General features: G+C 68.5%; 50 protein-coding genes (1 of these 50 only partly in view). 28 read left to right on the top strand and 22 right to left on the bottom strand.

Annotation, left to right across the window (positions count from 1 at the left end; all coding sequences use genetic code 11):
* Positions 1-162 precede the first annotated feature (162 nt).
* From VMT40_RS38490 to VMT40_RS38470, 5 genes are all read right to left on the bottom strand, one after another.
* Complete coding sequence (locus VMT40_RS38490; RefSeq protein WP_326364598.1) at positions 163-1,509, bottom strand: S1 family peptidase; 1,347 nt, start codon at positions 1,507-1,509, stop codon at positions 163-165.
* Between the two features lie 149 nt (positions 1,510-1,658).
* Complete coding sequence (locus VMT40_RS38485) at positions 1,659-3,011, bottom strand: S1 family peptidase (RefSeq protein WP_326364597.1); 1,353 nt, start codon at positions 3,009-3,011, stop codon at positions 1,659-1,661.
* 118 nt (positions 3,012-3,129) lie between these two features.
* Positions 3,130-4,239: a hypothetical protein gene (locus VMT40_RS38480; protein ID WP_326364596.1), complete on the bottom strand. Its 1,110-nt coding sequence runs from the start codon at positions 4,237-4,239 to the stop codon at positions 3,130-3,132.
* Between the two features lie 44 nt (positions 4,240-4,283).
* Positions 4,284-7,190 (bottom strand): LuxR C-terminal-related transcriptional regulator, encoded by a 2,907-nt coding sequence (locus tag VMT40_RS38475; RefSeq protein ID WP_442790131.1) that lies wholly within the window; start codon positions 7,188-7,190, stop codon positions 4,284-4,286.
* A 13-nt stretch (positions 7,191-7,203) separates the two neighbouring features.
* Complete coding sequence (locus VMT40_RS38470; protein WP_326364595.1) at positions 7,204-8,946, bottom strand: Hsp70 family protein; 1,743 nt, start codon at positions 8,944-8,946, stop codon at positions 7,204-7,206.
* Between the two features lie 316 nt (positions 8,947-9,262).
* On the opposite strand from VMT40_RS38470, the gene VMT40_RS38465 reads away from it, so the two are divergent.
* From VMT40_RS38465 to VMT40_RS38455, 3 genes are all read left to right on the top strand, one after another.
* Complete coding sequence (locus tag VMT40_RS38465; RefSeq protein ID WP_326364594.1) at positions 9,263-10,891, top strand: IniB N-terminal domain-containing protein; 1,629 nt, start codon at positions 9,263-9,265, stop codon at positions 10,889-10,891.
* 96 nt (positions 10,892-10,987) lie between these two features.
* On the top strand, positions 10,988-12,829 hold the full coding sequence (locus VMT40_RS38460) for a dynamin family protein (RefSeq protein ID WP_326364613.1): 1,842 nt from the start codon (positions 10,988-10,990) through the stop codon (positions 12,827-12,829).
* A 147-nt stretch (positions 12,830-12,976) separates the two neighbouring features.
* On the top strand, positions 12,977-14,575 hold the full coding sequence (locus VMT40_RS38455; protein ID WP_326364593.1) for a dynamin family protein: 1,599 nt from the start codon (positions 12,977-12,979) through the stop codon (positions 14,573-14,575).
* Positions 14,576-14,582: 7 nt separating this feature from the next.
* On the opposite strand, the gene VMT40_RS38450 is transcribed toward VMT40_RS38455, so the two are convergent.
* Both VMT40_RS38450 and VMT40_RS38445 read right to left on the bottom strand, forming a co-directional pair.
* On the bottom strand, positions 14,583-15,743 hold the full coding sequence (locus tag VMT40_RS38450; RefSeq protein WP_326364592.1) for a zinc-binding dehydrogenase: 1,161 nt from the start codon (positions 15,741-15,743) through the stop codon (positions 14,583-14,585).
* Between the two features lie 105 nt (positions 15,744-15,848).
* Entirely contained in the window at positions 15,849-17,534 is a 1,686-nt protein-coding gene (locus VMT40_RS38445; RefSeq protein ID WP_326364591.1) for an MFS transporter, read from the bottom strand.
* 112 nt (positions 17,535-17,646) lie between these two features.
* On the opposite strand from VMT40_RS38445, the gene VMT40_RS38440 reads away from it, so the two are divergent.
* The 3 genes from VMT40_RS38440 to VMT40_RS38430 all read left to right on the top strand — a co-directional run bounded on the left by VMT40_RS38440 (position 17,647) and on the right by VMT40_RS38430 (position 20,060).
* Positions 17,647-18,162 (top strand): MarR family winged helix-turn-helix transcriptional regulator, encoded by a 516-nt coding sequence (locus VMT40_RS38440; RefSeq protein WP_326364590.1) that lies wholly within the window; start codon positions 17,647-17,649, stop codon positions 18,160-18,162.
* A gap of 71 nt (positions 18,163-18,233) precedes the next feature.
* Positions 18,234-19,109: a haloalkane dehalogenase gene (locus tag VMT40_RS38435; RefSeq protein WP_326364589.1), complete on the top strand. Its 876-nt coding sequence runs from the start codon at positions 18,234-18,236 to the stop codon at positions 19,107-19,109.
* Positions 19,110-19,214: 105 nt separating this feature from the next.
* Positions 19,215-20,060: an RNA polymerase sigma factor gene (locus tag VMT40_RS38430; protein ID WP_326364588.1), complete on the top strand. Its 846-nt coding sequence runs from the start codon at positions 19,215-19,217 to the stop codon at positions 20,058-20,060.
* On the opposite strand, the gene VMT40_RS38425 is transcribed toward VMT40_RS38430, so the two are convergent.
* Positions 20,049-20,540, bottom strand: a complete 492-nt coding sequence (locus tag VMT40_RS38425) for a winged helix-turn-helix transcriptional regulator (protein WP_326364587.1) — start codon at positions 20,538-20,540, stop codon at positions 20,049-20,051. The two genes, VMT40_RS38430 and VMT40_RS38425, sit on opposite strands and share 12 nt — an antisense overlap.
* Before the next feature lie 109 nt (positions 20,541-20,649).
* Between VMT40_RS38425 and VMT40_RS38420 the strand changes: the two genes are divergently transcribed.
* A complete protein-coding gene (locus tag VMT40_RS38420) occupies positions 20,650-21,135 on the top strand; it encodes an SRPBCC family protein (protein ID WP_326364586.1) in 486 nt (161 codons plus the stop codon).
* A gap of 10 nt (positions 21,136-21,145) precedes the next feature.
* Here VMT40_RS38420 and VMT40_RS38415 read toward each other — a convergent pair whose 3' ends face one another.
* A complete protein-coding gene (locus tag VMT40_RS38415) occupies positions 21,146-22,039 on the bottom strand; it encodes an LLM class flavin-dependent oxidoreductase (protein WP_326364585.1) in 894 nt (297 codons plus the stop codon).
* A 196-nt stretch (positions 22,040-22,235) separates the two neighbouring features.
* On the opposite strand from VMT40_RS38415, the gene VMT40_RS38410 reads away from it, so the two are divergent.
* The 8 genes from VMT40_RS38410 (at position 22,236) to VMT40_RS38375 (ending at position 30,741) form a co-directional block, all read left to right on the top strand.
* Positions 22,236-22,880: an endonuclease gene (locus VMT40_RS38410; protein WP_326364584.1), complete on the top strand. Its 645-nt coding sequence runs from the start codon at positions 22,236-22,238 to the stop codon at positions 22,878-22,880.
* Between the two features lie 52 nt (positions 22,881-22,932).
* On the top strand, positions 22,933-24,000 hold the full coding sequence (locus VMT40_RS38405; RefSeq protein WP_326364583.1) for a DUF1707 SHOCT-like domain-containing protein: 1,068 nt from the start codon (positions 22,933-22,935) through the stop codon (positions 23,998-24,000).
* Positions 24,001-24,008: 8 nt separating this feature from the next.
* A complete protein-coding gene (locus VMT40_RS38400; protein WP_326364582.1) occupies positions 24,009-24,779 on the top strand; it encodes a DUF1707 SHOCT-like domain-containing protein in 771 nt (256 codons plus the stop codon).
* 200 nt (positions 24,780-24,979) lie between these two features.
* Positions 24,980-26,818, top strand: coding sequence for a molecular chaperone DnaK (dnaK, locus tag VMT40_RS38395; protein ID WP_326364581.1), 1,839 nt, complete (start codon positions 24,980-24,982; stop codon positions 26,816-26,818).
* A complete protein-coding gene (gene grpE / locus VMT40_RS38390) occupies positions 26,815-27,447 on the top strand; it encodes a nucleotide exchange factor GrpE (RefSeq protein WP_326364580.1) in 633 nt (210 codons plus the stop codon). Before dnaK ends, grpE begins: the two co-directional genes overlap by 4 nt.
* A 54-nt stretch (positions 27,448-27,501) precedes the next feature.
* Positions 27,502-28,671, top strand: a complete 1,170-nt coding sequence (gene dnaJ / locus VMT40_RS38385; protein ID WP_326364579.1) for a molecular chaperone DnaJ — start codon at positions 27,502-27,504, stop codon at positions 28,669-28,671.
* On the top strand, positions 28,671-29,069 hold the full coding sequence (locus VMT40_RS38380) for a heat shock protein transcriptional repressor HspR (RefSeq protein ID WP_326364578.1): 399 nt from the start codon (positions 28,671-28,673) through the stop codon (positions 29,067-29,069). The genes dnaJ and VMT40_RS38380 overlap by 1 nt, the downstream gene beginning before the upstream one ends.
* A 502-nt stretch (positions 29,070-29,571) precedes the next feature.
* Positions 29,572-30,741, top strand: a complete 1,170-nt coding sequence (locus VMT40_RS38375) for a globin domain-containing protein (RefSeq protein ID WP_326364577.1) — start codon at positions 29,572-29,574, stop codon at positions 30,739-30,741.
* A gap of 22 nt (positions 30,742-30,763) precedes the next feature.
* Here the strand turns inward: VMT40_RS38375 and VMT40_RS38370 are convergent, their stop codons facing one another.
* The 3 genes from VMT40_RS38370 to VMT40_RS38360 form a co-directional block, all read right to left on the bottom strand.
* Positions 30,764-31,513: an FAD-binding oxidoreductase gene (locus VMT40_RS38370; RefSeq protein ID WP_326364612.1), complete on the bottom strand. Its 750-nt coding sequence runs from the start codon at positions 31,511-31,513 to the stop codon at positions 30,764-30,766.
* 111 nt (positions 31,514-31,624) lie between these two features.
* Positions 31,625-32,785 carry an FAD-binding oxidoreductase gene (locus VMT40_RS38365; protein WP_326364576.1) on the bottom strand — a complete coding sequence of 387 codons (1,161 nt, stop codon included), beginning with the start codon at positions 32,783-32,785 and terminating at the stop codon, positions 31,625-31,627.
* A gap of 153 nt (positions 32,786-32,938) precedes the next feature.
* A complete protein-coding gene (locus tag VMT40_RS38360) occupies positions 32,939-33,916 on the bottom strand; it encodes an NADP-dependent oxidoreductase (RefSeq protein WP_326364575.1) in 978 nt (325 codons plus the stop codon).
* A gap of 190 nt (positions 33,917-34,106) precedes the next feature.
* On the opposite strand from VMT40_RS38360, the gene clpB reads away from it, so the two are divergent.
* The 7 genes from clpB (at position 34,107) to VMT40_RS38325 (ending at position 42,268) form a co-directional block, all read left to right on the top strand.
* Positions 34,107-36,662, top strand: coding sequence for an ATP-dependent chaperone ClpB (clpB, locus tag VMT40_RS38355; protein ID WP_326364574.1), 2,556 nt, complete (start codon positions 34,107-34,109; stop codon positions 36,660-36,662).
* 111 nt (positions 36,663-36,773) lie between these two features.
* Positions 36,774-37,652: a DUF5666 domain-containing protein gene (locus VMT40_RS38350; RefSeq protein ID WP_326364573.1), complete on the top strand. Its 879-nt coding sequence runs from the start codon at positions 36,774-36,776 to the stop codon at positions 37,650-37,652.
* Between the two features lie 74 nt (positions 37,653-37,726).
* Positions 37,727-38,851 carry a hypothetical protein gene (locus VMT40_RS38345; protein WP_326364572.1) on the top strand — a complete coding sequence of 375 codons (1,125 nt, stop codon included), beginning with the start codon at positions 37,727-37,729 and terminating at the stop codon, positions 38,849-38,851.
* Positions 38,852-39,037: 186 nt separating this feature from the next.
* On the top strand, positions 39,038-39,847 hold the full coding sequence (locus VMT40_RS38340; RefSeq protein WP_326364571.1) for an SDR family NAD(P)-dependent oxidoreductase: 810 nt from the start codon (positions 39,038-39,040) through the stop codon (positions 39,845-39,847).
* Between the two features lie 8 nt (positions 39,848-39,855).
* Complete coding sequence (gene pyrE / locus VMT40_RS38335; RefSeq protein WP_157389682.1) at positions 39,856-40,401, top strand: orotate phosphoribosyltransferase; 546 nt, start codon at positions 39,856-39,858, stop codon at positions 40,399-40,401.
* 122 nt (positions 40,402-40,523) lie between these two features.
* A complete protein-coding gene (locus VMT40_RS38330) occupies positions 40,524-41,582 on the top strand; it encodes a beta-ketoacyl-ACP synthase 3 (protein ID WP_326364570.1) in 1,059 nt (352 codons plus the stop codon).
* A complete protein-coding gene (locus tag VMT40_RS38325) occupies positions 41,582-42,268 on the top strand; it encodes a lysoplasmalogenase (RefSeq protein ID WP_326364569.1) in 687 nt (228 codons plus the stop codon). Before VMT40_RS38330 ends, VMT40_RS38325 begins: the two co-directional genes overlap by 1 nt.
* Before the next feature lie 103 nt (positions 42,269-42,371).
* Here the strand turns inward: VMT40_RS38325 and VMT40_RS38320 are convergent, their stop codons facing one another.
* The 8 genes from VMT40_RS38320 to VMT40_RS38285 all read right to left on the bottom strand — a co-directional run bounded on the left by VMT40_RS38320 (position 42,372) and on the right by VMT40_RS38285 (position 50,534).
* On the bottom strand, positions 42,372-42,884 hold the full coding sequence (locus VMT40_RS38320; RefSeq protein WP_326364568.1) for a hypothetical protein: 513 nt from the start codon (positions 42,882-42,884) through the stop codon (positions 42,372-42,374).
* Positions 42,885-43,124: 240 nt separating this feature from the next.
* Complete coding sequence (locus tag VMT40_RS38315) at positions 43,125-44,579, bottom strand: DUF1254 domain-containing protein (protein ID WP_326364567.1); 1,455 nt, start codon at positions 44,577-44,579, stop codon at positions 43,125-43,127.
* A 124-nt stretch (positions 44,580-44,703) separates the two neighbouring features.
* Positions 44,704-45,825 carry a phosphotransferase enzyme family protein gene (locus VMT40_RS38310; protein ID WP_326364566.1) on the bottom strand — a complete coding sequence of 374 codons (1,122 nt, stop codon included), beginning with the start codon at positions 45,823-45,825 and terminating at the stop codon, positions 44,704-44,706.
* Positions 45,822-47,144 (bottom strand): purine-cytosine permease family protein, encoded by a 1,323-nt coding sequence (locus tag VMT40_RS38305; protein ID WP_326364565.1) that lies wholly within the window; start codon positions 47,142-47,144, stop codon positions 45,822-45,824. Before VMT40_RS38305 ends, VMT40_RS38310 begins: the two co-directional genes overlap by 4 nt.
* 67 nt (positions 47,145-47,211) lie before the next feature.
* Positions 47,212-47,658, bottom strand: a complete 447-nt coding sequence (locus VMT40_RS38300; protein ID WP_326364564.1) for a hypothetical protein — start codon at positions 47,656-47,658, stop codon at positions 47,212-47,214.
* A 126-nt stretch (positions 47,659-47,784) separates the two neighbouring features.
* Complete coding sequence (locus VMT40_RS38295) at positions 47,785-48,396, bottom strand: Uma2 family endonuclease (protein ID WP_326364563.1); 612 nt, start codon at positions 48,394-48,396, stop codon at positions 47,785-47,787.
* Positions 48,397-48,435: 39 nt separating this feature from the next.
* On the bottom strand, positions 48,436-49,110 hold the full coding sequence (locus VMT40_RS38290) for a response regulator transcription factor (RefSeq protein ID WP_326364562.1): 675 nt from the start codon (positions 49,108-49,110) through the stop codon (positions 48,436-48,438).
* Positions 49,111-49,124: 14 nt separating this feature from the next.
* Positions 49,125-50,534: a sensor histidine kinase gene (locus tag VMT40_RS38285; protein ID WP_326364561.1), complete on the bottom strand. Its 1,410-nt coding sequence runs from the start codon at positions 50,532-50,534 to the stop codon at positions 49,125-49,127.
* 91 nt (positions 50,535-50,625) lie between these two features.
* Here VMT40_RS38285 and VMT40_RS38280 point away from each other — a divergent pair, with 91 nt between their 5' ends.
* The 3 genes from VMT40_RS38280 to VMT40_RS38270 all read left to right on the top strand — a co-directional run bounded on the left by VMT40_RS38280 (position 50,626) and on the right by VMT40_RS38270 (position 53,089).
* Entirely contained in the window at positions 50,626-51,129 is a 504-nt protein-coding gene (locus VMT40_RS38280) for a DUF4190 domain-containing protein (RefSeq protein WP_326364560.1), read from the top strand.
* Positions 51,130-51,177: 48 nt separating this feature from the next.
* Positions 51,178-51,861 (top strand): TrmH family RNA methyltransferase, encoded by a 684-nt coding sequence (locus VMT40_RS38275; RefSeq protein ID WP_326364559.1) that lies wholly within the window; start codon positions 51,178-51,180, stop codon positions 51,859-51,861.
* 82 nt (positions 51,862-51,943) lie between these two features.
* Positions 51,944-53,089 carry a glycoside hydrolase family 76 protein gene (locus VMT40_RS38270; RefSeq protein WP_326364558.1) on the top strand — a complete coding sequence of 382 codons (1,146 nt, stop codon included), beginning with the start codon at positions 51,944-51,946 and terminating at the stop codon, positions 53,087-53,089.
* Between the two features lie 22 nt (positions 53,090-53,111).
* Here VMT40_RS38270 and VMT40_RS38265 read toward each other — a convergent pair whose 3' ends face one another.
* The gene (locus tag VMT40_RS38265; RefSeq protein ID WP_326364557.1) at positions 53,112-53,828 is read right to left on the bottom strand and encodes a DedA family protein; all 717 of its coding nucleotides are present in this window, start codon (positions 53,826-53,828) and stop codon (positions 53,112-53,114) included.
* Positions 53,829-53,835: 7 nt separating this feature from the next.
* Positions 53,836-54,489, bottom strand: a complete 654-nt coding sequence (locus VMT40_RS38260; RefSeq protein ID WP_326313363.1) for a DedA family protein — start codon at positions 54,487-54,489, stop codon at positions 53,836-53,838.
* Between the two features lie 226 nt (positions 54,490-54,715).
* Between VMT40_RS38260 and fbaA the strand changes: the two genes are divergently transcribed.
* The 3 genes from fbaA to VMT40_RS38245 all read left to right on the top strand — a co-directional run.
* Complete coding sequence (fbaA, locus tag VMT40_RS38255) at positions 54,716-55,753, top strand: class II fructose-bisphosphate aldolase (protein ID WP_326313261.1); 1,038 nt, start codon at positions 54,716-54,718, stop codon at positions 55,751-55,753.
* 89 nt (positions 55,754-55,842) lie between these two features.
* Positions 55,843-56,961, top strand: coding sequence for a BTAD domain-containing putative transcriptional regulator (locus VMT40_RS38250; protein WP_326364556.1), 1,119 nt, complete (start codon positions 55,843-55,845; stop codon positions 56,959-56,961).
* 114 nt (positions 56,962-57,075) lie between these two features.
* Positions 57,076-57,671: the 5' end (the start) of a DUF4185 domain-containing protein gene (locus VMT40_RS38245; protein ID WP_326364555.1), read on the top strand. Its footprint extends 862 nt past the window's final position; 596 of the gene's 1,458 nt are visible here — the first part of the coding sequence; the start codon lies at positions 57,076-57,078; its stop codon lies off the right edge, out of view.

Below are 57,671 nucleotides of genomic sequence, written 5' to 3'. Positions count from 1 at the left end.
CCCCCAGAATGCCGGAAACGCGCGGTGCCGGGCCACGCCCGATCACTCCCGCCCCACGCCTCCCTGCTGTCCCATCGCTGCCACCAAAGGGCTATCCGGATACCCCGGAACGCGAAAAGGCCGGTAGCTGTTGAGCTACCGGCCTTTTCGAGGGTGCTGTGATTACGAGGTGCGGACCCGCAGCCCCGGGTTGTCGGAGAGCACGGTGCTCACCGGCTGCGCGAACAGCTGCGGGGTGTTGCCGGTGATGAGACCGATCAGGTTGGGGATCTCGCAGATCGGGTAGTCGGCGACCGACGAGGCGCTGGAGATGCCCAGGGCCAGGGTGCCGGTCACCAGCGGGCCGCCCGAATCACCGGGCAGGGCGCAGATATTCGCCGAGAACGACTGGGTGAGCAGGCGGTCGCCGACCTGGACGGTCTGGTCGACGGCGTTCACCACGCCGCAGCTGAAGCCGGTGCGCGCACCCGACTTGCAGACCGGCGCGCCGACCACGGGCACCGCCACGCCGGTGACGGAGATCGGCGCCGCGCCCGGCACGCTCACGAACGGGTTGGAGAAGGCGTCGCGGTAGTCGTTGTTGATGGCGATGATCGAGTAGTCCTGGTTGCCCAGGATCGACTTCTGGAACGTGCCGACCTGCGGGCCGCGGCTGTCACCGACCACCTGGTACACGGCGGGCGAGTTCGCGCCGCCGGTGGCCGGGATGTTCGGGTTGCAGTGTCCCGCGCTGATATTCACGACATTGTCATTGGCGTCGAGGCCGTTGAAGCCGAGCGAGCAGCGCAGCGACATGCGTCCGGCCACCGAGGCGTAGGCGTCACCGGCGGACGCGGCGCGCGGGCCCGCACCGGCGATATCGCTGGCCTGCGGAACGTCCTGGCCCTCACCGCCGGTCGGCGGCACGGACATGACGATCACGCGGGCCGGGTCCACGAAGCCCGGCAGCGGCAGGTCGGGCTTGTCCACCCGCACCGCGATGCTGTTGTTCAGGGTGTCGATGGCCACGCCCCGAATGGCCTTCGACACCGATTCGGGCTGATCCTTGAGCCACTGCTGGAAGGCGTTCTTCTCACCGCGCAGGGTGGTCTCGCTCTTGCTGACGTCCTTGGCGGTGAACCCGGCGTCCTGCACGGCCTTGCGGGCCTGGTCGGCACCGTCGCCGGGGGCCAGCGCCACGATGGCCCTACCGGTCTCGTCCAGCCACGCGCCGCCGAAGACCTGCGGGAACTGGCGCTGCGCGGTGGTGGCGAAGGTGGCCACCTTCTGCGCGGTGTCGGCGCGCTGCAGGTAATCCTGCGGGGAGATCTTCAGGTCGCGGGTGATGGCCGCGATCAGCGAGGCCGGGAGATCCGGGGTCGCGGGGGGATTCGCGGGTTCCGCGTGTGCGCTGGCCGCCAGGGGTCCGGCGACGAGCAGCGTGGTGGCCGCGATCGCCGCAGTACGGACAAGGGTCTGTGGGCGTCGGCCCGCAGAAGGCATGGAGAAGCGCATACGTGGCAGGAGCATGGCCCCGACTATATGGTGTCCGGCCCGTTATGCCTACTTATTGCGAGGTGACGTTTCGGTATTCACCGGGCAAACAGCGGGCATGTCGGATTCAAGCGCAATGGGAAGGATGTCCGATTTTCGCGGATGTCCGCGCACTCGCCCATCCCTCAGGCGTTGGACCGGGTCCGCACCTGAATTCCGCTGCCGATACCGCCACCGGAATTGGCGTCGATATCGGAGAGAATCGCGCGCACCGGGATGCCCAGCGACGCGGTTCCACCGTACTGCGCCAGGGCGGTATTGGCCTCGTTGCAGTTCGGCGCGTCGGCCGCGTTCGAACCGCTGGTGATGCCCAGGGCGAGGGTGCCGGTCACGATGGCGCCGCCGCTGTCGCCGCCCAGGGTGCAGGCGCTGGAGGCGAATCCGCGCACCGTCTTGGACTGGCCCTCGGCGGTGAACAACTGGGTCTCGACCCGGTCGGCCACCACGAAACCGCAGGTGAAGGTGGAGGATTGGCCCGACTTGCAGACCGGCGCGCCGGTAATCGGGTCGGCCACACCGGTAATGGTGAGCGTGGTGCCGTTCGCGCCGCGCACCGAGGGCTGATCCATGCCCGCGCGCACCGCGTCGTCGTTCAGCTTGATGACCGAATAGTCCAGCGCGCTGCCGCCACCCAGATTCGAGGAGACGAAGCTGCCGACCTTCGGACTGGAGGCCAGGTTTTTCACATTCGGGAGATAGACATCCGCGCCGGTGCCTTTCTCGACATTCGGATTGCAGTGCCCGGCACTGATGTTCAGCGCGTTTCCGGCGGAATCCACGCTGTTGAATCCGAAGGAGCAGACATCCACGGTGCGCAGCGCCGAATCGCTGAGCGCGGTCGGCGCGGTGATGTAGGTGTCACCGCCCATGGGGCGACGCTCGACCGGGCCACCGGCATCCGGGGAGAGCATCACCTTGATATTCGCGATCAGGGTGGGCAGATTCAGCAAATGCCCGGCGGGGGTGTTGGCCACGCTGAGCACCAGCTGGCTGTTGAGAAAGTCGATGGCCACCGAATTGATGGCGCTGGACAGATCGATCGGCAGCGCGGCGATCCACATGTTCAGCTGATCGGCGGACTTCTCCAGGCCGTCGGCGCTGATCGGGGCCAGCCGGGTCTGGTAGCCGTCGTCGGCGGCGATCTTGGCGGCATCGAGGGAGGTGACGGCGACGACCGGCTTGCCGTCGGCGCCCACCCACGCGCCCGCGAAGTCGTCGGGGCGCTGGGCGCGGAAACTCGTTGCGTAGTCCCGCAATTGCTGGGCCTTGGCGGCGCGGTCGAGGTACTCGGCGGGCGACATCTTCAGATCGCGCTCGATCGCGGTGACCAACTCGGCCGGAAGGTTCTCGGCGGCAAGCTGATCCGGGGACGCCGGGTCCGCGGTGGCGGTGCTGAGCAAGGGGCCGATCAAGACGGTCGAGGCGAAAGCGACGGTGGCTGCTCGAACCGCGGCGCGACGCGCCATGAACTTGCGCATGGAGTCCCTTCGTAGTGCACCAGCAGACCGACAATCTCCGGATCCGGTTCCGGTTACCCTCCGGAAGATCGGTCAGCGCACCACTTTAGGGCACAAACCACCGAAGGTCTCTACGAAATCAGCGCAGATTCTGTGCCCACGGTGGTTGCGGGATTTCGAAAGTGGGAACCGGCGGGTACTGGTAGATCGGCGGGTACGGGCGAGTCGTGGTCGGCGGCGTGGTGCGGGTGGGACTCGGCGTGGTCGTCGGGGCTTCCGTCGTGGGCGGCGGGGTGGTGGTCGGCGGGTCCGAGGTGACCGGCGCGTCGGCCACATCGGCCGGAGGCGCGGCGGCGGTCGGATTCGTGGAACCGGTCGGCGGCAGCAGCGGTGGGGCCGCACCCGCGCTGCCCGCGGGCTCGGAACGCACCTCGCCGCGCGGCGGTCCGGGCGTGGAGTCGTCCTGCCGCAACACCGCGGCGACGCCGATGCCACCGAGCAGCAAACCGATCAGGGCGGCGGCCGCGGCGATGATGTAGGGCCCGCGATTCGCGCGCGGCGCGTGCGTGACGGCCGCCGCCGGAATCGAGCGGGTGACCGACGGTTCGGCGGCGGTGACGGCCGGGACCGCCTCCGAATAGGCCTGGGCCAGTTCGGAGGACTTGAGGGCGGGCAGCACGTCGGTGACGTCGGAGGCATTGGCGGCGGACGCGGTGGCGTCGGGCGGGGTGAGCCCGGCCGGGGTGGACAGCACCGCCGCCAGCGCCGCGCGCGCGGCTTGATAGGCGAGGGTCTTGCCGGTGTCCGCGTCCGCCGGGGGTAGGTCGCGCTCGGCGACCAGCACCACCGACTTCAGGCCCAGGTAGTCGAGGGCCTCGCGCAGGGCGCGGACATGGGTGTCGGGCCAGCCCGTCGGATGGGTGAGGTAGAACTCGGCCGGGCCGTTGAGGTGCTCGGCGGCCTGACCGATCAGGCAGAAGACGGCGGTCGCCATCAGATCCTCGGCGCGGTACGCCTCGCCATCGTCCACCGGCAGCCCCGCCGGGTCGCCGACCGCGCCGACGAAGCCGCGAATGGAATGCGAATAGCCCTCGGGCGCTTCGCCGCCCAGCACGGCATCGCCGTCCTCCGACATGTGCAGCACGGATTCGCGCACCGTGTAGTGCACCGGGAGTGTGGCGTCATCACCGGTCACCACGGCGACGACGGATTCGTCGTCCGCGATGCGCAGGCCCACCCCAGTGGCCATCCTCTTCTACCTCGCTCGGTGCGTCCGGGTCCTCTCGCGCCGGGTCAGACGAGGAGTGAACCGTGACCCATGGCGCGAAGCATTGACAATAACTCCGAACGCGAGCCCGCACCGATTCGACGCCGCATCCGGGCGACGTGATGTTCCACGGTCTTGGCCGAGATGTAGAGCCGGGCCCCGATCTCCCGATACGTCAAGCCCAGGAGCACCAGCTCGGCGACCTCGCGTTCGCGTTCGCTGAGCACCGTATCGGTGATCGGTTCCGGACGCTGCTGCGGGGCGGCCGGGGCGGCCACCCGCACCGGCGACTCCGGCGGCCGGGCCTGGGCGCGCAGGGTGCGGGCCAGTTTCAGCAGTGCCGTCGCCGTGGCCGAGTCCCCGGCCGCCAGCGCCGCCTCGCTGGCCAGTCGGGCGGCGTCCCAGCGCAGGCCGAGACCGGCCAGCCGGGCCACCGCGGCCTCCACCTGTGCCCGCGCCACCTGCCCGCGCAGCACCAGTACCCAGGTGCGGCCCGCGTCCGCCAGCGCGGCGGCCTGCGGGTCGCCCGCCGCCGCGGCCGTCTTGAGCCGATGGGCGTGCGGCAGTAGCGCTTCCGGGCTCTCCTGGGCGATGGCGGCCTGAATCGCGTACCAGTGGAAGGCATTCGACCAGGCGGGCGGCTGACCGAGTTGGCGCAGCAGCTCGTCGGCGCCGGTCACCAGCGCGGTCAGGCGGGCCTCGTCACGCAGCCGGATACCGGCCAGCCACAGCTCGCCGATCGGCAACAGCGCCAACAGATCCGCGCCGACCTCGTCGAACAGCGGCGCGGCCTGCTGCCAGGCCAGCGACAGGGCGGCGTGATCCCCACTGCGCCGGGCCAATCCGACCAGCACGCCGTGGGCGAGCAGGCGATCGCGCGGATCCAAGTGAGTGAGCTCGACTTCCGTCATCAGGGTGGCGGCGGTGTGCTCGTCGCCGCCCAGCATGGCCACCCACGCGCCCAGCACCAGGCGCTGCGGATCGCGGGCGCTGCCGCGCAGGGCGTCCGCCGCGCGGCGTGGGTCACCCATGCTCAGGCACAGCAGCACCGCGATGGACACCGGCGAACACGGCAGGAAGCGATCGCCGCCGTCGTCGGCGGGGGCGGGGCCGGAATGCGCCGCCTGGATCAGGGCCGAGGCCGCCGACACGGCCGCGCCGCGGTGCGCCAGGGCGGGACTCGCGAAGCGTTGCGCGGCGAGGGTCGTCGGCGTGATGGCGCGCATCTCGCCGGTGAATCCCGTTGGCGCGGAGACGGGTCCGAAGGAGGGCGGGGTAGGGGCCGGCTTCCCGGGATCCACGCCGTGCTGCTGGATTCCGGCCAAGAGCACGCCGGAAGGGCGGGGTGGTTCGGTGCCGGTCGGCCGGTTGCGTTCGGGGGCCGCGGGTTTGGTCGCCGAGTGTCCGGCGATGCCGTTCGGCGGGTGGAAAGCCGATGGCGGCGTGGGATATTCGGCCACCGGCGCGCGACGGGCCGCAGCACGGGCGGACCCGTGCGAGGTCGTGGCATCGCCCGCGACGCCCGGCGATCCGATGGAGTCGAAGAGGGCGTTGGCGATCAGCGCCGCGCGGGAGGTGGCCTCGGTGGGCGGCCACTGCGCGGCGTTCACCGAAAGCATTTGCGCGCCTTGGGCATCACCGGACAGGTACAGCACCGTGGCGGCGACGGCCCAGTCCGGGCCCACCCGCGTGGGGCCGAGCCAGGTGTAGAGCTGGGCGGCTCGCTCGGCCAGACCCCGCCGGGTCCAGACGCCCGCGCAAATGCGCACGGCGGCGGCCAGATCGGCCAGCGGGAGCGCCGGATCGGCCAGGGCCGGTTCGGCCAGGCGCAGGGCGGTGTCGCCGTCCCCGGCGCGGGCGGCGGCATCGGCCCAGCGGACCGCGAGCGCCTCCGGATCCGCACCGGCGGCGGCCGCGGCCGCGTAGTAGCGGACCGCCTCGTCCCCGGCCCTTTCGGCGGCGGCGCACAGGAATTCGGCCAGGCGCTCGTCGCGGACACCGGATTCGGCGAGCAGCAGGGCGGTGTGGTCGCGCAGCAGTCCGGCGTCCAGGCGCGCGTGCAGCAGCCTGCGGGCGACGCTCAGGAAGCGGCGATCCCCGACCAGGGTCCGCAGCGGCGCGACGGCCGGGGCCAACAGCAGATCGGCGTCGGTGACCAGGGCGCTGCCCCGGGCGCGATCCACCAGATCCTGTGCGGCCGTGGCGTTCAGGTCGAGGACCTCGGTGAGTTCACCGGTGTCCAGGCCCGCGCCGATGGCCGCCACCACCAGCGCGTCCAACAGGTCCGGGTCGGCGTCGTCGAGGCGGGCCCGCGCCCAGGACGCGACCGCCTGGTCGACGGCCGTCATGCCCGCGTCCAGGCGGGTGGCGCAGGCGGCGGTCAGGGCCGCCACCACACCGCCGTGGATGCCGCCGGTCTGGCGATGGATGTGCAGGGCCAGGCCGCGCGGCACCATCATGCCCAATTCGCGTGCGAACGGGGCGATCTCGGTCACGCCGAGGGCACGCAGATCGATGACCCGGCCGCGCCGGGCCACCAGATCGGTGAGAGCGCGCAGGCGGGCGTCGTGCGGCCGCGGGCGCAGGCCGATCACGACCGGGAACTCCCCGGCCTCCACCGCGGCGCACAGCAGATCGAACTCGGCCGCGCCCAGACCGTGGGCGTCGTCCACGATCAGGGCGATCCGGACGCGGCCCGGATGCCCGTCCGGGCGGGCACCCGGCGGGCGCAGCGCGTGGGCCGGATTGTCGGTGTGGGGGATGCCGCGCGCCCGCAGCCGGGCGCGGATCGCGCCCAGCAGCGTGGACTTACCGGTGCCGGAACGACCTCGGATGAGGTAGAGCGCCGCGGCGGAATCGTCGGAATCCAGTTCCCGGAATATTTCTCGCGCGCACGGAAGGGAATCCAGCGCCACCGGGGTAATGCCTGTCACGAGGAACCAACTCTCAGCCGCCGATATGCGGAACGACCTGCACCGGTGCCTGCGGAATCGCATTACCGAGCGGATCAACGGCGTTGTTCAGGGCTCCCGTCGGGAGCGAGGGCGAGGGGATGGTGGGCACCTGCGTCGGGGCCTGGGGTTGGGTCTGGGGCGGCTGCTGCGCCTGGGTGGGCGGCTGCTGGGCCGGTGCCTGCGGTCCCCCCGAATTCTGTTGCGGTGCGGGGGTATCCGCCTGGGCGGCCGAGTCACCGGGTGCCGGGCCGCCGGTCGGGGCGGACTTCGCGCCGCCCGGCTGCTGCGCCGATTTGGTCGCGACCACGGGGCTGCCCGCGATCGGGGCCGCGGAGACGGTCGCGCCGCCCGTCGGCGCGGGCGTGTCGAGCGCCACCGCCGAGGTCGACGGTGCCTGGGGCGCACTGGGATTCGTGGAGGACGACTGCGCGCCGGTGCCCATGGCCAGGGTGCCGGTGGCCACCGCGGCCACCGCGAGAGCGGCCGCGCCGAAGACGGCGAGCCGCTTCCACTGGCGGAAGCCGCCGCTCGGTTCCGGGGTCGGCAATTCGGGGAGCAGTGGAACACGCTGGGAGGCAGCGTATTCCGGTGCGTGGCCGGTGTCGCCCCGGGTGGACTCGCCGGAACCGGTTAGCGAATCGGGCCGAACCCGTTGCGGCAGACCGGCCGCGGTGCGGGGGAGCGCGGGCGCGGCGTCGGCCTCGGCATAACCGGAGCGGCCCGCGATGGCCGGGTGCGCCTCGGTGTCGGTGGTGTCGGCGAGCAGGTCGGCGGCGAGCAGGGCCGCGCCGTGCGCGCTCAGGTGGGCCGGGTCGGCGGCGGCCGCGACCGGGACACCGAATTCGGTGGACAGCAGCTCGGTTACCAGCGGGATGCTCGCGCCGCCGCCGGTGAGCAGGAAGCCGTCCAGATCGGCCACGGCCACGCCCGCCCGGCGCAGGGCCTCGCGGACCAGGTCGGTGGAACCGAGCAGGGGGCCGCGCAGCAGTTCTTCGATATCGTCGCGAACAAGTCGTACGTCCAACTGACCCATGCCCGGCAAACGCACGGGCACCACGGTGGCGGTATTTGTGGAGAGACTTTCTTTCGCAATTTTGCAGCGAACGCGGAGTGCGGCCAATTCTTGTTCCACCAATGGGTCGAAAGGATCGAAATCCTTATCGCCGATGGCATGGGCGAGCACGTATCGCATTGTCAGCAGATCGAATTCCGAACCGGCCACCGCGGTGGTCCGTACCGGTTCGCCGAGCAGGCCCGACATGGCGCCCGTGCGGGCGACCGAAACGGTCAGACCGGTGGCTCCCAGGTCGTACACCGCCATCGCGCCGTCGTGGCTGGACTCGTGCACCTCCTGCAGCCAGCGCATGGCCGCGGTCGGCTCCGGAACCAGGGTCACCGCGTCCAGCCCGCCCTCGGCCAGGGCCGCCCGCTGCACCTCCACGGTGTGTTGCGACCACCACGCCGGATAACAGGCGATCACGGCGTCGGCCGGGCCCGCCTCGTCCAGGGTGCGGCCGATGGCCGCGGCCACCAGATCCGCCGCGCGAACAGCGGATCCGTCGCGCGTGCGAATGTCCACGGGATCCCCGACCCGGGACAGAAAACTTTCCGGAACTTCCCGCTCGGCGCCCAGCATGCTGGGCCCCGTATGCACTCTGTGCTGTCCCCCCGAAGTCGTCACGGCGACGGTATTGGACGACCCGACGGTGATGCCGAGCGCCAGCCCCTGACTCATTCGAGTTCCCCTGTCATTTCCCTGACCCGCGTCGGGTGAATCGCGTGCCGTATGAAAGCTCTTCGGTCTGATTTGTACGAATCTTTGGGTTACGCCGGGCGACCCACCGAGCCTGTCGGTAGCTGGGGGGTGGTCGTTACCGATTCCCCGACAGGTATGGGGAAATTCCCCTAATGTCCACCTTCTCCCCTAGGTGTACGTAACCGAAGGGAGGGGAGTTCGCCCCGTTACGCGTAACGCGTCGCCTTCCTAACGTGAAAGGACATTCGAGCAGCGCGGGTCAGCGGGGCCCGCCCATCCAGGGAGACGATTTATCATGAGCCCCAACGCAATTCTCGAGTTCATCCTCAATCTGCTGCGCGACCACGCGGCCGCGGTCAGCTATTGCGAGAATCCGGGCGCGGCGCTGGCCGCCGCCGGACTGGACAATGTGACACCGGAGGACATCGCGGCCGTCGCGCCCATGGTGGCCGAATCCGCACTGGTTGCGGGAGGTTCGCAGCTGTCCGCCATCATCGCCGCGGGCGGCGCGACCGGTGTGAGCGCCGACACCGGGCTGGCGGCCGACACCGGCCTGGGAGTCGACACCGGCCTGGGAGTTGGGGCGGGCGTCAACGGCGGCCTCGGAACCAACGGCACCGTCGGCCTCGGCGACGTGACCGGGGTCAACCTCGGCACCACCGCCGCCAGCCAGGTCGTGCTCAACGGCGGCACCGACGCGGGCCTGGACTTGGGCCTGTCCAACAACATCGGCGCGGTCGTCGGAGCCGCCACCGACCTGGGCGCGGGATTGTCCGCGGGCCTGGGCGGCGCGCTCGGCGCGGCCGGTGATGTCGCCACCGGACTGGAAACCAATCTGGGCGGCGTCCTCGGCGCGCAGGCCGCGGCGGACCTGACCTCGGCCCTGGCCGGGGGAATCGAGGCGGGCGCGGGTCTGCAAACCGGCATCCAGGCCACCACCGACGCCTTCGCCAATGCCGGGGCCGACCTCACCACCGGCCTCACCGGCGCACTGAACACCGCCGCGGGTCTCGAAACCGGCCTCGGCACAAGCGTTTCCGCCGCCACCGACGCGGCCGCGGGCCTGCAAACCGGTCTGACCGGAGCCCTGAACTCCGCGGCGGACCTCGGCGCGGGCCTCCAGACGGGCCTCAGCGGCGCCGTCGACACGGGTGCGAACCTCGGTGCGGGCCTCGACACCGGTCTGCACACCGGCGCGGATCTGGGCGCACAGCTCGGAACCGGCTTGGAGACAGGCATTTCGGGTGTGAGCAATGTCGCGACCGGGATGGGTGCAGGGCTGCAGGGTGGCCTCGACACCGGTCTGCACACGGGCGCGGATCTGGGCGCACAGCTCGGAACCGGCTTGGAGACAGGCATTTCGGGCGTGGGCAACGCTGCGGCAGGGGTTGGCGCAGGGCTGCAGGGCGGCCTCGACACGGGTCTCCACACCGGAGCAGATCTGGGTGCGCAGCTCGGAAATGGGCTGGATGCGGGCATTTCGGGCATGGGGAATGTGGCGACCGGGGTGGGTGCGGGCCTGGATACGGGACTTTCGGGCGTGGGCAACGCTGCGACAGGGGTTGGTGCAGGGCTGCAGGGTGGTCTCGATACCGGTCTCCACACCGGCGCGGACTTGGGTGCGCAGGTTGGCAGTGGTTTGGAGACGGGCGTTTCCGGGGTGGGGAATGCTGCCACGGGAATCGGCACGAGTGTCGGGACCGGGCTGGATGCGGGGGTGCACGGTGGGGGTGCCGTGGATGCCGGGTTGCATGGGGCGGGCGCGAATCCTTGGGCGGGGGTGGATGTTTCGCAGGCGTTCGGGGGTGGGGTGCAGGCGCACGGGGCGGACGCGTCGCTGTTCGGCAGTGGTGCGGCGCACACCGGGGCGGATCTTGGAGTGCACGCCGGTGGGGACATCGTCGGCGACATGCTGCATTCCTAGGGCGAGGGGTCGCTCACCGCGGGTCGACCGCGGTGAGCGATGTCCTCTCGAAACAGAGACGGCTGGAATAGGTTCGGTGAGTAGGCAGTGACGAGCATGGTGGCGGCGAATCCGCTGCTGACGATGGTGCAGGAAACCATCGTGGTGGCGCGGGCCGCACAGCGCGGCGATCTGGTCGCCCGGCTGGAGACGGTGGCGGGCAAGGTGCGCGATCCGCGGCGGCGGATCCTGGTGGCCGGGTTGGGGAATCAGGGCAAGAGCCGATTCGTCAACGCGCTCGTCAATCTGGAGGTGTGCCCGGTCACGGACGACGCGACCACCACGGTCAGCACCGTGCTGTCCTATGGTCCGCAACCGCGCGCGACCGTGGTCGCGGCCGGTGGCGACGGTGCCGAGAACACTCGGGAACCGCTTCCGTTCGAGGCGATTCCGACGGTCGGCGCGCGCAGCCCGCAGGGCCGTGCCGTGCTGCGCCTCGAACTCGAGGCACCCAGTCCGCTGCTCGCCGACGGCATCGTGGTGGTGGACACCCCCGGTCTCGGCGCGCACGGAACCACCGGTACGGCAACCATTCTCGGCCAGGCCCCGGCGGCGGACGCGGTGCTGATGCTGACCGACGCCTCCACCGAGCTCACCGAGACCGAGGTCGATTTCCTGCGTCAGGTGCGGGAGCTCTGCCCGGCGGTCGCGGTCTTGGTCACCAAGATCGATCTGTATCCGCACTGGCGGCAGGTGTTCGAGGCCAATCGCAAGCATCTGCGCGCGGCCGACCTCGAGCTGCCCATGCTGCCGGTGTCGGCGGTCCTGCGCGCCCACGCCATGCGTCTGCGGGACGAGGGCCTGGGTCGCGAGTCCGGTTTCGGGCTGGTGTTCCAGTTCCTGCGCGAACAGGTGGTGGCCCGTGACCAGGCGGCCCTGCAACGCGCCGTCGCCCTCGACATCTCCTCGGCCGCGGAACATTTGGCCCTGGCCCTGGGCAGCGAACTCGTGGCCCTGCGCGATCCGGAGCGCGGTGCCGCCGCCATTCGCGAACTGCACACCGCCAAGGCCGAGGCCGAGAAACTGCATCGCCACACCGCCACCTGGCAGCAGACGCTGGGTGACGGCATCACCGACCTGGCCGGGGACATCGACCACGATCTGCGCGACCGGCTGCGCGATATCGCCCGCACCGCCGAGGACTGGATCGACGACCACGATCCGGGCCGCCACTGGGACAGCATCGACGAATGGCTCACCGCCACCGTGGGTTCGGCCGTCGGCGACAATCTGGTGTGGACCGGCACGCGGGCCGTGCGCCTGGCCGAGCGGGTGGCCGCGCATTTCACCGAGCTCGGCGCGGTGGATCTGCCGGAGGTCCGCGGCACGCTCGACGGCGCGTCGCGCACCGCGTCGTGCACGCTCGCCGATCTGGAACCCGATCTGGGCCTGAGTCACAAGCTCCTGGTCGGTGTGCGCGGCTCCTACGGCGGCGTGATCATGGCGGGCATGGTCGGGACCATGGCCGGGATGGCGCTGATCAATCCGCTGTCGCTGGGCGCGGGAGTGTTGTTGGGCGGCAAGGCCTTCAGCGATGACAAGAAGGCCCGGCTGGCCAAGCGCCGCGCCGACACCAAGCTGGCGGTGCGCCGCTACCTCGACGACATCGCCTTCCACGCGGGCAAGGAGACCAAGGACCGCCTGCACCGCATTCACCGGCTGCTGCGCGACCATTTCACCGCCATCGCCGACCGCACCCTGCGCTCCCTCGACGAATCCCTGCGCGCCGCCCAGGAAGCCGCGAACCTCGAGGCCGCCCGCCGCACCGAGCGCGCCGCCGACCTGGAACGCCGCCTGCGTGTGGTCGCCGAACTCCGCCACCACGCCAATGCCCTCCTCGGCCCCGAAGCTCAGGGCTCGCTGCCCCCGGGCACGCCGCCGCAGCTCCCGCCCGCTTGAGCCGACGGGCCGGGCATATGCGACGGGTCACCCCTCGGAACTGCGAATTCGGTGTGAGTCACCGCGCGATCTGCTAACGATTCGCCGGGGCGACGCGAATGCCTAGCGAATGCGTGGAGGTGCGGAGTGCTTCGGAATCGGGAGCCCATGAGGGACGACGCCAGCGGTGTCGGCTACGGGCTGGTGGCGGAGACTCGTGGGCTGGTGGCGGCCGCGCGGCGGGCGCTGGGCGATCGGCCGCGGGTGCGCGGGCAGTTGGACGAGTGCGCACGGCGATTGCACGAGCCGCTGCGGGTGGCCCTGGCGGGCCAGCTCAAGGCCGGTAAGTCGACGCTGTTGAACGCGCTGGTCGGGCAGGACATCGCGCCCACCGACGCGACCGAGTGCACGCGGCTGGTCACCTGGTATCGCCACGGGACCGCGCCGCGGGTCACCGCGCACGCCGCGGATGGCTCGCGCGCGGAGGTGGTGGTGCGGCGGGGTCGCGGGACCGAGGGCCTGCCGGGCGCGCACGGGCTCACATTCGATCTGTCGGCCGCGCGCTGGAATTCGCCGACGCCGCGCGAGGTGGATCACCTGGCCGTCGAGTGGCCGTCCGCGGAGCTGGCGCGGACCACCATCATCGATACGCCGGGCATCTCCTCGCTCTCGCGCGAGGTGTCGGCCCGCACCTCGCGGCTGCTCGCCCCGGGCGGCCCGGGCCCGGTGTTGTCGCCCGCCGACGCCGTGGTCTACCTGCTGCGCCGCCTCGACACCGCCGATGTCGACTTCCTGGAAAGCATCGGTGCCGGGTCGAGCGGGAGCGGCATTGCGCCCCAAGGATTCTCGGGTCCGCTCGGCGTGATCGGCGTGGTGTCGCGGGCCGATGAGATCGGGGCCGGGCGCATCGACGCCCTGCATTCCGCCCGCGACGTGGCTGCCCGTTTCGCGACCGAGCTGGAGCGAACCGGCCTGTGCCAGTCCGTGATTCCGGTCGCGGGCCTGCTCGCCTTCGCCGCCGCCACCTTGCGCCAGCGCGAATACGACGCCTTCGAGGCGCTGGCCGCGATTCCGGTGGACGAACTCACCGCGGCCCTGCTGTCCGCCGACCGCTTCGCCCACCCGGACCTGCCGCTGCCCGTGCCCGCCGAACTCCGCGCCCACCTGGCCGCGCGCTTCGGCCTGTTCGGCATCCGCCTGGCCGTCACCCTGATCCGTCTCGGGGTGCGCGGGGCCCAGGCCCTGGCCGCCGAACTCACCGACCGCAGCGGCCTCGACGAGCTGCGCACCGTCCTGGACGTCCAATTCGCCCAGCGCGCCGATGAATTGAAGGCGCATTCGGCCCTGACCGCCCTGTCCCGCATCCTCACCGCCAACCCGGGTACCGCCGCCGACACCCTGCTGCCCCGGGTGCGCACCCTGCTCGCGGACGTGCACGCGTTCGCGGAGCTGCGTCTGCTGGCTCACCTGCGCACCGACGAATTCCCCTTACCCCCGGCCGATCTCGCCGAACTGCACCGCCTCATCGGCGGCGCGGGCGTCTCGCCGACGCTGCGCCTGGGTCTGTCCGCGCACACCGATCTCCCCACCCAGCGTGAGGTCGCGCTGGCGGCCGTCCACACCTGGCGCACCCGCGCCCGTCACCCCCTGGCCGACCAGTCCTTCGCCAGCGCCTGCCTCACCGCCGCGCGGAGCGCCGAGGGTCTCCTGGACATCCTCCACGAGCCCCCGACCACGCCGTTTCCCGCGCTGCGGCGGGGCCACTAGTCAAGTCTCACGGCGTGATTCGAGAGCTGCTCGGGTCGACGAGGATCTTGGCGTGGTGGTCCGGGGACGCGAGGGTGGTGAAGGCGGTGTCGATGCCGTCGAGGCCGACCGTGCCGGTGATCAATGGGCCGGGATCGACCTTGCCGTCGGCGATCATGTGCAGGGTGTCGCGGAATTCGCCCGGATCGTAGCCGAGCACGAATCGAAGTTCGATCTCCTTGTTGATGGCCGTGGCAGGGTGGAAGGCGTCCTGCTGCATGCACACGCCGACGACCACTACTCGCGTCAATAGTGGTGCGGCCGTGAGGATCTGGTCGATGATGCCCGGAACGCCGACGCATTCGAAGACGACCGGTCCCGCGGGCCCTCGGTTGAGGCTGTGCATGACGCGGAACAGATACCACCACGGGAAGTTCGGGATGCGCCGCAGCCGCTCCATGGCGTCGAACCCGAGATTCAGCACGTCGGCCGCACCGGTGATACGCGGCTTCTTCGGCGTTGCCTCCCAGGGTGATTCGGTGTTCGGATCGACGACCACGTCCGCACCGCAGCGGCCCGCCAGTTCCCGGCGGCGGGGTGAGAAGTCACTGGCGATGACGGTGTGCACGCCCGCGGCCTTCAACATGGTGATGACCGCCAGCCCGATGGGCCCGCAGCCGATCACGAACGCGGTCTGCCCCTTGGTGATCCGACTCTTGCGCACCGCGTGCCAGGCCACGGCCATGGGTTCGGTGAGGGCCGCGTGATCGGGGGCCAAACCATTGGGCACCGGGAAGGTCATGGATTCCTGGACCACGACCTGTTCGGCGTAGCCGCCGGGTGCGTGGACCGACAGTCCGGTGAGTTCGGGCTGGCGCCCGGTGCGCAGGATGGGGAGCGCCACCACGGGCGTCCCGGGCTTCCAGCGACGCCGGGTGGCGGGCCCGTATTCGATGATCTCCCCGGTGAATTCGTGCCCCATGATCACCCGCTGGTCGGAGCGCATGAAGCGGTCGTAGCCGGTCGCGGCGGCCAGGTCGGCGAGTTCGTCGCAATGCACGCGGGCGTGCAGATCGGAGCCGCAGATGCCGCAGCGGGTCACGCTGATCAGCACTTGGCCCGGACCGGGCACCGGGGTCGGCAGGTCCTCGACCTGGAATTCGCCCTTGCTGACCACGGTCGCGCGCATGCCTGACTCCTGTCCGAAAGACGGTGACAGTGTGGATTCTTCACCGACGCGCGCCACGGGTCCGGTGAATCACCGAACCCGCGGCCGCTTTTGTCCGGATACCGGTCAGACGGTGACGAGTTCCTCGTCGTCCGCCTCGATCTCGTGCTGTTCGAGCCGGGTGTCGCGCGGCAGAGCCAGGAATCCGAGGCAGACCAGCGCCATCAGCCCGATGCCCCACACCATCGTGTAGTCGAAGGTGTGCGCGAAGTTGACGGCGTTCGCGTCCTTGCCCGCGCTGGCTAGGGTCTGGGCAATGCGCGGATCACCGGGCGTGGACTGGCAACTGGCCGGAACCACCGACGGATCCACCTCGGCGGACCGATCCCGCACGCAGGCCCGGAAGCCCGCGAGGATCTGGTCTTGGGCCGGTTCCGGCAAACCGGTCGCCGCCAGCTCGGTCCGGGTCTGCGCCGCAACCGAATCCACGCCGCGCGCCGAATCGTGGTCCAGCTGCGCGAAGAACAGAATCCCGACCAGCGCCACGCCGAGCGCCATCCCCAACTGCTGCCCGGTGTTCAGCAGCCCGGACGCGGCCCCGGCCTCGCGGTCGGGAATCTGCCCGAGCAGCATGTCGATGGTCGGCGCGACCACGATGCCGAATCCGATGCCGGTGACCAGCAGCGGCAACACCATTTGCCAGGAGGCGAAATCGGATTCGTAGTGCGCGGCCATGGCCCCGTACAGCCCGAAACCGCCCATGGTGATCAGCCCGCCCGCCAGCAGCACCCACTTGCCGAACCTGGGCGCCAGCACGCTCACCGAGACGCCCGCGCCAATGCCCGCGCCGACCGCGAAGAACACCGAGGTGAGCCCGGCCCGCATGGGCGACCAGCCCAGTCCGGCCTGCATGAACAGCGTCCAGATGAGGAAGAAGCCGCCGAAGCCGATCCAGAACAGCCCCCAGCTGGCCAGGCCCACGGTGAACGGCCGGGACCGGAACAGCTCCAGGTCGATCAGCGGCGACCCGACGGTCCGCGCCCGCCACCGCTCGTACACGCCGAAGACGACGAACGTCAGGGCGGCCGCGCCCATCATGACGAAAGTCCAGGCGGGCCAATGCAATCGGCGTCCCTCGGTGAGCGGGTACACCAGCAACAGCACCGCGGAGACGGCCAGCACCATGCCCACGATGTCCAACCGCGGCGCGTGCGTGGACCGGGAATCCCGCATCACCACGGCCGCGGCGGCCAGCGCCGCGACGCCGACCGGCACGTTCACCAGGAAGATGGGCCGCCAACCCAGATCCAGCAGATTCCACTGCACCAGCAGCCCGCCCAGCGACAGCCCCACCGCGGAGGCGGACCCGCCGACCCCGCTGTAGATGGCGATCGCCTTGGCGCGCTCGCTCTTCGGGAAGGTGACCCGGATGATGGCCAGGATCTGCGGCACCATGAGCCCGGCCATCGCGCCCTGCACGAAGCGGGAGCCGATGAGCAGGGCGGGTGACGAGGCGATGCCGCAGGCCAGCGAGGCCGCGGTGAATCCGGCCATGCCGACCAGGAACAGCCGCTTGCGGCCGTAGATGTCGCCGAGGCGGCCGCCGGTGATCAGCACCGCCGCGAAGGACAGCACGTAGGCGGCGATGATCCATTCGATCTCGGAGTAGGCCGCGCCCAGATCCCGCTGAATGCTGGGCACGGCCACATTGACGATGGTGACGTCGAGCAGGTCCATGAATCCGGCGGCCAGCACGACGGCGAAGGCGATCCAGCGGCGTGGATCGAGGGTGGGTGAGATGTCGGTTTCCACTGCGAACTCTCTTCGGTGCGGTGAGTGTGGCGGGCCCATTCAAACTATGCACCTGAAGTGATTATCAATCAAGAGTGCAATCACTGTGCGGGCATTGAGGTAGGCTGTGTGGGTGAACGACGTCGATCCCAAGCGCCTCCCGCTGTTCGAAAGTGCCGCATTCCTGCTGGGCCAGTTGGGGTCTCACTCGTCCTACCGCTTCGATCAGCTGCTCACCCCCCTGGGCATCAAGCCGCCGCAGTACGGCACGCTGCGCCTGCTCGAGGCCAATGACGGCCGGACTCAGCAGCAGCTGTGCGAGGCGCTCGGCATTCACCGCAATGTCATGGTCAGCCTGATCGACGCCCTCGAGAAGCGGGGCCTGGTCGAGCGGCGTCGCCACCCCGTCGACCGCCGCGCCCACGCGGTGCATCTGCTGCCCGCCGGACGCGAAATGATCGCTCGCGCGGGTGAAATCGCCGATGGCCTTAACGCCGAACTGCTGGCCCCGCTCGACCCGGAGGACCGGCCGCGGGTGCTGGCCATGTTGCAGCGCATGGCCGTCGGCGCGGGGATGACGCCGGGCGTGCACCCGGGCCTGACGGTCGAGCCCGGGACCATGCCGATGTATGACCCACATCACATCTGAGGACTGTCACAGTCCGTCTCGGCGTGTGTCCAACCGGGTGTAGGCAAAACCAACCCGGAAGGACACCGGCGATGGCCACCATCGACATCCTGGACTCGTTCATCAACTACACCGACACCGGCAGCGGTGCCGTCCCCGTCGTCTTCCTGCACGGCAACCCCACGTCCTCCTACCTGTGGCGCAACGTGATTCCCCACGTCAGCGGCGAAACCCGGGCGCTGGCACCGGATCTCATCGGCATGGGGGCCTCCGGCAAGCCCGAGAGCGACTACCGGTTCGTCGACCACGCCCGCTACCTGGACGCCTGGTTCGACGCCCTGGGCCTCGACGACGTCGTGATCGTGGGCCACGACTGGGGCGGCGCGCTCGGCATGGACTTCGCCGCCCGGCATCCGGGCCAGGTGCGCGGCATCGCCGTGGTGGAGACGTTCCTGCGGCCGCTGCGCTGGTCGGACCTGCCGCCGCAGGGCGAGCAGCTGTTCCGTCGCTTCTGGTCGCCCGAGGGCGAGAAGATGATCCTCGAGGACAATATGTTCATCGAATTCAACCTGCCCACCGCGATTCCCGGCCTGACCGCCGAGGCGCACGACGCGTACCGCGCGCCGTACCCGACCCCGGAGACCCGCAAGCCGATGCTGGTGTGGCCGCGGGAATTCCCGATTCTCGACGAGCCGGGCGATACGGTCGCGATCGTCGAGAACTACGACCGCTGGATGGCCGACACCCCCGAGGTGCCCAAACTGATCATGCATGTGGATCAGGGTGTGGGCCTGGGCTCGCCCGAGGTGGTGGGCTGGGCCGCGCGGACCTTCGCGGCCGCCGAGACCGTGAATATCGGTGCGGCCGGGCATCACTGCCCGGAGGAGCGGCCGGACGAGATCGGCACGGCGGTCGCCGACTGGATTCGCCGCCACGCGCTGCTCGGCAGCCCGGCCGAAGTCCGATAGGTCGGATTTCGCACCGGACCGGTGCGACCGGTTAGCCTGGATTCGCCGTGGCAGGGCTGATCGCGGGGCACCGCACGGGTGCCCCGCGATCCCTATGCTGGCGTTATGGACACCGGGCAGGACATCGACGAACGCGCACTCGTGGCCCGGGCCGTCGGGGGTGATCGCGCCGCCGTCTCGGATGTCGTTCGGCTGCTGCAGGATCCGATCTACCGGCTGGCGCTGCGCATGGTGTGGCGGCCCGCCGATGCCGAGGACGCCACCCAGGAGATCCTGCTCCGGGTGCTCGGCCATCTCGACACCTTCCGCGGCGAGGCCAAGTTGACCACGTGGGCCTATCGGATCGGCGTCAACTATCTGCTGAATCTGAAGCGGCAGACACCGCAGGAGGCGCGGCAGCTCAGCCTCGACGAATACAGCGAAGGGCTGAAAGACGGTCTGGCGGAGGAGGATTACCGCGGGCCCGAGGCCGCGCTGCTCACCCATGAAACCCGACTGAACTGCAGTCAGGCCATGCTGCAATGCCTCGGCCGCGACGAGCGAGTCGCCTATGTGCTCTCCGACGTCTTCGAGGTGAGCTCCGAGGAGGCCGCCTGGATCGTCGGCGCGACACCCGCCGCGTATCGGAAACGGGTGGAGCGGGCCAAGAAACGGCTCGGCAATTTCCTGTCCTCGACCTGTGGGCTGGCGAATCCGGAGGCCTTCTGCCGGTGTTCGCGGCGAGTCGCGAAGGCGGTGGAGCTGGGGCGCGTGGATCCGCGGCGTCCGGCGTTCGCCGGGCACCCGATCACGCCGGGCGGGCGCGGGGTCGAGGAGGCCGAACGGCAGATGGTCCGGCTGCACGATGCCGCCGCCGTCTTCGGGACGCACCCGGATTACGCTGCGCCGCAGGCGAAAATGGCGGCCATCGCGGGTCTGCTGGCCTCCGGTCGGTTCCCGCTACTGGACTGAGACGGCCGCGCCGAACTTCTTCTCGCCGAACTTCTTCTCGTAGGCCCAGGGGGCCAGTTCGGCGGTCACCGCCGTGAGCTCGGGCGTGGTGTCGCAGTCCGAACACTCCAGGCGCACGGCGACTTCCCCGCCGCAGCCGGTGTGCCGGTAGGTGACCGGCGGGCCGTCGGGCGCGGCCCAGGTGTCACCCCACGCGGTGAGCGCGAGAATGACCGGCTCGAGGTCCCGGCCCTTCGGGGTCAGCAGGTATTCGGTGTGGCCGGTTCCGCCGCGCTGTTCGAAGATCCCGGCCTCGACGAATTCCGCGAGCCGCTTGGTGAGGATGTTCGGCGCGATGCCCAGGCCGCGTTGGAACTCGGTGAACCGCGTCATGCCCGCGAACATGGCGTTGCGAATGATGAGCAGGCTCCAGCGTTCGCCCACGATCTCCAGCGTGCGCGCGGCCGAGCAGACCTCTCCCTCGTACATGCGTCCCAACATGTCTCCAGGGTGTCGGATCCGCTTGTGTGATGCAAGCAGGCGCGCTATCGTCATGAAAGTAGGCAGGTAAATGCCTGCATAAACTCGCCCCTGAGGAACGGGATCCGTCATGACCGATCAGAACTTCACCGTCAGCTTCACCGTCGATCGCACGCCCGCCGAGGTCTTCGCCGCCGTCCTCGATCCGCGCGCGTGGTGGTCGGTCGACATTCAAGGAGACACCGAGAAGGTCGGTGACACCTTCGATTACGAGGTCCCGGGCGTGCACCGCAGCCGGATCGAGCTGACCGAGGTGGTGCCGGACCGCACGGTGGTCTGGCTGGTCAAGGAGAACCGCATGTCGTTCGTCCAGGACCAGACCGAATGGGTGAACAACGAAATCCACTTCGATATCTCGGAATCCGACGGCGGCACCGAACTCCGCTTCACGCAGATCGGATTGGTGCCCGCCTATGAGTGCTACGACGCCTGCAGCCCGGCGTGGAGCTACTACGTCACCCGGAGCCTGCGTGAGCTGATCGCCACCGGCGTCGGTCTGCCCGATCAGCTTCCCGGTCAGGCCGAGGCGATCGCGGCCGTCTCGGGAACGTGGTGACGGTCCCGTTTCAGCTGTCGCCCAGCAGTTTTCGCGCGAGCGGCACCACCTGGCGCGCGAAGCGCTGCACCTGATCCACGTCGAAGCCGGGCGGCCAGTAGATGAAGGTGTCGAATCCGGCCTCGTAGGCCAGTCGCGCGATGAGGTCGGCCCACTCTTGCGGCGAGCCGTGAATCGGATCGGAGCCACGCGGATTCGGATGCAGCGGACGATCGCTCACCACACCCGGCAGCGCCGCCAGCCGGGTGATGGTGCGCGGATCGCGGCCCACCGAGCGAGCCGCCGCGTCGATGCGGACATTGGCGTCGGCCCACTGCTCCCACGGCATCCAATTCGGCAGCGGCGCAACCCATCCGTCCGCGGCCGAACCGATCAGATCCAGGGCGTGCGGGCCCATGGCGCCCAGCCAGATGCCGATGGGGTGCGCGGGCGCGGGTCCGCCCTCGATCCCCTGCACGGTGTATTCCGTACCCACTACCGAAACCAGTTGTCCCGGACGCCATTGCGCGCGGATGATGGCGATCGCCTCGGCGAGTGCCATGAGGGCGGCGCGCCCCTTGCGCGCCGGTCCGCCCATGCCGACTACGCCGCTCTCGAAAGCGCCCGTCCCCAAACCCAATTCGAAACGCCCGCCGCTGAGCACGTCGAAGGTGGCGGCCTGTTTGGCGATCATGGCCGGGGTGCGCAAGGGCAGATTCGCCACCCCCGGATAGAGGCTCACCCGGCCGGTGGCCGCCAGGCACGCGCCGATCACCGCGAAGGTGTCGGCGAACTGCGCGTTGTACGGATGATCCTGAATGGCCACCAGATCCAGCCCGTCGGCATCGGCGGCCAGGGCCATGTCGATGACGTCCGGCAGCGCGGCCGCGACGGGCGGGATCGAAATGCCGAACCGTGCCTTCATCACGCCTCCTCACCAGCGGAAATCCACGAATTCGATCTTCATGGGCGCACCGGCCGATACCCGGCATTTCGGACGTCGGCCCGGCGATCGGGCGTGTCTGCGCGGCGGGTCGAGGGGTGTGGCCGATTTCCATTGGCAAACACTGGGTTGCGAGCGGCGTAACCGGGCATGCCCACGGGAGAAAGGCAGGTGCCGCATGAACGATCACGACACGGTGCGAAGGCTGCTGCATCGCGCCGGAACCAGCTACGCCGCCGAGGCCGGAATTCGGCTGGCCGACCGGCCCGCGCCCCTGTTCCAACTCCTGATGCTGGCGCAACTGCTCGGCCACCGAATCTCCGCCGATATCGCGGTGGCCGCGGCCCGGGAACTGCTCGCCGCCGGATACACCACCCCGCGCCGGGTGGCCGAGGCCGAATGGTCCGATCTGGTCCTGACGCTCGGCCGCGCCCATTTCGTCCGCTACGACGAATCCACCGCGACGCGCCTGATCGCCAACGCGTCCGACCTGGTCGCCGAATGGTCCGGCGATATGCGCGGGCTCGCAGCCGAATCCGAGCACGATCCCGCCCGCCTGGCCCAACTGCTCCAGCACTTCAAGGGCATCGGCCCGGTCGGCGCGGACATCTATCTGCGCGAGGTCCAGGACACCTGGACCTGGGTGCGTCCGTATTTCGACGACCGCGCCCGCCGGGGCGCGTCCGACCTCGACCTTCCGACCGACGCCGCCGCCCTCGATCGCCTCAACCCCACCGGTCGGGACGCCGACCTCGCCGCCGCGCTGGTGCGTGTCACCCTCGATCACCACCTGCGCGACGAAATCCGGTCGGAGGCCAGGTAGCGGGAGGTTCGAAGCCGCGCGGTCGGCACCGATTGCGTCTACGATCCCGGGCGTGAGCTCCCAATCGTCCGGATCGGCCGGGGATGCGGCCGCGTCTGGGCGGATGCGGGCGCGCGACATCGACCGGGTCGAGGCCCGGTCGCTGCTCGACGCCGCCTACGCGGAAGGGGAGCTGGGCACCGAGGAGTATCACCAGCGGTCGGAGCGGGCACAGCGGGCACAGACACTCGGCGAACTGCAGGCGCTCATCGGCGATCTCCAGCCGAGCACCAAGACCGTGGATCTCACACCCGCCCGGAAGCGGACACGGCGGAGCGGCGGGGGCTATCCGCCGAGCACCCGGGCGCGCGACAGCGACCGGCAGGCCGCCTGCGCGCTGCTCGACGCCGGGCTGGCCGACGGGCAACTGACCGCCGCCGACCATCGCACCCTCACCGAACTTGCCGGTGAGGCAAAGACTTTGGGTGACCTGGCGCAGCTCACCGATGATCTGCAACGTGCCGCGGACGCCCCGGGGGATCCCGTGCCACCCAAATCCCGGCGCGAGACCTGGTTCACCGCCGGGGTCGTGGCGGCCAGCATCCTGGTCGCCGTGGGCACGTTCCTGGCGGTGGACCGGCCCGCGTCCGCACCGGCCGGACCGCCCAAGGTGGATATCGGCATCGTCCAGCCGCTGGTGCTGCCGCGGCCGAAACTGACCACCGCCGAAGGCATTTCGTATTTCATCTCCGCCTATCGCGCGAAGTTCGGCGACACGATCGTCGACGAGGCCGATCTGTTCCCGGACTACGCCGTGGTGACCCGGGGCACCCAGGCGAACCGCAAGGTGCGCTACACCTTTCGCGGCGGCTTCGACCAGGGCGACAACCCGCAGACCCGGCCGCCGACGACCCCGACCGTGGATCTGGCCGCCGTGAACGTGGCCGCCATCGCGGCCCTGCTGGCCCAGGCCCCCGCCCTGACCAAGGTGGATCAGGGCGCGGTCAGCTACCTCGATATCGAGGGCGGTGCCAGCGGCCCCATCGTCCGAATCTACGTGGGCAACAAGGCCGGAGAGAACGGCTATGTCGAGGCCGCTCCGGACGGCCGGATCGTGCGCACCCTGGCGTTCGGGGGATAGGCGAGACCATGGCTGATGCACGCTCCCAGGGGTTACGTGCCCGCGACACCGATCGCGTGGACGCCTGCGCCCTGCTCGACGCCGCCCGCGAATCCGGCGAACTCACCGCCGCCGAGCACGCCGAACGCACCGCGAAGGCCATGTCCGCCACCACCTTCGGTGATCTGGACGAGGTGCTGTCGGATCTGCAGATTCCCCGTAATCTGGTGAATTCGCCCGTGGTGCGGCCGAATCGGCGCGGGCCCTCGACCCGGTGGCGGGTCGCCGCCGCGATCGTGGTGGCCGCGGCCCTGCTCGGCGCGTTCGCGGGCTGCGTATCCCGCACGGCCGCACCGAAACCCGCGCTGCCCGACCCGACCACCGGGCCGGGGCTGGCCAGTTTCGTCACGGCCTACAAGGATCACTTCGGCGACACCCAGGCCGATCAGGTGCTGCTCTATCCCGAATACGTGTTGATCGAGCGCCGCCAGGATCCGGCCGCGCCGCGCGATGCGCACATCCGGTACGACGGCACCTTCCGTTCCTATGGCGATGTCGCACGGTCCCCGGGCACCGACATCTTCGATCTGTCGGCCCTGGACATCCGGAAGGTGGCCCCGCTGCTGGCCGGTGCCCCGCAGTCGGTGGGCGTCCCGAACGGCCGAATCAGCCATGTGCAGATCGCCCGCGGCGCGGACGGCAATCCCGTGGTCTCCGTCTACGTCGCCGACGGCTCGGTCAGCGGCTGGCTCGCGATGACCGCCAAGGGCGAGCCCATGGCCGTCTATCCGCCGAGCTGATCCACAAAACTTTTTTCCGGCACGTGGAATAGATGACGTGCGTCTCCCGTTGGCACAGGTCAGCAAGGTTGAGCGAGTTGGACTCAAGTTGGAGTTGCGCACCGCCCGAAGCGGAGGCAGGATTGAGCCGACCACGCTCAGTGTTACCCGGATCAAACGATCCGATGGTTACTGGGATGAAGGACAACAGGAGGAACACCATGGCTCGTGCGGTCGGTATCGACCTCGGGACCACGAACTCTGTCATCGCCGTTCTCGAAGGCGGCGAGCCGGTCGTCGTGGCCAATTCGGAAGGATCGCGCACCACCCCGTCGATCGTCGCGTTCGCCAAGAACGGTGAGGTGCTCGTCGGCCAGCCCGCCAAGAACCAGGCCGTCACCAATGTCGACCGCACCATCAAGTCCGTCAAGCGCCACATGGGCGAGGACTGGACGGTCGAGATCGACGGCAAGAAGTACACCCCGCAGGAGATTTCCGCGCGCACGCTCATGAAGCTGAAGCGCGACGCCGAGGCCTACCTCGGTGAGGAGATCACCGACGCGGTCATCACCGTCCCCGCCTACTTCGAGGACGCCCAGCGCCAGGCCACCAAGGAGGCCGGACAGATCGCGGGCCTGAACGTCCTGCGCATCGTCAACGAGCCCACCGCGGCCGCGCTGGCCTACGGCCTCGACAAGGGCGACAAGGAACAGACCATCCTGGTCTTCGACCTCGGTGGTGGCACCTTCGACGTCTCCCTGCTGGAGATCGGCGAGGGCGTCGTCGAGGTCCGCGCCACCTCCGGTGACAACCACCTCGGTGGCGACGACTGGGACGAGCGCATCGTCAGCTGGCTGGTCGACAAGTTCAAGGGCACCTCGGGCATCGACCTGACCAAGGACAAGATGGCCATGCAGCGCCTGCGCGAGGCCGCGGAGAAGGCGAAGATCGAGCTGAGCTCCTCGCAGAGCACCTCGATCAACCTGCCCTACATCACCGTCGACGCGGACAAGAACCCGCTGTTCCTCGACGAGCAGCTGACCCGCGCCGAGTTCCAGAAGATCACCTCCGATCTGCTGGACCGCACCCGCAAGCCGTTCGCCTCGGTCATCAAGGACGCCGGTATTTCCGTCGGCGACATCGATCACGTTGTGCTCGTTGGTGGTTCGACCCGTATGCCCGCGGTCTCCGACCTGGTCAAGGAGCTGACCGGCGGCAAGGAGCCCAACAAGGGCGTGAACCCGGACGAGGTCGTCGCCGTTGGCGCCGCCCTGCAGGCCGGTGTGCTCAAGGGTGAGGTCAAGGACGTCCTGCTGCTCGATGTCACCCCGCTGTCGCTGGGCATCGAGACCAAGGGCGGCGTGATGACCAAGCTCATCGAGCGCAACACCACCATTCCGACCAAGCGCTCGGAGACCTTCACCACGGCCGACGACAACCAGCCGTCCGTGCAGATCCAGGTCTTCCAGGGTGAGCGCGAGATCGCCTCGCACAACAAGCTGCTCGGCTCGTTCGAGCTGACCGGCATCCCGCCGGCCCCGCGCGGCGTGCCGCAGATCGAGGTCACCTTCGACATCGACGCCAACGGCATCGTCCACGTGACGGCCAAGGACAAGGGCACCGGCAAGGAGAACACGATCAAGATCCAGGACGGCTCCGGCCTGTCCAAGGAGGAGATCGACCGGATGGTGAAGGACGCCGAGGCGCACGCGGCCGAGGACAAGGCGCGTCGCGAGGAGGCGGAGACCCGCAACCAGGCCGAGTCGCTGGTGCACCAGACCGAGAAGTTCATCAAGGACAACGAGGACAAGGTCCCGGCGGACGTCAAGACCAAGGTCGAGGCGGCCATCGCGGAGGCCAACGACGCGCTGAAGGGCACCGATATCGCGGTCATCAAGACCGCGGTGGAGAAGCTCGCCACCGAGTCGCAGGCGCTGGGCCAGGCCATCTACGAGGCCTCGGCCGCGGACCAGGCCGCCCAGGGCAATGGCGCCTCCGCGCCGCAGTCCGATGACACCGTGGTGGACGCCGAGGTGGTCGAGGAGCCTGAGAAGAAGTGACGAACCAGAACCCGGAACCAACCATTGATCCGGCTGAGTTCGAGGGGCGCTTCGCGCCTACGGGTGAGGTCTTCGAGGCCGCGGCGGACGACGCCGCGGCCGCGGAGGCCGAGGGTTCCCCCGAGGTGAGCGAGGATGCCCTCGCCGACGCGATCACGGCCGAATTGGCCGAGCGCACAGCCGATCTGCAGCGTCTGACGGCGGAGTACGCCAACTACCGCCGTCGGGTCGAGCGGGACCGCAAGGTCACCATCGACACCGCCAAGGCCGCGGTGGTCAGTGAACTGCTGCCCGTGCTCGACGATCTGGACCGCGCGCGGGCCCACGGCGACCTGGACAACGGGCCGCTCAAGTCGGTGGCGGACAAGCTCGTCACCGCCCTGCAGAAGCAGGGTCTCGAGGAGTTCGGCGTGGAGGGCGAGCCCTTCGACCCGACCCTGCACGAGGCCGTGCAGCACGAGGGCAGCGGCGCGGACCCGGTGCTGGGCATGGTGATGCGCAAGGGCTACCGCTTCGGCGATCGCGTGCTGCGGCACGCGCTGGTCGGCGTGACCGACGGTGTGGCGGATTCGGCTGCGGCGCAGTCGGATACGACGAACGCTGGCACCGATGCCGCTGGCACTGATTAACAACACCCCGACGCCCCCGGCGTCATCTACAACACGGAAAGGAGGAGATGCCCGGTGAATCGAGAGTGGCTCGAGAAGGACTTCTACAAGGATCTGGGTGTTTCCTCCAGCGCCACCCAGGACGAGATCAAGAAGGCCTACCGCCGACTGGCCCGAGACCTGCACCCGGACAAGAACCCCGGGGACAGCAAGGCCGAGGAGCGGTTCAAGGCCGTCAGCGAGGCGAATGCCGTGCTGTCGGATCCGGAGAAGCGCAAGGAGTACGACGAAGCCCGGAAGCTGTTCGCGGGCGGCGGTTTCGGCCGCGGCGGCTTCACCCCCGGCGCCGGTTACGGCCAGACCGGCGGTGGATTCTCCAGCGAGTTCAATATCGGCGACATCTTCGGCGCGAGCGCCGGAGCCGATGGCGGACTCGGTGACATCCTGGGCGGATTGTTCAATCGCGGTGGCACGCGGACGTCCTCGCGGCCCCGGCGCGGTTCCGATGTGGAGACCGAGACGACCCTCGGCTTCCGCGAGGCCGCCCAGGGCGTGACCGTCCCGCTGCGCATGACCAGTCCGGCCGCCTGCACCACCTGCCACGGCAGCGGTGCCAAGCCGGGCACCAGTCCGCGAGTCTGCCCGCACTGCAACGGTTCCGGTGTGGTCAGCCGCAATCAGGGCGCGTTCGGCTTCAGCGAGCCCTGCGAGGACTGCCGGGGCACCGGGTCGATCATCGACGACCCGTGCGTCGACTGCCGCGGCACCGGCATCCAGAACCGGACCCGCACCATCACCGTGCGCATTCCCCCGGGCGTGCGCGACGGGCAGCGGATCCGGCTGGCCGGTCAGGGCGAGGCGGGCCTGCGCGGCGCGCCGCCGGGCGACCTGTACGTCACCGTGCACGTCAGCCAGGACAAGGTCTTCGGCCGCAATGGCGACGACCTGACTCTGGTGCTGCCGGTCTCGTACGCCGAACTGGTGTTGGGCACAACGGTTTCCGTGCCCACGCTGGACGGGCGCGTGGGCGTCAAGGTGCCGCCGGGCACCGCCGACGGCCGGACCCTGCGGGTGCGCGGGCGCGGTGTGCCCAAGCGTGACGGCGGCGCGGGGGACCTTTTGGTCACCGTGAAGGTCGCGGTGCCGCAGAAGCTGGACGACAATGCCACCGAGGCGCTCCGGCGCTACGCGGAGGCCGAGAAGACCAGCGGGTTCGATCCACGTGCGGGATGGGCAGGTGCGTAATGAGTTCCGATCATCCGAAGAAGACCGAGTCCCAGTACTTCCTGATCTCGGTGGCCGCGCAGCTGGCGGGCATGCACGCCCAGACGCTGCGCACCTATGACCGACTGGGTCTCGTATCGCCGCAACGCACCTCCGGGGGCGGGCGGCGCTACTCGAACCGGGATGTGGAGCTGCTCCGCGAGGTGCAGCGCCTGTCCCAGGACGAGGGCGTGAATCTGGCGGGCATCAAACGGATCATCGAACTCACCAATGAGGTGGAGGCACTGCAACACCGGGTGAGCGAGTTGACCGCCGAGGTGGAAAGGCTGCGGGCCGGGTACCGGCCCGCGCACCTGACGCCTCAGCCCAGCACCGCGCTCGTGGTGTGGCAGCCCAGAAACCGGCGTAAGTCGCAGTAGAGCAAGAAAACCGAGGCAGGCGGTGTCCCCCGAAGGGGACACCGCCTGCTCGTTTTCGTGAATGTTGCGGGCAATGTGCTGAGTTACCCCTGGGTGCTGTGGGATTGGCGAAGTTCTTTGCGGCAGTTAATTACAAACGGACCGGTAGGTTATCGTTTACTTCCATTCATGAGTTTTGTCCGTATGCTGCAAGGGAATTAGATGCGGGGCGCGGTTGCGGTGGGATCGCTACTTTCCTGAGTCTTGCAAAACGGATCAGGCAGTATCGGCGTCTGAAAGCTCGTGTCGCACGGCGTGTTCCAGTTGAACAGTCTGTTTTCGCGTCAGATACCCCGCAACGTTCATGTTTTCGAGGATAAAAGGGCGTGTTATTGAAACGTCCCGTTCCGTTGCTGGCTAACCTCGCCTACACTTGCTTGGCAACGGCTGCTGTCGAGTGTCCCGCAGCACTTCACTCGCCGGTCACGCCTGTGTTCGATTGCGAAATGGGGTTGTGACACACATGGATTCGCGGACCGTCGCATTGATAAGAACAACGTTCAAGGCGGTTGCTGCGGAGGATGGTGGCCCCGAGAAACTCGCTCGATCGTTCTATGCCATCCTCTTCACCGACTATCCCCAGGTTCGCGACTTCTTCCCCGCCGCCCTCGACGCCCAGCGTGACCGCCTCGTCAAGGCCATCGCCTACGTGGTGGACCGGCTCGAGGAACCGGATCGACTCCTGCCCTTCCTGGCCCAGCTCGGCCGCGATCATCGCAAGTACGGTGTGGTGGCCGAACACTATGTGGCCGTGGGCAAATCGCTGAAGACCGCGCTCGAGGCGTACGCCGGAACCGAGATCTGGACCGAGGAGATCGGCCGGGCCTGGGACGAGGGCATCGGTGTCATCGCCGACACCATGATCGGCGCGGCCGAGAAAGAGACCACCCCGCCGGTGTGGACCGGCACCGTGATCGAGCATCGCGAGGTGCTGCGCAATCTGGCCGTGGTGCGGCTCAAGCTGGACCAGCCCATGCAGTACGCGGCCGGGCAGTACATGAGCGTGCAGATCCCGTCCCGGCCCCGCATGTGGCGGTATCTGTCACCGGCCATTCCGGCGAATGGCAACGGGGAGTTGGAATTCCACATCCGCGGTGTCACCGGCGGGTGGGTCAGTCCCGCCATGGTCGGCCATACCCGGGTCGGGGAGCAGTGGCTGATCGGTTCGCCGCTCGGCGGTCTGGGCGTGCCGCGCAATACCCGGCGCAAGATGCTCATGATCGGTTGCGGCACCGGCATCGCGCCATTGCGTGCGCAACTCATGGCCATGACCGCGCGGCGCTCCAATCCGAGGGTGGATCTGTTCGTCGGCGGCCACTACCCGTGCGACCTCTACGATCTCGCGGTGCTGAGCCAATTGGCCTGCGCCAACAAGTGGCTCACCGTCCACCCGGTCACCGAATCCAATGAGAACCCCTGGTGGCATTTCGACGATTCCGAAGGGCCGCAGGAGTTTCCGGGCCTGCAGCCGCGCGTGGTCGGCCAGATCGGCAAGATCGTGGCCGCGCACGGCCCCTGGGACGATCGGGACGTGCAGATCGTCGGCGCGCCCTCCATGGTGCAGACCACCAAGTTCCGCCTCATGGCGGCCGGGACCCCGACCCGGAACATCCGCCACGACCCACTGTTCTGAGCCCCGAGACCCTTCGTAGTACTCAAAAGCCTTCGTAGCGAATGGCTTCCGCCGGTGCGCCGATGGCGACCAGTTGATCGATGGTGTTGCGGACCATGGCCGCGCCGCCGCACACCAGGATCTGGTGGTGGTCGAGCGGGCCGAAGCGCTCCGGGATATCGGCGATGGTGCCCGGCATCATCTCCTCCGGGCGGAAGCCGATATCGACGCGGCACTGCTCGTACCAGGGATCGATCAGGTCCGGATCGTCCTCGTCCTGGACCACGGGAATCACGGTGAGCCAGGGCAATTCGCCGGTCAGCAGGTAGAGCATGTCCGAGGCGTAGAGGTCGCGCGGGTAGCGGCCGCCGACGAACAGGTGCGTGCGCGGCGGCTCGGGGCGCCGCGAGATGTCCAGCAGCAGGGAGCGCAGCGGCGCGAGCCCGACGCCGTCGGCGAGCATGACCACGTCGGTGGCCTCCGGCTCCACCGCCAGCCACCCCGCCGGTGAGCTGATCCGCCACTCGTCCCCGGGATGCGAATCGGCCACGATGGATCCGCTGCACCAGCCGCCGGGCACGGTGCGCACATGGAATTCCAGCTTGCCGTCCAGCGAGGGCGGTAGCGCGCAATACATGCGCCGCACCATGTTCGGATGCTGCGGCGTGCGCACCTCCACCGACTGGCCCGCCGCGAACGGCACGAACTCGCCGATCAGCCGCACCACCGTGGTGTCCTCGCGCAGCCGGTGCGCGCCGACCACCGTCGCGGTCCACTCCGTTTTCTCACCCAACGGCAGAGCCTGCTCACCCAATGGCAGTGCGCCGGTTTCCTCGGGGCCGATACTCAACGCGAACTCCTGATCAGTGAAGCGGGCCGGGGTGGAGCGTCGAAAGGTCGTGCACTACACCGGATCCGAGCTTATCGCCGACTCCGGGGTGCCCACCGCGAGCAGCGCGCGCTTGGTGTCGGCGATCATGCGGGCCGATCCGGCGATCTGGATCTGGCGATCCGCCCAGGCCCCGAAGCTGGCCACCACCGCGCCCAGATTGCCGATCAGCCGACGGTGCATGCCGAACGGCGTCTCGGCGGGCGGGTAGGGATGCCACCAGGGGTTGGTCTCGTTCTCGCACACCGGGATCACCGTGAGCCACGGATTCGATTGCGAGAGCTGCCACATGTTCTCCACGTCGTAGAGATCGCACGGGTAGCGCCCGCCCAGGAACAGGTGCACGCGCGGATTGATGCCCCGGCGACCCATTTCGATCAACTGCGCCCGCAGCGGGGCGATGCCGGTGCCCGAGCCGATCATGAGCACATCCTTGCGAATGCTCAGATCCACGTGCAGCCCGCCCAGCGGGGCCGCGATCATCCAGCGGTCGCCGACCTGGGTCTCGTTCACGATGGCCGGGCTCACCCAGCCGGTGCGCACCTTGCGCACGTGGAATTCGATCTCGCCGTAGGGATTCGTGGGAATCGCGGGGGACAGATAGCGCCACATCTTGGGGCGCTGTGGAATGGCGATCGGCACGTACTGCCCGGCCTGATACGGGATCGGGGTGTCGGTCTGCAGCCGGACGATGGCGAGATCGTCGACCACCCGCCGGTGCCCGACCACCGTCGCCTCCCAATAGGGCTGCGACTTATCGGAATTGGCCCCGATGGCCATGGACGCCGAGATCAGGATGGTGATGTCGCGCCAACCCGCCTCCAGCGGCCGCGACCAATTGGCCGCCCCGTTGTAGCTGCGGAAGGCCGCGAGCAGGGCGCGCCCGGCTATGTCGTAGTGCGCGGCCTCCACCCCGTATTTGCGGTGGTCGCGGGCGAGCTGTTCGAGGAAGCGCTGCGCGCGATCCCAGTCCTCCAGATTGTCGAGCACGAATTGGATGGCGGTGACCAACCTCTTCGGCTGCATGTCCATGGCGGAGGGGAACAGTTCCCGCAGGGCGGGGATCTCCGCGAAAAGATGACCGTAGAACGCGCTGATCAGTCGTTCGGGCCCATTCGGGGCCTCGACGACTGTCCGAAAGTTTGCGCGGACCAGCGCTGCCGAACGCGCATCCACGACGTCGAGCTTTCCTTCCTGTTCTGCTACCCCGGAACGCCTGCTGCCAGGCGGCCCTCCGCGTCAAGTATCCCTTAAAAGCCGGTGGTCGCACGGATATAGCGGGAGGTGATCGTTTTGGAGCCGTTGGGAGGTATGGGCGGGACTCGAGGTTCAGATGACTATCACGGTCTTGCCGCGGGCGCCGGGCGCGCCGATGGCATCGGCGGCCTCCGCCAAGGGTGGCATATTGCTGATCGGCACCATGAGGTCGGCGTCCCCCACCAATCGTAAGAGCTCGCGCAATTCGGCTGCGCCGCCGGTCGATTCGAGGTTGCCGCCCTTGATGTCGCGGGCCTGCAATTCGGCCTCGTTCGCGGACCAGATGGTCGAGTAGGCCGAACCGCCCGGCTTCACCAGGCTCGCGTTGTCGGCGAAGACCGGCGGCGGGGAGACCAGGTCGAAGAGCACATCGATGCCGCCGGGATCGGTGATCCGCACCGAATCGGCCACCGAAAGCTCCGACGCCTCGGCGTGGGTGGGTGAGTCGGTGACGGTGATTCGGCCATAGTTCACCACCTCGGTCGCGCCCAGGCGAATCATGCGATCGGTGTCGTCGGGCCGCGCGGTGGCGATGGTGTGGGCACCGGCCAGCGCGGCCAGTTGCACCAGATACGAGCCGACCCCGCCCGAGGCGCCCACGATCAGCACCTTCTGCCCGCCCGACACCCCGGCGGCGCGCATGAGATCCAGGGCGGTGATGCCCGCGGTCGGCAGCGCCGCGGCCCGGATCGCGGTGACCTCGTCGGGCAGCTTGGCGATGGTGCTCTCGCGCGGCACCACGATGTACTCGGCGAAGGTGCCGTGCCCGACCGGTGGAATCAGGAACTTCCCGACCACCCGGTCCCCGATCTCGAAGTCGTCCACGCCCGCGCCCACGGCACTGACGGTCCCCGCGCCATCGACGCCGGGAATCATCGGAAAGTCGTGGGGGAGCTTGCCGTCCAGAAAGCCGTCGATGATCCGCTGGTCGAACGGGTTGACCCCCGCCGCTTCCAGATGGATCTGTATCTGTCCCGGTCCGGCCTCTGGAATCGGCATATCGGCGGCCTCGGGCTTGCCGCCGAACTCCCGGACGACGATCGCGCGCATGTTGCTCCATTCATTCGGAAACCGGCATGGATGAGCTGGGGTTATGCGTCAACGAATGGGGTCATCGTACGCGTAGCGTGAGTAGGGGCTTTGGTCCTCTGGCGGCGACTGCGAAAAGTTGTCAGACTTGAGCGGAACAGACTCAACTTCTAGCGCGTTGTATCGGGCAACGACTAGTAGGAAGGTGACAGTGGACTCGTTCAATCCCACCACCAAGACCCAGGCGGCCCTGACCGCCGCACTGCAGGCGGCCTCCGCCGCCGGAAACCCGGAGATCCGTCCGGCGCACTTGCTGGTGGCGTTGCTGGATCAGACCGACGGCATCGCCGCCCCCTTGCTCAAGGCCGTCGCAGTCGACCCGGCGACGGTACGACGCGAGGCCCAGGACATCGTCGACCGGCTGCCCCGCGCCACCGGCGCGACCACCACCCCCAATCTCGGGCGCGAGGCGCTGGCCGCGGTCACCGCCGCGCAGAAGCTGGCCACCGAGATGGGCGACGAATACGTCTCCACCGAGCACATGATGGTCGGTCTGGCCGAGGGTGATTCGGATGTTCAGCAGCTGCTGCTGAAGTACGGCGCGACCGCGGACGCGCTGCGCGAGGCCTTCACGGCCGTGCGCGGCAATACCCGTGTCACCAGCGCCGATCCCGAGGGCCAGTACCAGGCGCTGGAGAAGTACTCCACCGATCTGACCGCCGCCGCCCGCGAGGGCAAACTGGACCCGGTCATCGGGCGCGATCACGAAATCCGCCGGGTGGTCCAGGTTTTGAGCCGCCGCACCAAGAACAACCCGGTGCTCATCGGCGAGCCGGGCGTCGGCAAGACCGCCATCGTGGAGGGCCTGGCCCAGCGCATTGTCGCGGGCGATGTCCCGGAATCGTTGCGCGGCAAGAAGCTCATCTCGCTCGACCTGGGCGCGATGGTGGCCGGTGCCAAGTACCGGGGTGAGTTCGAGGAGCGGTTGAAGGCCGTGCTGGAGGAGATCAAAACCTCTGCCGGACAGATCATCACGTTCATCGACGAGCTGCACACCATCGTGGGTGCCGGTGCCACCGGCGAATCCGCCATGGACGCCGGAAACATGATCAAGCCCATGCTCGCCCGCGGTGAGCTGCGCCTGGTCGGCGCGACCACGCTCGACGAGTACCGCCAGCACATCGAGAAGGACGCGGCCCTCGAGCGCCGCTTCCAGCAGGTGATGGTCGGTGAGCCGTCGGTGGAGGACACCGTCGGCATCCTGCGCGGGCTCAAGGAGCGCTACGAGAACCACCACCACGTGCGCATCACCGACTCCGCGCTGGTGGCGGCCGCGGCGCTGTCCGACCGCTACATCACCTCCCGGTTCCTGCCGGACAAGGCCATCGACCTGGTCGACGAGGCCGCGTCCCGGCTGCGCATGGAAATCGATTCCCGCCCCGTGGAAATCGACGAGATCGAGCGTGTCGTGCGCCGCCTCGAGATCGAGGAGGTGGCGCTGGCCAAGGAGACCGACGAGGCCTCCAAGGCACGGCTGGAGAAGCTGCGCTCCGAACTCGCCGACGACCGCGAGAAGCTCAACCAGCTGATGACCCGCTGGCAGAACGAGAAGCAGGCCATCGACGCGGTGTCGGTGCTCAAGGAACAGCTCGAGACGCTCAAGGGCGAATCCGAGCGGGCCGAGCGCGACGGCGACTACAACAAGGCCGCCGAACTCCGGTACGGGCGAATCCCCAAGCTGGAGAAGGAGCTTGCCGAGGCCGAGTCGAAGGCCAAGTCCGCCGCGGACGGTGACGTCATGCTCAAGGAGGAGGTCGGGCCGGACGATATCGCCGAGGTGGTGTCGTCGTGGACCGGTGTCCCCGTGGGCAAGATGATGGAGGGCGAGACCCAGAAGCTGCTGCGCATGGAGGACGAGCTGGGGCACCGGGTCGTCGGCCAGAAGGAAGCCGTGCAAGCGGTTTCGGATGCCGTGCGCCGCGCGCGGGCGGGGGTCGCCGACCCCAACCGGCCGACCGGATCCTTCATGTTCGTGGGACCGACCGGTGTCGGTAAGACCGAGCTCGCGAAGGCGTTGGCGGACTTCCTGTTCGACGACGAGCGCGCCATGGTCCGCATCGACATGAGTGAGTACTCCGAGAAGCACTCGGTGGCCCGCCTGGTCGGTGCGCCCCCGGGCTATGTCGGCTACGACCAGGGCGGTCAGCTCACCGAGGCGGTGCGGCGACGCCCGTACACGGTGGTGCTCTTCGACGAGATCGAGAAGGCCCACCCGGACGTCTTCGACATCCTGCTGCAGGTGCTCGACGAGGGTCGGCTCACCGACTCGCAGGGCCGCACGGTCGATTTCCGCAACACCATCCTCATCCTGACCTCGAATCTGGGTGCGGGGGGTGACAAGGACATGGTCATGGCGGCGGTGCGCTCGGCGTTCAAGCCGGAGTTCCTGAACCGGCTCGACGACGTGGTCATGTTCCACGCCCTCGACGAGGAGCAGCTGGAACTCATCGTCGACATCCAGCTGCAGCAGCTGCAGAAGCGGCTGTCGCAGCGTCGCCTGAAGCTGGACGTGTCCGACTCGGCCCGCTTCTGGCTGGCCGTGCGCGGCTACGACCCGGCCTACGGCGCGCGCCCGCTGCGCCGCCTCATCCAGCAGGCCATCGGCGACTCGCTCGCCAAGGAACTGCTGGCCGGAGAGGTACAGGACGGCGACACGGTGAAGGTCAACGTCACCCCCGACGGGGACACGCTGATCGTCGGCCGCTGACCAGCGACGAATCCGCCCCCGCCCCAGCTTCGGCTCGGGCGGGGGCGCTAGTTGGGAACCGTGCGGTCGAGTTCAGGGCTGGGGCGCGGTACTCCGCCTACCCTGGAGGCCATGACCAACCCGAGCGATCCGTGGTCGCGGCGGCCGGAACCGGGCCAGGACAGTGGGCCGACCGAGCAGGCCGGACCGGGCGGCCACCCCTCGGACAACAGCCCGACCGAGTATTTCGGGCAACCGATCGGAGCCGACGCCACCCGGGTCATGCCGCCCGCCGACGCACAGTGGGGCGGGTACGAGACCGGCGGGGGCTACGAGCCGACGGCCGCCTACTCGGGGCAGCAGGGATACCCGCCGACGGCCAGCTACGGCGCACCCGGCAACTACGGCGCTCCCGGATATCCGGGCGGCCCGGGCGGGGGATATCCGGGCGGGCCGGGCGGCGGATATCCAGGTGATCCGGGCATGCCGACCGGTGGCTATCAGCCCGCGGGTTTCCCGCAGAATCCGCCGCCGCCCCCGCCCAAGCGCAATACGACCCTGTGGGTCGCCCTCGCCATCGGCGCGGTCATCGTCGTCGCCATCGCGGGCGTATTGATCGGAACCCTGCTGGGCAGCAAGGATTCGTCGAATTCCGCGTCCGCGTCCAGCAGCGTCCGGACCTCCTCGTATCCGCTGCCGGGCAATACCTCGGCGGTGCCCCTACCCAGCGGCATCCCGACCATTCCGGGCCTCGGGGATCTGGATCAGCTCGGCGCCAATATGGGCACCATCGCCAGCAACGACGGGTCCACGCTGACCCTCACCTCGCTGTCCGGCGACAAGATCACCGTCAAGACCGACGACAAGACCCAGGTGATCTCGCTCGGCAGCACCAAGGTGGCCGATCTCGCCGTCGGGGAAGTCGTTATGGTGCAAGGCGATAAGAACGCCGACGGATCGATTCAGGCGAAGCTGATCTTCAGCACCTCGTTGCCGAGTGCGACCCGATGAGGAGGCATCGCGCCGTGGGCGAAACCGCAGGCGTGCCGGGCATTACACGCACCAACTGGATAGGGTAGGCGGCGATGACGGCGATATGGTTCGGGCTGGCTGCGATCGCGCTCGTGGGTGCGATTGTGCTGCTCTATTTCGATCGGCTGCAGCGGCAGCGCACCGGGCACGTGCGACAGGTCTGGGCGAAATCCCAGGGCTACACCTATGTTTCGGTGGAGCCCGCGCTCGCCTCCACCTGGCGGCGCGGCGCGCTGGCCAAGCTCGGCTACCTGTCCGCGGTGGACGTGGTCTCCGGCAACCGCAAGGGCGAGAAGTTCGTGCTCTTCGATCTGGAGGACGCCGCCACCCTGGTCGCGGTGCGTCGGCAGATCGGCTCGGACATCGATATCGACCTGCGGCTGAAAACCGCGGCGCCGCCGAAGGATCACGATCTGGAGCTGCTCGGCGCGATCGGTGACCGGGTGGTCTTCGCCACCAACCCGGATATCGCCCGGCACGCGGTGGACCAGCGCATGGTCGCGTTCATCGAATCGCTGCCCGACACCGTGCAGCAGCTGTGGTCCGAAGGCAATTGGACGCTCGGCATGCTGCCGGTGGGTTCCGCCTCCAAGGACTGGGAGATGGCCATCGACGCGGTGCTGCGGCTGTCGGGTCTGCTGCACGTGCTGCCGCCGGTCATCAATGCCGAGCGCGGCCGCGACGAACTGCCCGAACCCGGCAGCTCCCGCCCAGTCCCCGAGGACGACGGCTACGACGGCCACGACGAGTACGGCGACTACGCCGACGAGCGAGCGCCCCGACCCCGCCCGCGCTCGCGGGAGGAGGCCGACGACTACGACTCCCCGCTGGTCAGTGATATCGCGGGCGGCGGGGACGATTTCGCCGGTGATGGAGACGCCGACGGCGAGTCCGAAAACTGGCGTCCCGCACTGAAGGTCGTGCCGGATCCGCGCAATCGTCCGCGTCGCAACTGGCCGCCCGCCCCGGAGGGCGAACCGGATTGGCACGAGGAGGCCGACGCCCCGCGCGGCCCCGAGGACGAAGACCGTTGGGCCGAGCCCGAATCCGAGGACCGCGCCGAGGATCCCGACCGCGAGCCCGAGGAGGGCTGGCGCAAGGATCAGGGCCGCAGCGCCCCGCCCGGCGGCCCCTTCCACCCGGGGTTCCGGCCCTATCAGGGACCGACTCCCCGGTGACGCGCGACGGGGTGCGCCCGACGCGGACGTGTCCGCCTGTGGCACGGACGTGTCCGCCCGCGGCACGCCGCGACCACGTCGTGTCTGCGTGAATTCGCCGCGTGTGGGTCGCCCAGGGACCACAATGGGGGCGCAGTTTCCGGTCATCGCCGACCGTTACCCCGTCGTGCGAGTGATAGGCCGTCGATGACCGAGAGTTCCCCTGCCCGCCTGCCCGGCGCGCATCGTCCGGTGGCCCTGGTCACCGGGCCCACCTCCGGCATCGGCAAGGCGTACGCCACCCGGCTCGCCTCGCTCGGTTACGACCTCGTGCTGGTGGCGCGCGATGAGGACCGGCTGGCCGCGCTGGCACACGATGTGCAGGTGCGGTTCGGTGCGCGCGCCGAGATGCTGCCCGCCGATCTGGCTCGGCCGCACGATCGCGATCTGGTGGCCGCTCGCCTGGCCGACGGCGTCGAATTCCTGGTCAACAACGCGGGATTCGGCATGTCGGGTGAATTCTGGACGCAGGAGCCCGACGCCCTGCAGCACCAACTGGATGTGAACGTCACCGCCGTGGTGCAGCTGACCCGGGCGGCCCTGCCACCCATGCTGCACGCCGCCAAGGGCACGGTGGTCAATGTGGCCAGTACGGCGGGCCTGATTCCCGGACGGGGATCGACCTATTCGGCCTCCAAGGCGTACGTCGTATCCTTCTCCCAAGGGCTGGCGGGCGGGCTGGCCGGGACCGGAGTCCGGGTGCAGGCCTTGTGCCCGGGATTCGTCCGCACCGAATTCCATGAGCGAGCCGGAATCGATATGGCCTCGCTGCCGCGACCACTCTGGTTGACCGTGGACGAGGTGGTGGCCGGTTCGCTGCGTGATCTGGAGAGAGACCGGGTGATCAGCGTGCCCGGAATGCAGTACAAAGCGATCGTCGCGATCGCCGGGCTTATCCCACGATCCCTGGTGAGCCGCCTGAACCGGGGCCTGTTCAACGCACGCGGAAGGACATAGACACAGCAATGCAGGTAACGACGACCGACCGGGACAGACTCGCGGCTCTGGTGCGTGATCTCGCCGTCGTACACGGCCGGGTCACCCTGTCCTCGGGCAAGGAAGCCGACTACTACGTGGACCTGCGCCGGGCCACCCTGCACCACGAGGCGGCCCCGCTGATCGGCAAGCTGCTCCGGGAACTGGTGGCGGACTGGGACTTCGACGCGGTGGGCGGGCTCACCATGGGCGCGGACCCGGTGGCGGCCGCGGTCATGCACGCGCCGGGCCGCCCCATCGACGCCTTCGTGGTCCGCAAGGCGGCCAAGACCCACGGCATGCAGCGGCAGATCGAGGGTCCGGACATCGTGGGCAAGCGGGTGCTGGTGGTCGAGGACACCACCACGACCGGCAACTCACCCCTCACCGCGGTGCGCGCGCTGCGCGACGCGGGCGCGATCGTGGTCGGTGTGGCCACGGTGGTGGATCGGGAGACCGGGGCCGACGGCATCATCGCGGCCGAGGGTCTCGAGTACCGCTCGATTCTGGGTTTGAAGGACCTCGCACTGGGCTGAGGACAAAAGTCCTTACTCCACGGTTAACGCGACTTGGCGCTGGGCTGAACCCTTGCTCTGGGTTAGCCTGGTGCTGGTCTTACGTCCGACAAAGGTGTTGTGAAGGGTCGTGTGAGTCACCTGTGGTGAGCATTGCAATCAATAAGGGTCATCAAAATGTCGCAATGCTCGGCATCGGCGCCTACCGGCCCCAGCGCCTGGTCAGCAACGCCGAGGTGTGCGAGGTCCTCGACTCCACCCCCGAGTGGATCTTCGAGCGCACCGGCATCCTCAACCGGCGTTGGATCTCCGGCGACGAGACGCTGCGCACCATGGCGGTGGCGGCGGGCGACCGGGCGCTGAACAACACCGGGATCGACCGGTCCAAGATCGGCGCGCTCATCTTCTGCACCTCCAGCTGGCTCAAGCTGACCCCGCACGGTGCGCCGAGCGTGGCCGCCGACCTCGGCATGAACGGCATCCCGGCCTTCGATCTGACCTCCGGCTGCGGCGGTTTCGGTTACGGCCTGGGTGTCGCCGCCGACATGATCCGGTCCGGCTCGGCCGAATACATCCTGGTCATCGGCGCGGAGACGATGACCGTCGGTCTGGATCCGACCGACCGCGGCACCGCCATGATCTTCGGCGACGGCGCGGGCGCGGTCGTGGTCGGACCCAGCGAGGAGAACGGCATCTCGCCGACCGTGTGGGGCTCCGACGGCGAGAACGCCGAGGCCATCTCCCAGGACGTGGACTTCCTGGAGTTCATGAACAAGGCGCAGCGGCTGCAGGGCACCGATCCGGAGGTCGAGCCGGTCGGCCGGATGTCGCTGCACATGGAGGGCCCCAAGGTCTTCCGCTGGGCCGCGGTCACCCTGCCGCGCGCGCTCTCCAGCGCCATCGAGGTCTCCGGTGTGGCCAAGGAGGACATCGAGATCTTCATTCCGCACCAGGCCAATGCCCGCATCAACGAGCTCATGAAGAAGAACCTCGGGCTCGCCGACGACATCCCGATGGCCAATGACATCGAGAACACCGGCAACACCTCGGCCGCCTCGATTCCGCTGGCCATGGAGGAAATGCTGGTGACCGGCAAGGCCAAGGGCGGTCAGCTGGCGCTGCTGCTCGGGTTCGGCGCGGGCCTGTCCTACGCGGGCCAGGTCGCGGTGCTGCCCCCGGCCCCGGCCGAACCCAGCTTCTGATGGCCCACCCGTTCCGCGCCGCGTTCGTCGGCGCGGCGGCGGTGACCGTGTTCGGCGCGGTCACCGGTCGTGAGAAAGTGCAGTGGGCGGCAAAGCCTTTGCTCATGCCGCTGCTGGCGGCGGACGTCGTAGCAAACGGCAGCTATCTCGATCGGACCGACCGCGCGGTGCTGCTCGGCTCGCTCGCCGCGGCCACCGTCGGGGACGTCTTGCTGATCGATCCGGACGACGATCGCCGATTGATTGCCGGGGCCTCGTCTTTCGCGGTCATGCAGACCGGCTACTCGTGGCTGTGGTTCCGGCGCGGCGGACGACCGCGCGCGTCGATCGTGGCTCCCCGGGTGGCGGCGTGGCTGGGCGCTGCGACGCTCATGCGCTTCAAGGCTCCCACGGTGGCGATACCGCTCACCGCCTATGGCGCGACGCTCGGCACGGCGGCCACCCTGGCGTCGGATCCGGACCTGGCGCGCGACGCGAAAAACATCGCGGGACTCAGCATTCCGAATGCCGACCCCCGCAGTCGGCTCGGGCTGGGCGCGCTGCTGTTCACGCTGTCGGACGGATTGATCGTGCTGCGACGGGTTTTCGCGCGCGGCGAGAAGTCGCGGCGGATCACCGAGGGCGTCATTCTCGTCACCTATGCCGCGGCCCAATATCTGCTGGCGGATCCGCGCGCGCATCGGTAATCGAATCGGTCACCGTATCGGTCATCGAATAGGTCACCGAATTGCATTCGACAAGAACCCCTTCCCGAATTCGGGAAGGGGTTCTCACGTTTATCCCCGAGGATCAGGGCAGAATCTGCGGCACGGCGTCCGGGGCGACAGCACCGACGATCAGGCCGATCAGCGCACCCTGGAGGGCGCCGCTGACGGCACAGGCCGGGATCGCGAGGATGCCGACCACGGTGACCGCGCACAGCACGCTCTCGAAGATCGCACCGGCGGCCGCACCCGCCGCGACACCGTTGGCGATCGGGTCGTGGTTCTTGGCGTTCGGGTCGGTGGCGATGTCCTGCGGCTGCGAAATCTCCGCTGCCGCAGGCGCGGTCGCGTCGGCGGGCTGCTCGACATTCGTGGTGACGGCGGCTTCCGGGGCGACCGGCAGGGCGACCTGCTCGACGGCGACCGGCAGCGTGGCCTGCTCGACGGCGACCGGCTGCACGACGGCGGCCCGGGCCGGAAGCTCGGCCGGGGCGGTGGCGGAGGCGGTTCCCGCGCTGGCGAAAGCGGCGGCGACGACGGCCAGCGGCAGAGCCGCGACGAGGGCCTTACGACCGAAATGACGAACGGTGCTGCGCATGATTTTCCTGATTCTCCCGACCCCCGGCTGCACGAACTCAAATGGCGTGCAGAACGATTCGCGTTGCCCAATCAATTATCCAAAGCAACGAGACAAGTTCTATCCGATCGCGGTCCCGGAATCAAGTCCGGTACTCGCTATTCGGGAGTGGCGGATTTGTGTTCTCCGACACGGTATTCCAGAGAAATTTGGGGATTGCGCCTCGGAGCGGTTCGGGCTCGCGGCGCAATCCCCGGGAAATCAGTTGCTCACGGTGACCGCGGGCGGATTCCAGCTGCCGTCCACGATCTTCTGATCGGGCCAGTAGGTCCGCAGCATCAGGTTGAAGTCTCCCGACTCGGGTGCGGGCAGCCAGTTGGATTCCTTGGCCGGGCCGGGATTCTCACGCTGCACATAGATGTCGACCGATCCGTCGGGGTTGGCGGTCAGCCGTTCCCCGCGCACGGAATACCGGTTGATCGGATTCTCGACGAAGAAGCCCTTGCCGTCGTACATGGTCAGCGACCAGAATCCGTGCACCGGTGGAATCGTGTCCGCCGCGAAGTGCAGCACATAGGTGTGGTCCGCGTTTAGCCGGTTGTTCTTCTCGTCGACGTAGGTTCCCGGGTACAGGGCGTCCTGCGGCAGGTTCGCACCCAGGCCCGCGTAGGCGACGATGGCGCGTGCGCTGTAGTCCGTGCCGTAGTCCCCGATGTTCTTGCGGGCGGTCTTCCACCCATTGATCGGCGTAGTGCTGATATCGGTTTCGATGCGGCCCAACGCCTTCGGCCAGGCCTGTTCCCACCGGGTCCGGTCGGCGCTCGGCAGCTGGGACAGGTCCAGCTTCCGGTCCGGGCTCCAGCCGATCCTGGCCAGTCGGTCGAGCAGCTCCTTGTCTTCGGCGCGGGTCTGCGTATGGGACAGGCTCGAGTAGTAGAGGTCCCAGTACTGCTGCGGGGTCAGCTTGTGAATGTAGTCGGCGACCGGCTGCTTCTGCGGCCAGTCCGGGTGCAGGTCGGTGTTCTGCGGTGGGGTATAGGGCTTTCCGTACGAGCTGAGCGGAACGGCGGTCAGTTTGTCTTGGATGGCAATCACATTCGGGACGTCGTCGGGACCGTCGACCTGAATCCGGCCGATCATCCACCCGGAGTCGGTCGGTAGCCGGTACTCGTGTACGCCCGCGGGCAGATCACCCTGCCAATTCGGGCCGACGATGGCGAATTCGTAGCCCTTTCCGGCATTGTCGATGGTCCGGGAGCCGGGGGCGGCGTCCACATTGGTCCACATGTCCAGCAGCGGGAACAGATGGTAGCGGTCGCCCATGGCGGGCACACTGACCACCAGCGGCTCGGCGGCCACGTCGAAAAGCATTGAGGTGTAGAGGGTGTCGACATTCGGTCGCACCACACTGGTGAACTTGGCGTCGGGCAGGAACGCCAGGGGAGCCAATTGATTCATCGGCGCGACACCCTTGGCCGGATCGGCGGCCGGGACATTCGTCTGCTGCCGCCGCGTCACCTCCACCGATACCAACGGATAGGTGTAGACGTAGGCGTTCACGGCGGCGTCGTCCGCGCTCACCCCGGCCGATGGCGTCCCGGAGCCGGAGGAGGTCGAGGAATTCGATGAGCAGGCCGCCGCGGCGGCCGCCGCCGCGACCGCCACGGCCAGTGCGATCGCGGCTCGGGCCGAACGGAACTTCGGTGTTCTTGGCAACGCATCCTCCATCGGTTCGATGTCGTTGAGCACATAGTCCGAACCAGCCGCCACACTCAGCTAATTCACGGCAAGCGTAACTTTGATGGAATGAATGCCGTTTAATTCGGCGTGCGTGTTGAAGTCAGGCGACCGTCAGGGTGGACAGCAATGTTCTGGCTTCCGAGGAGTGTGTCCACCATCCGGTGTGGCCGAGAAAGTAGTCCGTGTAGGCGATTTCGGCGTTCTTCGGGTTGCCGCCCGGAATGACGCCCAGGAAGTAGTCGATTTCGGAGAGTTCGTATTCGCAGTGCACCAGGGGAAGCAGGGCGGGCAGGGCGCGGCGTTCCGCGGCGGTCAACGGCCGCACGGATTCGTATGCTCGCAGCATGGCGCCGACCTGGTCGACGCGCACCCGCGCCGGGCCGCCGTCGCGGATCGAAATCCAGTCCACGGCACAGCGTTCGATGGCGGTGGCGAGATCGTGGATGGCGGTGGTGCGGTCGCACAGGCCGAAGTCGATGACGGAGGTCACCTCGTGGTCGCGCCAGAGCAGGTTGGTGCCGTGCCAATCATTGTGTGTCCACAGCGGTTCCAGATCGGTGAGCAGGGGGCGTAGGCGCTCGAAGGCGGGCAGGTGGACGCGGGTGATGTCGGTCCGCCAGTCGCGCTCCGCCAGGAATGCGCCCAGTGCGGGGCGCTCGACGGCCCGATCCGCCACGGCCGCAAGGGGATCGGGGGAGGCGAAGATCGTAAAGCTGGCCAGCAGCGGGCGGGCCGGTCGGCGGGGAGCGTCGTAATCGGTGGCGGCCAGGTGCAGGCGGGCCAGCATGTGTCCGGCGGCCGCCGCCTCGTCGAGCGACAGATAGGGCGTCCACGAGAACACGCCCGCGTACTCGTCGGCCCCGCTGCCGAATTCCTGGACCTCGTAGGTGAATTCGCCGAGGTCGGCCGTGTGCCGCACGCGCGGCACCGGAATCCCGCGCGCCCGCAGGTGATCCATGAATCGGTGTTCTTCGCCGAGCGCGGCGGCGTCGCGCAGTGTGCGCGGCAGTCGCTTGACGATGACCTCGTCCCCGTCGGGCAGCCGGACCAGGGCGGTCGCCGACAGCGGTCGCGGGCTGCGCCAGGTGATGACCGCGTCCGCGCTCATGCTTCCCGACAGCGGGCCCAGCACCGTCTTCACCTCGGTGGAAGTCAGTGCGGGCCAATCGGGTTCGACCAGCGGGTCGAGCCCCATACCGTAGACGCGGTCGTCGCCGGTCATGCCCGCCGGAAACGCACCAGCAGAGCCGTCACGGCCGCGGCGATCAGGAAGGAGTACAGCGAGGCCGAGGACCACCAGCCCGGGTGAATGTGCAGGGTGTCCTGCGCCTTGGTCCAGAAGTCGGTCCACCAGGTGATCGACCCGGGATTGAACAGCTGGTAGGTGACGAAGCCGATCGCCCACGGCAGCAACATGAGTGGCCGGGTGGGCGCGCTCTCGGTCAGGTTCCAGCCGCGCCGCCCTTGGCCGAAGAAGTAGTCGACGATCAGCACCGCGCACAGCGGCACGAACACCGAACCGATCAACACCAGGAAGTTGGCGTAGTTGCTGAAGTCGCGGACCGGCAAGGCCAGCAGTGTGACGATCAGGCCGACCAGTCCGGCGAGAATCCGGCGATCCACCCTCGGCAGCAGGTTCTGAATCGACATGGCCGTCGAATAGATATTGGCGAAGGACTGATCCGATTCACGCAGCACCAGGACCGCGAAGAACACCCAGCCCGCGGCCACACCGAGGAAGGTGTCGAAGATGTTGTCGGCATTGCCCGCGTGCAGGATCGCCAGGATTCCCAGTCCGTAGCACCAGATTTGGGCGACGGAGTAGCCGATCACGGTGGCCCCGGCCGCGGTCTTCGCCGAGCGTGAGTGCCGGGTGTAGTCGGCGGCCAGCGGGACGAAGGAAATGGACACCGCGAGGGTGGAGTCCACCGCGGGCCAGAAGCCGCTCCAACTGGTGCCCGTGGGCAGCGGAATCGGTTGCCGCAGCAGCTGAATCGTGAAGTAGACGAGCGCGATGCCCACCGCCACCGACACGTACTTGCGCAACGCCCGCACCGCGGCCAGCGGCCAGATGGCCATGACCGTGGACAGCACGCCCGCCGCGACGATGACGATCCAGTGCGGCACCCGGTCGTGGGTGAGCGCCGAGACGCCCAGGGTGATGACGGTGAGCTCGTAGACGCCCCAGCCGATGCACTGCACGATATTGGCGACCGTCGGCACATAGGACAGCCGCGTGCCGAACAGTCCGCGCAGCACGGCCATGGCGGGCGCGCCGGTGCGCGCGCCGATGGCCGCGGGTCCGGCCACCATGGCCGCGCCGATCACGGTGCCGACCACGGTCGCCAGCAGTGCGCCGAGGAGCGGCAGCCGCGAGCCCTCGGTCGGGGACAGCACCACGGCCGCGCCGCTGAACCCGATGAGGCTGACGCCGATATTGAGCCAGAACGCCGCCTGATCGGTGAACCCGAGCGTGCGCGGCGGCTCGGTGTCGAGCACCAGCGGCGCTTCTCGGCGGTCCTTCTTTTCGGCGATCGTCATGCCGAGGATGCTACGGCCCGGAACCGGCAAAACTGACAGTCAGGTCGCCCTGACCTGGATATATGTTTCACAGGCAGAGCATGATGCGGTCACGGTTGGTTGGGTCGACTCGGATCGAGAGCGTGCCGCCGACGGTGATTCTCGGCTTCACGACCGGTTCCACATCGAAGACGATGCTGCCGTAATAGGTCTCCGAGCCCGGCACCACTAGTTCGAGGTCCAGTTCGGTGATCTCGGTGCAGTGGTCGGTGCGCTGGAGCGGGTGGACGCCTTCGATGTTCGCCCAGCCCTCGAGTCCGTGGCGGCGCAGTCGCCGGTCGGAGCGGGACGGGCGTTGGGCGAAGAGCATGCCGAGCCCCAGGAAGGTTCCGAACAGACCGACCAGTGTGATGACTTGGACCGGCACGGTACCGGGCGGCGTGAGCGGAACGATCCAGCCCAGCCACACACCGAGCGCGACCAGATAGACGGCCGTCACTCCGAGCACCGTTCGGACTATGCGCGCGTGGTCCATGACACCCTCCAACCACGGCTTACGGAACTCCAGGATAGTCCCGAATTTCGTAGCAGGTGGGCGAATCCGGCGAGGTCAGAGCTGGAATCGGGGCGGGGAGACGGTGGCGGCCGGGCGGGATCGGGGTCAGACGGATGCGCCGGAGCTGCGCAGGGTGGTCAGGGCGTCGAGATCCAGTGGCAGGTGCAGGGTGTCGAGTTCGAGCGTCACCTGCCCGCTGTACTCACCGGTCGGTACGTATCGCCCGTCCCGCAGCCGATGCGTCAGCAACCGCAGCGAATCCTGCGTCTCCAACAGCCAGTAGTGCTCGATCCCCACCGCCGCGTACTCGGCGAACTTCATGATCCGATCCACCCGCCGCGAGCCCGGCGACACGATCTCGATGGCGGCCAGCACATCCGCGGGCCGCACCCGGGTGGCGTGCTCGGCACCGGCCGCACCGCCCACGATCAGCACGTCCGGTACCCGCACGGTCGGCGGCGAGCCCTCGTCGATGAGCAGTTCGATGCGCGCCATGGCCGCCACCCGCCGCGGCAGCGCCCGCTCCAACTGAGCGGCCAAGCGCCACACCGCGAGTTGATGCCGGGGCGGCTGCGGCGCGACCACGAGCACGCCGTCCACCAGTTCCCGGCAGTGGCGATTGTTCTCGGGCAGCAGCGACCACTCGGCAATGGTCAGCAGGTGATTCGGCCAGTATTCAACCGATTTCAGCAATTCCGCGGAACTCGACCGAGTCATGCCCCCAGTCTTCCACGCTCCGCAACCGCGCAGCGACGTTTAGCCTTTCAAGCGCAAAACCGCCAGCACCCGCCGGTGATGCAGATCCGAGGGCGGCAGTTCCAGTTTGGTGAAGATGTTGCCGATGTGTTTTTCGACCGCGCGTTCGGTCACCGTCAGGGCCTGTGCGATGGCCGAATTCGACAATCCCTGGGCCATGGATTCCAGCACCTCGCGCTCGCGCGGGGTGAGCCGGGCCAGCGAATCCTGTTGTCGGGCAGCGCCCATGAGCTGGCTCACCACCTCCGGGTCCAGTGCCGTGCCGCCGGTGGCGACGCGGCGCAGGGCCGCCACGAAATCGGTCACATCGGCCACCCGGTCCTTGAGCAGGTAACCGACACCGCCCGCGCCCGCGGCCAGTAGTTCGGTGGCATACCGGGTTTCGATCCATTGCGAGAACACCAGGACCCCGGTGCCGCGGTGGCTACGCCGCAGCGCCAGCGCCGCCAGCAGGCCTTCGTCGGTGAAACTCGGCGGCATGCGGACATCCACCACGGCCACATCCGGCCGCTGCTCGACCACCGCAGCATGCAGACCGGTCGCGTCGCCGACGGTCGCCACCACCTCGAACCCGCGCTCCGACAGCAGCGCGGTCAGCCCGTCCCGCAGGATGGCATTGTCCTCGGCGATCACCACGCGCAGCGGCGCGTTCCCGTGCTCCATGTCCTCGATCATGGCGGAGCCCTCGATCATTGCGGGCCCGCGATCGGCAGCACCAGCGTGACCACGGTCGGTCCGCCCACCGGACTGTCCACGAACAGCGAGCCGTCGACCGCCCGTGCCCGCTGCGCCAGCCCCGAAAGCCCGCCCGCCACAACGGCTTCGCCGGGCGCGTCGACCGGTTGCAGCGCACCGCCATGGCCGTTGTCGCGCACGCTCACCGATATCGCGTCCGCGCCGCTGGGCAGTACCGCCACCCAGATCCGGTTGGCGGCAGTGTGTTTCACCACATTGGTGAGCAGCTCCGCGACCGAGAAGTAGGCGATGGCCTCGATGGCCGGGCTGGGCCGCACCGGCAGCAGCACCCGCAGTTCCACCGGAATCGCGCAGCGGGCGGCCAGGGTCTCGAGCGCCGGTTCCAGCCCGAGTTCCAGGGCGGGCGGGTGAATGCCGCGCACCAATTCCCGCAATTCGGTCAGCGCCTCCTTGGAACCCATGCGCGCCAGGGTGATCAGCTCGATGGCGTCGCCGCCGCTGGCCATGCGCTCCTCGGCGCGACCCAGCATCATGGCGATGCTCACCAGCCGCGCCTGGGTGCCGTCGTGCAGATCGCGTTCCAGGCGGCGCAGGGTGGCGGCCGCGTCGTCGACCGCGGCGCGGCGGCTCTCCCGCAGTTCGGCCAGCTTGTGATCGCGGGCGGTCGGGGTGAGCAGCCAGCGGGAGAGCAGCAGGTGCAGCCGGCACACGCCGCGCAGCAGCCACGGCAGCAGGAAGCACAGGAGGACGCCGATCGCGGCGATACCCAGCACCCGCGGCCAGGTATCGATGTAGTAGTCGCCGAACTGGAACTGCGAATGGTGTGACACGCCTTGCGCATCCACATTGGTCGGGTGGAAAACCACCCAGGGAATTGGGGAGATGGCCGTGTAGCCGATCATGGCCATCACCGTCAGCACGACGTAGCCGACCATCATGCCCAGCACGCATTCGAGAAGAAGAAACAGCATGGCGCGCCATGAGACCCGGTCGGTGAAGGCGGCGCGCAGCCAGCGGATCGGGCCGGGCGCGAAGGTGAACGGTGGCGGCTCGGGCAGGGGGGTGTCCAACAGCACCGCGGCCAGCCCGCGGTAGACCTTCCCCCAGACCCGCCCGCCCAGCAGCACCACCGCCAGCACCGGGATGCCGATCAGGACCAGCGACAGATACAGGCTGCCGCCGACGAGCAGGAACAGATATGCCGTCGCCAGGCAGCCCAGCACGAAAACGGTGATCAGATAGGCGAATTCCTTCCAGGTGCGCGCCCGGAAGGGGGTCAGCAGAAAGGCGCGCAGCGGGGTGCCCGGGCCGGTGCGGTCCGGATCCGGTTGCGGCGCTGGCGGTTCGAACGCGAGGGTGGGAAGGGCGGCCGTATCGCTCGGGCTGCTCGCGGTATCGCTCATGCGTTCATCGTCCCGGTCGCCGGATTCGGCGGCGATGGAGCAGACCCGTAAATGTTCGGTGTAGCCAGCACTACCCCCTAGCATTCTGGCCATGACTTACGATCCGCCGCCGCCCGGCTGGGATCCACAGAACCCGCAGCAGCCCGTCGACTTGAACAAGCCGCAGGACGGTCAGCAACAGCACTACGGCCAGCCGCAGGAATATGGCCAGCCGCAGGACTTCGCGCCGCAGGGCTACGGGCAACCCCAGGCCTACGGTCAGCCCTACGCCTACAACCCGGGATACCCGCAGAGCGGGCCGGGCTACTACCCGCAGGGCTACTACGGCGCGCCCGCGCCGGACCATCCGCAGGCCGTCGTGGTGCTCATTCTCGGCATCATGAGCCTGGTGTTCTGCCAGCTGCTCGGACCGGTGGCCTGGATCATGGGCGGCAAGGCGCGCCGGGAGATCCAGGACTCGGGCGGGGCCATCGGCGGCAGCGGCATGGTGACCGCGGGCTGGATCTGCGGCATCGTGTCCTCGGCGCTGCTCATCCTGGCCGTGCTGTTCATTGTGCTGATGATCGTCGTCGGCGCGGCCAGCTCCACGAGTTAGCCTCCGGGCCGCGCGGGGCCCGGCGGGGCACGCACTAGCATCGCCCGGGTGAGTCCCGCCCCGATCGCCGACGAACCGCTCGCCCCCGGCCCGACCGAATGGGGTGAGCATCCGCATGGTGTCGGACCGTGGCGTGATGAGTTCGGCACCGAGCCGCCCGCGGACGCGCGCCTGGATCCGGAACTGCTCGAGCACGGGGACCGCCGCAATGTGGTGGACGCCTACCGGTACTGGCGGCGCGAGGCCATCGTCGCCGATATCGACGCGCGACGGCATCCCTTCCACGTGGCCATCGAGAACTTCGGGCACGACGCCAATATCGGCACGGTCGTGCGCACGGCCAATGCCTTCGCCGCGGCGGCGGTGCACATTGTGGGCCGCAAGCGCTGGAATCGGCGCGGCGCCATGGTCACCGACCGCTACCAGCACATTCAGCACCACACCGACACCGGCGAGCTGCTGCGTTACGCGGAAGCCCACGGTCTGACCGTGGTGGCCGTCGACAATGTCCCCGGCTCGGTGCCGCTGGAAACCGCGGAACTGCCGCGCGATTGCCTGCTGCTGTTCGGCCAGGAGGGCCCCGGCGTGACCGAGGCCGCGAAAAAGGGCGCGCTGCTGACGGTTTCGATCGCCCAGTTCGGCTCCACCCGCAGCATCAACGCCGGTGTCGCCGCGGGCATCGCCATGCACGCCTGGATCCGCCAACACGCCGACCTCGCCAACGCGTGGTAGTCACGCCGTCTCTCCTTGGCACGGGATCGAGAGGTAACAAATAAGCCACGAGCGGGGCTGTCCGACTGGCACCATTAGTCCCATGACTTCGCGGACCGGGCGCAATATCGAGCCGACCGCTGCGCTGTGGTCTGAGCGCGCCGACCTGGCGGAATCCGCGATCCTGTCCCGTCACCTACGGAAATTGTGGGCCATTCCCGGTACCCAGCTCGGGGTGGTCGGCTGGCCCGCCACCAAGAGCGAGCGGGTGTTCGCCTTCTGGCACTACTGGTGGCAGGCCCACCTGATCGACTGCGCGGTGGATGCCGCGAATCGTGCCCCCACGCCCGCTCGTCAGCGCCGACTCTGGTCCATCGCCCACGCCATGCGGCGGCGCAATATCACCGGCTGGACCAACAACTACTACGACGACATGGCCTGGCTGACAATCTCTTTGGAGCGCGCCGAGCGTACCCAGGGGGTGGACGAGGTCCGCGGCGCACTGCTGACCCTGGAGAAGGCCCTGGCCGAGGGCTTCGAGCCGGAGTTCGGCGCGGTGCCGTGGCGCAAGGGCTCGGACTTCTTCAATGCCCCGGCCAATGGTCCGACGGGCATCGCCATGGCCCGGCTGGGCCGCTACACCCTGGCCCAGGAACTCGCCGACTTCCTCGATACGCACCTGCGCGACAAGGAGACCGGTCTCATCTTCGATGGCATCCACCTGCCGTCCGGCGAGGTGGAAACGCCGGTCTACAGCTACTGCCAGGGCGTGACGCTCGGTCTGGAAACCGAATTGGCCGTGCACACCGGCGAATCCCGGCATGCCGAGCGGGCGGTGCGACTGGTGGACGCGGTCGAGGAGCACATGACCGTGGGCGGCGTGGTGGTCGGCGACGGCGGCGGGGACGGCGGCCTGTTCAACGGCATCCTCATTCGCTACCTGGCCCTGACCGCGCTCATGCTGCCCGGCGACGAACCCTCCCATGTCACCGCGCGCCGCAAGGCCGCGGCCATCGTGCGGGCGTCGGCGACCGCGGCCTGGGGGCACCGCCTGGATGTGGAGGGCGAACCCCTGTTCGGCGCGGATTGGCGACAGCCCGCGCGGCTGCCCGGCCTCGCGGGCGCGGGTGGGTTCGAGGGCGGTTCGGTGACCGCCTCGCGCAGCCCGGAACGCGATCTGTCGGTGCAGCTTTCGGGCTGGATGCTCATGGAGGCCGCGCATACCGTCACGGCCGCGGGACTGCTGTAGCCGACCGGGGACGTCCTCGGATTCAGACGTTGTGCCGCCGGATCACCGGGATCGGCTGGGTCGCCGCCTCGGCCGCGTCCAGGTCGAAATCCTCGGCGGGCCGCGCCATTTCGGCCCGGTACTGCCGGACCCCGATCACCGTACCCAGAATCAGCCCGACCACCAGCGTGCCGATGACCGCGGGCATCAGCCACGACATGTCCTCGAGGAAGCTGCCCGCGTAATAGCTGGCCAGCAGGATCACCGGGGCCCAGATGACCGCGCCGATGGTCGAGGCGATGGTGTACTTGCGGTGATCCATCCCGGCCGCGCCCGCCACCAGCGGGCACAGGGTGCGCACCCAGGGAATCCAGCGGGCCACCAGCACCGCCAGAAAGCCGTGCTTGTGCAGCATTTCCGAGACCCGCGCCAGATTGCGGGTATTGATGTATTTCCCGTTCTTGCGCGCGACCAGATGGTGTCCGGTGCGATTGCCGAACACGTACCCCACCTGATTGCCCGCGATCGCCGCGATCATGGTGCCGACCGACAGCGCCCAGATATGGCCCTCGCCATTGACCTGCGAGGCCATCACCACGCCCGCGGTGATGAGCATGGAGTCACCGGGCAGGAACAGCCCGATGATGAGCGCGCACTCGAGGAATACGAACGTGAGCACGATCGTCCAGACGAGAACCGGCCCGGCTGTCTCCAACGGCCCGAAGCCGCCGGAAGCGAGGGTTAGCGGGGTGGTCGACACCGATGGCTCAGCGGGTCGGCTCGTTCGTCGAGGTGGCCAGCTCGGCCTTCTCCGGCTGCTGGCCACGGTGCAGCAGGTTCTTCGCGACCGTGATGATGCCCGGGAGAATGGACACGAACACGATCAGCAGGAAGATCGCCTCGACGTTCTTGCGAATGAATTCGACATTGCCCAGGAAGTAGCCGAGCACCGTGACACCGCCGCCCCACAGCACCGCGCCGATGATGTCGACGGTGGCGAACTTGCGGTAGTCCATCTTCGAGACACCGGCCAGCACCGGCATGAAGGTGCGCACGATGGGCACGAAACGGGCCAGCACGATCGTCTTGGGGCCGTGCTTCTCGAAGAAGGCGTGCGTCTCGGTGATGTAGTGCTGCTTGAAGAAGCGGGTGTCTTCCTTCTTGAACAGCGCCGGACCGATGCTGCGGCCGATCCAGTAGCCGCTCTGGTCGCCGAGCCAGGCCACGAACGCGGTCGCGGGCACCAGCCACCAGATGTTCATTCCGGCGGGCGGGTGCGCCTGGGCCGCCAGCAGACCGCCAGTGAACAGCAGCGAGTCGCCGGGCAGGATGGGGAACAGCAGGCCGGTCTCGATGAAGACGATGGCCAAGATCGCCGGGAGCACCGCGTGCGAGAGCCAAGTCTCCGTCAGGAGGTGCATTGGATCCAAGATCGCGGGCAGGGCGGCATTGGTCGTCACGGCATCGGATACGGCCAGCAAGGTCACGGCCACCACAGTACCGGTAGCTCGGACATCACACCCAACGTCGAAGCAACCTCACAAAGTTGTAGGGAATAAGAGGCCACTGCCCCGGAGAAAAAGGGCTGTCCTATCGTGTCAGCTGACAGAATTTGTCGTACGCACCACACACAACACGGAGGTCACTGTGCCCATCGCGACTCCGGAGATCTACGCCGAGATGATTGCTCGGGCCAAGCAGAACTCCTTCGCGTTCCCCGCCATCAACTGCACGTCCTCGGAGACGATCAACGCGGCGATCAAGGGCTTCGCGGACGCCGGTTCCGACGGCATCATCCAGTTCTCCACCGGCGGTGCGGAATTCGGTTCCGGCCTGGGTGTGAAGGACATGGTGACCGGTGCGGTCGCGCTGGCCGAGTTCGCGAACGTGGTCGCCGCCAAGTACGACGTGACCATCGCGCTGCACACCGACCACTGCCCCAAGGACAAGCTGGACACCTTCGTGCGCCCGCTGCTGGCCATCTCGGCCGAGCGCGTCAAGAACGGCCTGAACCCGCTGTTCCAGTCGCACATGTGGGACGGTTCCGCGATCCCGATCGACGAGAACCTCGAGATCGCCAAGGAGCTGCTGAAGCAGGCGCACGCGGCCAACATCATCCTCGAGGTCGAGATCGGCGTCGTCGGCGGTGAAGAGGACGGCGTCGAGGCCGAGATCAACGAGAAGCTCTACACCTCGCCCGAGGACTTCGAGAAGACCATCGACGCGCTGGGTTCGGGTGAGAACGGCAAGTACCTGCTGGCCGCCACCTTCGGCAATGTGCACGGCGTCTACAAGCCGGGCAATGTCGTGCTCAAGCCCGAGGTGCTGGCCGAGGGTCAGCGCGTGGCCGCCGCCAAGCTGGGTCTGGGCGCGGATGCGCAGCCGTTCGACTTCGTCTTCCACGGCGGTTCGGGCTCGCTGAAGTCGGAGATCGAGGACTCGCTGCGCTTCGGCGTGGTGAAGATGAACGTCGACACCGACACCCAGTATGCCTTCACCCGTCCGGTCGCGGGCCACATGTTCGGCAACTACGACGGCGTGCTGAAGATCGACGGCGAGGTCGGCAACAAGAAGGTCTACGACCCGCGCAGCTACCTCAAGAAGGCCGAGACCTCCATGGCCGCGCGCGTCGTCGAAGCCTGCAACGACCTGAAGTCGGCGGGACGTTCGATCAGCGCCAAGTAAGCTCAACGGTCGGGATTCCGCTGAAAACGCGGAATCCCGGGCAATTTTCGAGCGGCGGGCGCGCCGCGGTCTCTATCGAGGCAGGTGGCATGACTGTCGATGTACGGGTCCTGGGCCCCGTGCAGCTGCTGGTCGCCGGTCGGTCCGTGCCGGTCGGCGGCCCCAAACCCCGTGCGCTGCTGGCGGCCTTGACCGTGAACCGGCGGCGAGCGGTGTCCTCGCAGGCGCTGGCCGACATCGTCTGGAACGACGATCCGCCGGACTCCTATCAGGCCAGTCTGCAGGTGTTCGTCTCGAACATTCGCAAGACGCTGCGCACGGCCGGGGTGGACCCGGTGGCGTTGCTGCGCACCGAATCCTCCGGCTACCGGCTGGAAATCGAGGACGACGAGTGCGATCTCGGCCGCTTCGAGACATTGCGGCGGGAGGGTTCGGAGGCCGCCTCGATCGGCGATCCGACCACGGCGTCGCGGCTCTTCGGTGAGGCGCTGGCGGAGTGGAGCGGTCGGGCCCTCGACGATCTGTCCGGGCTGGGCTTCGCGGAGAGCTTCGCGACCGCCATGGACGAGGAGCGGCTGCTGGTCGCCTCCGCGCGCATCGACTCCGAAATCGCCTTGGGCCGAGCCTCTTCCGTGGTCGGCGAGCTGGTGGCGATGACCAATGCCCATCCGCTGCGGGAACCGCTGTGGGCGCAGTTGATCACCGCCCTCTATCTGTCGGGTCGCCAGGCCGACGCGCTCGAGGCGTGTCGCCGGGTGCGCACCGTGCTCTCCGACGAGCTGGGCATCGATCCGGGGCCCGCCCTGATCGCGCTGGAACAGAAGGTGCTGCGCCAGGAACCGTTGAGCACCGGACAGATTCACGAGGTCGAGCGCATGGCCAAGGCCATGACCGAGACCGTCACCGAGATGCCGCGCGCGGTGCGCGCCGGTCAGCTGCGCATGGCGGACGGGCGGGTGATTCCGATCGGCGCGAACGGCATGAAGATCGGCCGCATGACCGACAACGACCTGGTTCTCGACGATCCCAAGGCCAGCCGCTACCACGCGCAGATCACCCCGAGCCGGGCCGGACTGCTCATCAAGGATCTGCACTCGGCCAATGGCATCTACATCAACGAGGAGTCCATCGAATCGGCCGCCGTGCTGGCCGACGGGGACGCCATTCGGATCGGGACCACGGTGTTGACCTTCCAGGCGCTGCGCTGAGCCCAGTCTCGATTCGATCGAGATCGGGCGAGTACCGGCGATTCGCCCGGTTTGGCGGGTAGGGTCTCTGCGGCGAATGTGTCCGGGATCTTGATGTGGCGAGAGGTTGAGTTCATGGCCAAGCGGCTGGTCGCAGCTGCGGGAGCGGTGATCTTCGGGGCGGGCGTGCTCGTCGGAATGGACCATGCGGCGGTTGCGGAACCGGGTGTGGCACAAGCCGTTCCGGGTACCGGGCCGTGCGAGAGCGAGGCCAAGCCGACGCACGAGGCGCTGGTGCCCAAGACCGTGGAGGTGCCGGTCGTCTACCCGGTCGTCACGGTCGATCCGGGTCCGCCCGCGGAGAACACCAAGCGCGTGAAAATGGAGCTGCCGTCGGATCCGTGCGTGAACCCGTGCCCGGACCTCACCGATCAACCGGCCGGGCCGCCCGATCTGGCCCAGCAGCTCGGCATTCCGAAGCTGATCCTGCGCCCGCAACCGTTCAATTTCGCACTGCCCAACCCGAATCCGCCGACGCTGCCGCCCGGACCCGATCCGGCGCACCCGCCGGTCGAGGCCGCCGCGCAGACACCCGCCCGGCCCACCCCGCAGGTCTCCGACGTGCGCGAGGTGGCCAAGCTGACCGGCGCGAACTCGGTCAACCGCACCGACAAGCGCTGGCAGGTGCAGGGCACCGACCTGGGCATCATGTGGCAGAGCGCGCCCGACGA

The organism is Nocardia sp. CDC160 (assembly GCF_035818795.1).
GTDB lineage: Bacteria > Actinomycetota > Actinomycetes > Mycobacteriales > Mycobacteriaceae > Nocardia.
The sequence above is the reverse complement of the archived record's forward strand: the minus strand, read 5'-3'. Positions and strand labels throughout refer to the sequence as shown.

Coding starts and splice junctions, on each gene's coding strand:
- VMT40_RS38350 (WP_326364573.1), top strand. CDS start 36,774: ATGACCAACCCGAGCGATCCGTGGTCGCGGCGGCCGGAACCGGGCCAG.
- VMT40_RS38260 (WP_326313363.1), bottom strand. CDS start 54,489: ATGCACCTCCTGACGGAGACTTGGCTCTCGCACGCGGTGCTCCCGGCG.
- VMT40_RS38290 (WP_326364562.1), bottom strand. CDS start 49,110: ATGATCGAGGACATGGAGCACGGGAACGCGCCGCTGCGCGTGGTGATC.
- VMT40_RS38425 (WP_326364587.1), bottom strand. CDS start 20,540: ATGTTGGGACGCATGTACGAGGGAGAGGTCTGCTCGGCCGCGCGCACG.
- VMT40_RS38250 (WP_326364556.1), top strand. CDS start 55,843: ATGACTGTCGATGTACGGGTCCTGGGCCCCGTGCAGCTGCTGGTCGCC.
- VMT40_RS38455 (WP_326364593.1), top strand. CDS start 12,977: ATGAGGGACGACGCCAGCGGTGTCGGCTACGGGCTGGTGGCGGAGACT.
- pyrE (WP_157389682.1), top strand. CDS start 39,856: ATGCAGGTAACGACGACCGACCGGGACAGACTCGCGGCTCTGGTGCGT.
- VMT40_RS38465 (WP_326364594.1), top strand. CDS start 9,263: ATGAGCCCCAACGCAATTCTCGAGTTCATCCTCAATCTGCTGCGCGAC.
- VMT40_RS38345 (WP_326364572.1), top strand. CDS start 37,727: ATGACGGCGATATGGTTCGGGCTGGCTGCGATCGCGCTCGTGGGTGCG.
- VMT40_RS38415 (WP_326364585.1), bottom strand. CDS start 22,039: ATGAAGGCACGGTTCGGCATTTCGATCCCGCCCGTCGCGGCCGCGCTG.
- VMT40_RS38300 (WP_326364564.1), bottom strand. CDS start 47,658: ATGGACCACGCGCGCATAGTCCGAACGGTGCTCGGAGTGACGGCCGTC.
- VMT40_RS38480 (WP_326364596.1), bottom strand. CDS start 4,239: ATGGCCACTGGGGTGGGCCTGCGCATCGCGGACGACGAATCCGTCGTC.
- VMT40_RS38305 (WP_326364565.1), bottom strand. CDS start 47,144: ATGACGATCGCCGAAAAGAAGGACCGCCGAGAAGCGCCGCTGGTGCTC.
- dnaK (WP_326364581.1), top strand. CDS start 24,980: ATGGCTCGTGCGGTCGGTATCGACCTCGGGACCACGAACTCTGTCATC.
- VMT40_RS38460 (WP_326364613.1), top strand. CDS start 10,988: ATGGTGGCGGCGAATCCGCTGCTGACGATGGTGCAGGAAACCATCGTG.
- VMT40_RS38420 (WP_326364586.1), top strand. CDS start 20,650: ATGACCGATCAGAACTTCACCGTCAGCTTCACCGTCGATCGCACGCCC.
- VMT40_RS38320 (WP_326364568.1), bottom strand. CDS start 42,884: ATGCGCAGCACCGTTCGTCATTTCGGTCGTAAGGCCCTCGTCGCGGCT.
- VMT40_RS38430 (WP_326364588.1), top strand. CDS start 19,215: ATGGACACCGGGCAGGACATCGACGAACGCGCACTCGTGGCCCGGGCC.
- VMT40_RS38400 (WP_326364582.1), top strand. CDS start 24,009: ATGGCTGATGCACGCTCCCAGGGGTTACGTGCCCGCGACACCGATCGC.
- VMT40_RS38295 (WP_326364563.1), bottom strand. CDS start 48,396: ATGACTCGGTCGAGTTCCGCGGAATTGCTGAAATCGGTTGAATACTGG.
- VMT40_RS38325 (WP_326364569.1), top strand. CDS start 41,582: ATGGCCCACCCGTTCCGCGCCGCGTTCGTCGGCGCGGCGGCGGTGACC.
- VMT40_RS38375 (WP_326364577.1), top strand. CDS start 29,572: ATGGATTCGCGGACCGTCGCATTGATAAGAACAACGTTCAAGGCGGTT.
- VMT40_RS38490 (WP_326364598.1), bottom strand. CDS start 1,509: ATGCTCCTGCCACGTATGCGCTTCTCCATGCCTTCTGCGGGCCGACGC.
- VMT40_RS38310 (WP_326364566.1), bottom strand. CDS start 45,825: ATGACCGGCGACGACCGCGTCTACGGTATGGGGCTCGACCCGCTGGTC.
- VMT40_RS38470 (WP_326364595.1), bottom strand. CDS start 8,946: ATGAGTCAGGGGCTGGCGCTCGGCATCACCGTCGGGTCGTCCAATACC.
- VMT40_RS38360 (WP_326364575.1), bottom strand. CDS start 33,916: ATGCGCGCGATCGTCGTCCGGGAGTTCGGCGGCAAGCCCGAGGCCGCC.
- VMT40_RS38435 (WP_326364589.1), top strand. CDS start 18,234: ATGGCCACCATCGACATCCTGGACTCGTTCATCAACTACACCGACACC.
- VMT40_RS38450 (WP_326364592.1), bottom strand. CDS start 15,743: ATGCGCGCGACCGTGGTCAGCAAGGGCGAATTCCAGGTCGAGGACCTG.
- VMT40_RS38340 (WP_326364571.1), top strand. CDS start 39,038: ATGACCGAGAGTTCCCCTGCCCGCCTGCCCGGCGCGCATCGTCCGGTG.
- VMT40_RS38280 (WP_326364560.1), top strand. CDS start 50,626: ATGACTTACGATCCGCCGCCGCCCGGCTGGGATCCACAGAACCCGCAG.
- VMT40_RS38285 (WP_326364561.1), bottom strand. CDS start 50,534: ATGAGCGATACCGCGAGCAGCCCGAGCGATACGGCCGCCCTTCCCACC.
- VMT40_RS38270 (WP_326364558.1), top strand. CDS start 51,944: ATGACTTCGCGGACCGGGCGCAATATCGAGCCGACCGCTGCGCTGTGG.
- VMT40_RS38485 (WP_326364597.1), bottom strand. CDS start 3,011: ATGCGCAAGTTCATGGCGCGTCGCGCCGCGGTTCGAGCAGCCACCGTC.
- VMT40_RS38410 (WP_326364584.1), top strand. CDS start 22,236: ATGAACGATCACGACACGGTGCGAAGGCTGCTGCATCGCGCCGGAACC.
- VMT40_RS38380 (WP_326364578.1), top strand. CDS start 28,671: ATGAGTTCCGATCATCCGAAGAAGACCGAGTCCCAGTACTTCCTGATC.